Here is a 57,671-nt window from a genome sequence, read left to right on the forward strand (position 1 = left end):
CGGCGCACGAAATTGAGCGTGCGCAGGCCGAAGTGGTGAGCGAGCTGGATCAAGGCGCGGCCCACTCCGGAATTGGCGGCGTTTTGCGCCACCCAGGAGCCGGGTTCGAGGTCGGTGTAATGCTTGAGCAAGGCCCAGGCGGTGACGGGATTGATGCGCAGCATGCTGGCCTGCACCTGGTCGATCTGCGGCGGCAGTTTGGCGAAATGATGCTCCGGGGCGGTGAGATGCTGCGTCCAGCAACCGGTGCCGAGCAGCGGGATGACGACATCGCCTTTGGCCAGCGAGACGACGGCTTCGCCGACCTCCTCGACCTCGCCGCAGCCTTCGTGGCCGGGGATGCAGGGCGGATGCGCGGCACGGCCATAGGTGCCTTCGATGAAATTGAGGTCCGCCGGGTTCACGGGCGCGTAGCGCATGCGCACGCGGACTTCGTGGCCGGAGAGCGGAGTCAGCGCACGTTCATGAAGCTGCAGCACCGCGGCGGGACTGCCGGTATGATCGAATTGGAGGAAGTGGGAAGTCATGAGGGTGAGGTCAAGTGGTCAAGAGGGTCAAAGAGGTCAAGCGTCGCGTGTGCTTGACGGCTTGACCTTTGACGGCTTGACGGTTCCGCCAAGTCTCAGTCCTTCACCGCCAGCCGTGCCGCCGTGACGAGCTGCATGAACAACTCACGCTGCTCGGCGAGCGCGGCCACGGGATCGCCATCGGGCATTTTGTGGGCTTCGAGGCAGACATGGCCTTCATAGTCGATCTCGACGAGCAGTTTGGCGAGCTTGTCGAGCGGGTAGGTGCTGAGATTGACGCCGCGAATGTGGACGGTGTGGCCGAGGCGCTCTTTAACGAGGGCGAAGTTGGCTTCCAGGCCGGCGCCGATGAGGTCGGTGTCGTTGGAATTCCAGCAGACGCGCACGTTGTCGCGGTCGGCGGCGTCCATGATGGTTTTGATGTGCGGCAGCTCAGACGAATCTTTGCCATGCACTTCGAGGCGGATTTCCTGGCCGAAGCCGATGGCGTGATCACCGAGTTCGGCGAGCGCCTTGCCGATCTGCACCAGGGTCTTTTCGACGGGCACGTCCTTCGGCAGCGCGTTGGGCTTCACCTTCACGCCAGTGCCGCCGATGTCGTGGCTGAGCTTGATGAAGGCCTTGGCACCTTCGATGTTTTGCTTCAGCACCGCTTCGTCAGGCGAGTGAAACTCGAAATTGGTGCCCATGCCGAGGACATCGACGGGGGAGTCTTCGAAGCGGCTCCGCACTTCCTTGCGCTGCTCGGGCGTGAGCGAGACATCGACTTTGTGCGCATGCTCGATGCGCAGTTCCACGCCCAGCACCTTGGCGGTCTCGCAGTTCTTGATGAGCGTGGGCAGATCCCAGTCCTTGCCCCATTGGTAAGTGACGAGGCCGAACTGGATGTTCTCGCCCTTGTAAGTAAGTTTGGCGTCAGCGGCGAAGGCGGAGGCGGCGCTGGCGCCGAGGACGGTGTGCAGAAAGTGGCGGCGTGTGCTCATGGTTGGGCGAGCATAACGCCAAAACCCCGTCGCACATTGCTTTCTTGTGTCACTCGCCTTTCTGCGCGGTCTTTTCCGCCGCGATGTCCTTGCGGCGGAAGCCCTGGACGCGGCCGTTGCCCTTGTAGAGATAAATTTTTTTCACATCCTCCAGGCGCATGATCACCCAGGGGGAGAGGATGTTGCGCCCGTTTTTGGTATAGACCATGTTGTCAGCCAAATGGACGCAGGAGTGGAAGGCGTCCCCCGTCGTGTTGTCGAGGAAGAATAGCACATCGCCGAAAATATAGGGCGGCTCCACGGGAATGAAGTTTTCCAGCACCTGACTGGTGGCCAGCCGGGCGTCGAGCAGGTATTCATGCGGCTCGAAGTTGAAGAAGTTGAGCGAAGTCCAGTGGCAGTCTGGCATGACACCATGCTTGGCCATGTCCAGGCCAGGGTAGGTGTACAGCAGCTTTCGAGCGAGGGCAGGCAGCAGGTGGGAGATGCCCAGGTCATCGACGCCATCGAGCTCGATGATGGACTGAATCAGAGGCTCAAGATCCTTGCGGCGGATGCCGACCCCGAACGACCAGTATTTGATGAGCTCATCCGCATTGGCGGTTTTGTCCAGCATGAGGCGGATCATCAGGTTGCGGGTGCGGGTGCAGGCCTTGAAAATATTACGCGCCTCGGAATCTGACTGTGCATAGTTGAGCAGGGCGGGGATGTCGCTGAACGCGATGGTCTCGCCGCGCATGTAGCTGAGTTGCTTGATTTTTTGGATGAGTTCGGGACGCAGTTTGCTGCCTCGGTACCACTCATCCACTGATGTGCCGATGATGAGCACGGGATCGACATGGTACTCATTTTCCGGGTAATTTGCCAATTCGGTATAAATGATCGCACGGCTCTCAGGAGAAAGATTCTCCAGTTCTTGGAGTGGTGGGAGCACATGAACGAGGTTGTCATCTTTGACAATTTTTTGCGGCTGTAAGATGCTATCGATCAAAGCCTGCGATAATCCAGCGCGGGCAAACAAAGCCGGAAGCTGTGGGAGCATGGCGATTGGAAAGGTCCAGCGCGGCGTTGGACTCGGCAGCGGAAACCCCTCAATCAAGCTTTTAGGTGCTTCCAAATAGACGTAAGCGCATTGCAGCCGTCCCCATGGGCCAGGGGTGGCTTCAAAGACGGATTTCTGACTTGTGTCCCCGGTCGGTGAAGTCGGTGAGGTTGGTGTCGAAGTCTTGGTGCCGCCTAAAATGATGCCGAGGTTTTCGGCACTGGTGATTTGACCTTCAGATGGCAAGACCAGCACTGTGCTGTAGATCAAACCAACCAGCAGGATGACAATAGATGAGAAGGGATTCAAGCAATGGGCACGCGATGGGGGCTGGCGCATGATAAGACGTGGTCGGATAGGAAAAGTGGTTGGAGAAGAGTTATACTACACAGGAATGGTGACCTTGCAGATCCAACTAATTCCAGCGCGTTTGATAATCACTCACGCTTCCGACCTGTCAGGGTGAAAAACATTCATCTTTTCCCGATAAAGAACTGTGTGCTCAGGCAATGAAGGCCCGGATCGCGTTGATTTTCACCCGGCGGAGGCCATGAAGGGTGTCGGTTGGCAGATCCGTCTCCTCGCCTGCCGCCTTGCCGATAAGGGCTTTGGCGGATTCGGAGAGGTAGCTGATGATGTTCTTTTCCAGGTCTCCATCCCAGGCGCCGAGAATCGTGAAGGTCTCCTTCTCGCCGGAGGGAATGTCCTCCACATCGACCACGGTGCCGATGCCCACCTTGTCGGTGGGAACGTTGGCGAAATCGGTGCCGCGGGCGTTGCGCAACTCACGTTCGTACTTGCCTTGCATGCGCAGCAGCACGGCCTGGTGGTCACGGGCGGCCTTGTAACCGCCGTTTTCACGCAGATCTCCCTCGGCACGGGCGATTTGGATTTCGCGCTTGTTGTCGGGGATCTTGACGTTGACGAGGTCTTCCAGTTCCTTCTTTTTCTTCTCCAGGCTTTCCCAGGAGACAATGAGGGAGTCTTCTTTCTGCGGTCCGGCGTTTTCGGCCATCATGGCCTCCATTTCAGGACGGGCTTTGATGATGCGCGCCATGAGGGAGCGGCGGGTCAGTTCATCATAGGAAGAACTGTTGAGAATACGCTTGGCGAGCAGACGCACGTCCGCGTCTTCGGCCTCGGCAACCATCTCGCCGAGTAAGGTGCGATCGTCGGAAAGCAGGTCTTGGAGGCGTCCGGTGCGTTTGGGGCCACCTTCCATGTGGTCGTTCTCGATGACACCGAGGATCGCGTGGCCGAGGTCAATATCGAAGACGGATTCGGCGAGGCCTTTGCGTTCGCGGGTCATCCAGATGAGAAGATCAGCAGAAAGCAGGCGATTGCGCAGGGATTTCTTCAGCGTTTCGGCCAGCACATCGAGCTCATCGTTGGCATCCAGCACGGTGGCGATCTCAGCCACGGCGCGACCACCGGTTTTGGTGAGATGATGGAGAATTTCCGTGACCCAGCCGCGATTCGGGAAGGCGTCGGGGAAGGCGCGGTAAACCCGGCCCAGCATCGCGGAGGAAAGCGTCTTGAGAGCGTCAGCCAGCACTTCCTTGGTCTCGCAGACGAGGTCGGAGACTTTCATCGAACCCATTGGCGCGGTGGTGCCGAGTGTTTCGACAAGTTCATCACGGGCGAGGAGCAGTTGCAGACACTCCTTGAGGTTGAGTTTGATGCCCTTGCGCGCAGAATCAGAGATGTCCTGGAGTACGGGGATCAACTCGGTCTTTGGGTCGCTGAAAAGGTCCAGATCCTTCTGAATGCTGGCGAGCGCGGCGAGCTTGCCCTTCAAATCACGCGCGGCGACGAAGGATTTGACCATTTGATCACCAGCGCTCTCGGCCTGATCACGCAGGACCAGGTTTTCAGTGCGTTTGGCGGGCACGACGACATGACGGTGCGTTTTGAGCGCGCGCTTGGCACCTTCCCACCACTTTTTGTAATCGGCATCGGGCACGATCGCGCCTTTGAGCAGCTTTTCGAGGCCGTCGAGATGCAGGGTGCCGCCGCTGCTCTTGAGCGCCAGTTCGACGAGCGCCGGAGCGTTGTCTTTGGCCATGGCCTTGAGGGCGTCGAGGTCAGAGTGACGGCGGGCGAGGATATGATCGGAAGGAATGATCTCCAGCGAGCTGACCGCGAAGGAAATCTTCATCGGATGCGCCGGCTTGCCCTCGAAGTCGATCAGCACGCGGTCACCCAGCAGATCCCAGGAAGCGATCCTGCCGACTCCCCAGCTTTTGTGCAGGCAGAAGACACCTGGTTCAAGTTTGGAAAGTTTTTCGCCGTCTGCAGCCGGGAGCTTGCCTGCGGCCACGATGTTTTGCACCTCTGGATTCATGGGACGGGCAGATTAGACGGTGGCGGGGTTTGAGCAAAGGAAACCTTGCGGCAAGAGCGCCTTGTTTTTACCAGGCCAGGCACCATAGCACTTTCAGATAGCGTCCTTCTGGGCAGTTCGACATCACCGGATGGTCCGCTCCGGCTCCGGTTCGGTCCAAGATTTGCAGGCGGCGTTTGTTGCGGTGCGCGGCGCGCATGACGATGTCCTCGAACTCGGCCACATCGAGCAAGCCCGAGCAGGAACAGGTGACGAACAGCCCGCCGCGCTTCAGCAGTCCGAGGGCGACGGCGTTCATGTCGTAGTACTTATTGCGTCCGAGTTGGCCTTCTTCGGGGTCGCGGGAAAAGATGAGCTTAGGCGGGTCGAGCACCACCGTGTCCCAAAGTGCGCCATTCTGCTGCATCTGGCGCCCCCAGGTGAAGGTGTCCGCATGCACCCAGTCGATGCGCACCTGGTTCAAATCCGCGTTCTTCTTGGCCTGGGCGATGGCTTTTTCATCGAGATCCACGCCGGTCACATCCTCACAGCCACCGAGCACCTTGGCGCTGAGGGCGAAGCCGCCGGTGTAGCTGCACAAGTCAAGCACGCGTCCTTGGGCGAGGCGGGCGAACTTCAATCGGTTGTCCCGCTGATCACAGAAGAAGCCCGTTTTGTGACCGTCCTCAAAGCTGACTTGATAACGTACGCCGTTCTCACGCGCACGCACACCACGCGGAGCGGGCGCGTCTGCCTCCGGCACATCCGCCCAGCGCATGGCCTCGATGCGGGCGATGTCGGGATCGACCTGGATGACATGCTGCTTGGTGCCCAGCGCTTCGTGCAGTTTCGGCAGCCAGCGGCGCAGTCGCCGCCACACACCGAGTGTCGTGACCTCGATGGACAAGACATCCGCATATCGATCCACCACGAGGCCGCTGAGTCCGTCGCCATCCGAATGCACGGCGCGCCAGGCCTCGGTAGTTTCATTGAGGCGCAGAGTTTTGAGGCGCAGATCGAGCGCTGCGTCGAGTCGTGCGTCCAGCGCGTCCTCGGTGAGCACCGACTCGCCGTGCTGGAGCACGCGCAGGGGCACATGGGCCTGGGGATTGAAGAATCCGCTGCCGAAGATCTGCCCCTCCTTGTCATAGACATGGACCAAGTCACCTGGACCGGCGTCCGGGGAAACGGCGCGGATCATGTTGGGATACACTGCCGGGTTGAAGGAAAAGTACTTCATCTGCGCCCATGGGCGCAGCCAGTCCTCACTGCCGGGCGGCGGCGTGGTGCTGGGAGAGGAGGAATCGCGGCGGGGGGAACGCGGGGCAGAAGAGCGCATGGTCGGCATTTCATGCCTCGGAATCACACGCTGGACAAGCGCGGTCTGCTCTCTCCTCCTCACACGGTGGTTTTTAATAGTGCTGGAAAAGCGGGGATGCAGCCGCTTAGTTGAAAATATGGCCGCAGAAAAGCCCGTCACGCTCAAAGACCTCACCCTCGTTGGCAAAGAAAACCTACCCTCAGGCGGCGGGTTCATGATCCTGCCCGGCCAGCTCGGTTACTTTGATCTTCTGCGCCTGGAACTCTTGCTCGAAGGGCGTGAGATCGTGTATCTCATCGAGCAAGGAGCCGCGCTGCATCCGCTGTTGAAGGTTCACTTGGAAAAGGACAGCGTGCATGCCATGGTCATCGCTCCCGGCGAGACCACGCCGGACATGTACCGCAAGGCTGTCGCACAGGCGGCGAAAGGGCAGGGGGTCATCATCTACCTCCCGGCGGAGGCTGCGGCCATGACCTCCCCGCTTACCTGCGTTCCCGGCACGAAACTGGAGTTTCTGCTCAAGGCCGAGATTCCCGTCCTCCCACTGCACGTCCACCGTCGCCAGGACACCGCCCTGCCAATCGAACGCCGTTACAGCGATGCCGAGGTCATCTTCAACTTTGGCAAACTCCTCCAAGGGCCGGACATCAACCTCGCCACCTACCAGGAGAGCCTTCTCGCCCTCTCCGAGCAGAGTCTGAGCGAGCACTGTCCCGCGCTCGACCTGAGTCTTGGTTATGCCCTCATTCAAGGCTTTAAAAAACACGGCACGAGCAACAGCATCGTCGATGGCAAGGACGACAAAATGCTTGGCTACGACAAGGTTTTCGCCACCGCCATTGCTCTCGCCCAGGTCGTGAAGCGTGAGACCAAAAAGAAGCGCGTCGGCATCATCCTTCCTCCCGGCATCGGCGGCCTGATGTGCAATGTCGCCGTCGTCCTGGCCGGCAAGATCCCCGTGAACCTCAACTTCACCGCAGGCCGTGCGGCCATCGACAGCGCCATCCGCCAGGGGGACATCGACCGCTTCCTCACCGCCGACATTTTCGTGCGCAAGATGCAGAGCTTCCCCTGGCCGCCGAGCAAGCAGCTCATCCTCATCGAGCGTCTGTTGCCGAAGATGAAGCTCAGCATCGCAAAGTGGCTGCTCATCAGCAAAGTGTTGCCCGCCGCCCTACTTGCCGCCTTGCTCGGCATCGCCAAGAAAGGTGGGCGCGAAGAAGCCCTCTTGCTCTTCACCAGCGGAAGCTCCGGGGAACCCAAAGGCGTCGTCCTCTCCCATCGCAATCTCATCGGCAACGTCATGCAGTTTGGCAGCCGTCTGGGCTTGAAAAGCACGGACAGCATCCTCGGCTGCCTGCCGCTCTTCCATAGCTTTGGCTGCACGGTCACTCTCTGGTATCCCATCATCTACGGCCTCCATCTCGTCAGCTACCCCTCACCGCTGGAGGTGAAGAAGCTTGCTGAGCTCATCGAAAAATACCGCGTCACCCTCATGATCGCCACGCCCACGTTCCTGCGTGGCTACCTTCGTGGCGTGAACCGCGAGGCTCTCAACTCCATCAAATTCTGCGTCACCGGCGCTGAAAAGCTCCCCCGTGTCGTCTCCGACGCCTTCGAGACACGCTTCGGCAAACGTGTGCTCGAAGGTTACGGCCTCACTGAGACCTCGCCCGTTTCGAACGTCAACCTGCCCGATCCCGATCCCATCGGCCCCGAAGAAAATGGTTATGTCTGGTTGCCCAGCCACCGTCAGGGTTCCGTCGGTCACACCTTGCCCGGCATGGCCCTTCGCATCACCCATCCCGAAACCGGCAAGCCTCAGCCGCTGCATCAAAGCGGCATGATCTGGTTCAAAGGTTCCAACATCTTCGAAGGCTACCTCAACGACCCCAAACGCACCGCCGATGTCCTCCAGGATGGCTGGTTCCGCACTGGCGACATAGGCCGCCTCGATCTCGACGGCTTCCTCTACATTGAGGGCCGCCTCAGTCGCTTCTCCAAGATTGCCGGTGAGATGGTCCCGCATGAGACTGTCGAAGATGCGCTCGTCAAAGCCCTCGGCCTCGAAAACGAATCAACCCGCAAGATCGCCGTCGTCGGTGTTCCCGACCCTGACAAAGGCGAGGCGCTCATTCTCCTCACCAGCGTCCCCGGTGGTCCTGAGCACCAGGAGATCCTTGATCTTCGCTACCGTCTGCTCGACAAAGGCATGCCCCCGCTCTGGATTCCAAAAAAGATGATCCGCGTCGCCGACATCCCCATCCTCGCCTCCGGCAAGCTCGATGTCCAAAACTGCGAAAAGATCGCCAGGGCTGGGATGCACTCCTGATCATCCAACGGTTCCGCTGACACTAGTGGAAAATCCGCTGGCTAGGGTAGTGAGCGAAATTCTCGCTTGAGTAGCATCAACTCGGCCCGCCATATTTCTTCAAAACCTCTGCGTAAGCGTGTTTGAGGTGCCGTTGTCCTTTGGGCATCTGTTCCAAAAGCTCGAGGGTTCTAACGAGTTCTGTTTGATTGGTGAACTCACAAAAATCGTCCAAAGTTTCATCTTCGTACGGTTCGTCAGTGCTGTCGGCAACCGATGAAATTCTTTGTTTCCAAACGGATGCTCTGGCTTTCGATTTGCGATCACCCCACATGAGCCAGAACATGTAAACAAAGACGAGGATCAGCAATGCGACCGCCAATCTCTCAAAAATAGTTTTGAATTTGTCCATGCCAGCATCCCCAAAGAAATAGTATATCAGTGCTATCAGCGGGCCGACAATCAACAGGACCAAGAGCCTCTGTTTGAGGCTGCTAGTAAAGCGGTCCATGAAGCTCATGACATTTTTAGATGATCTTCAATCGGAAATGGTGCGCGATACAGGGTTCGAACCTGTGACCCCTACCATGTCAAGGTAATGCTCTACCACTGAGCTAATCGCGCGATTCCGGGGCGCAGTGTATAAATGACCTGTGCCGGTTCGGCAAACGGTTTTTGGTGGCTTTGCAAAGGTCATTTGTTGGCCACTTCCCGCCGCACGGTGGTGCCCTGATTCATGAGGTCGTCGCGCTCCAGGCCGGTGAGGCGGGTGATGGAGCGTAGCAGCCAGAGTAGCAGCGCCAGGGTGACACCCATGAGCGGGATGCCGATGACCAGGAATCCGCTCCAGTTTAGGCGGCCGATGGCCTTGGTGTATTCCTGGCTGCCGGGCGCTTTGTCGCCCAGCAGGTAGAGCGCGAGGATGAAATTTGCGATGGCGGAGAACAGCATCGTACCCGCCATGCCCCAGGAGGCACGTCTGAGCAGCGCGGCGAAGCTGTGATGCTTCTCTGGCGTGTCCAGCGCCTGATGCAGCGCGGGTTGGTTGATGACCTGCGGATTGAGCAGCATCTCATTGATGAGCGGTTTGCCCCAACGATGGCTCAGGGGGAAGGCGATGCCGAGGAAAATGGGAAACATGGCCTCCTTGGCCGCAAACCACGTCGCGTTGAGCTGGAGCAGGCCCAGACCGCCGGTGACGATGACGGCGATCAAACCGAGCACGGAAAAGAAGTTCAGCCCGCGCTTGTTCATGAAGCACCAGATACCAAAGCCCAGCGGTAGCAGCAGCGCCACCACCAGCGCCCAGGCCGGGCCGAGTCGATCTGGCGCGCTGAGCTTTTCGAGCGCGATAGAGGGCAGAATGACAGTGAGCGCGAGGTCGAGCAGGGGATGGGGCTGTTTTTGGGTCACACGAGGAATGTGGAATGCCGAATGCGGAATGTCGAGCCGAGAGAAGCGAGACAGACTGCCGCAGGCAGCCCGAAGGGAAGCGAAGCGCATCAACACGAATGATTTCACCTTCGCCAAGGCTTGACCTCTTGACCAATTCTTGACTCCTTGACCGCTTCTCTTGCTTCCGCTCCCGTCTGTTTTACTCCTTTACCATGGTCGCCACTGCCGCCCCCAGCCTCATCGAAGAAATCAAGCGCCTGAAACAGGAACGCAACGCCGTGATCCTGGCCCACAATTACCAGGACAAAGCCATTCAGGAGATCGCCGATTATGTGGGCGACTCCCTCGGCCTCGCCTACAAAGCGAAGGAGACCGAAGCGGACGTGATCGTCTTCTGCGGCGTGCATTTCATGGCGGAGACGGCCAAGATCGTGAATCCGGGCAAGATCGTCGTGCTCCCAGATGCCAATGCCGGTTGCTCGCTGGAACAAAGCTGCCCCGGGCCACAGCTTGAGGCATTTTTGAAGGCGAACGCGGCCAAGAACTACTACGTCATCGCCTACATCAATTGCAGCGGCCATGTGAAGGCGCTGAGTGACTGCATCTGCACCAGCGGCAACGCCGACAAGATCGTCGAGGCGGCGCCGAAGGACCGCCCGATTCTCTTCGTGCCGGATCAGAACCTCGGCTCGTGGGTCATGGAGCGCACGGGGCGCAAGATGGACCTATGGAAAGGCGCGTGCTACGTCCACGTCGAGTTCACCCGCGACAGCATTCAAAAGATCAAAGACGAATACCCGGACGCCAAGGTTGTCGCGCATCCCGAATGCACCTACGCGGTGCGCATGCTGGCCGATGAGGTTTGCAGCACGGAAAAAATGGTTGGCTATTGCCGCAATAGCCCGGCCAGCGCCTTCATCATCGTCACTGAAAGCGGCATGCTGCACCGCCTGGAGCGCGAGGTGCCGGGCAAGACTTTCATTCCCGGCCCCACCGGCCACTGCGCCTGCGCCGACTGCCGCTACATGAAGCTGAACACGCTGCAAAAGCTCCACGACTGCCTGCGCGATCTCTCGCCGCGTGTCGAGATGCCTGAGGATCTGCGCCAGCGTGCCGAGAAGCCGATTTTGCGCATGCTGGAGCTGAGCCGCTGATCAGCTTACTCCTTCTCGCATATGATGCGGAAGCCGACGCTGTCGAGACGGATGTTGTAGGGATCGGGGCCTCGAAACGAGGCTAGCAGGCGTTTTTCGCCACCGGTGCGGAAGGCACCGCCGCGCACGATGCGCAGGGTGTTCTTCGGCGGGTCATACCAGCCTTGTACCCACTCCCAGACATTGCCTGCGAAGTCGAAAAGGCCGTTGGCATCCGCCGGATAGCTGCCCACTGGCGCGGTGTCGGAATAGCCATCGTCGATTTCGAGCCACTTCGCATCGTAGCTGCCGCGATACTTGCGGCCAAAAGCCTCGTCGCAGAAATTGCCGACATCCTTGGCCAGCGGGCGTGTGCCCCAATGAAAGTGTCCCGTGCTTGGGGGCTGCTGCGTGGGAAAAACGTCCGGCTTTTCCTTCAAACCGGCCAGCAGGCTCCACTCCTGGTCGGTGGGCAGGCGATACTTGCGGCCTTCTTTTTTTCCCAGCCACTCGCAGAACGCTTCGGCGTCCTGCATGCTCACGTTCACAGCGGGATGATCGGGGGCCTGCGGAAAGTCAGGCTTCTTCCATTCAAGGGCGTTCGCCGTGACAAAGGCCTGGTAATCCTTCACCCGTGTCTCGTGGCGGCACACCAGCGCGTTGATGCTCGCCACACGCACAAAGGGCATCTCCAGGCTGTTCGTGAGCGCTGTTTCAATCTTGGGAGATTGAGCGCTGGCGCACGGGATCAGCCCCAGGAGGACAAAAACGGCGAGCAAACGTTGCATGGCTCAGTTCTGGGCAGGTGCGGGTTTCCATTCCCAGCTCTCGCCGAAGAAGCCTGCGTCCGCGACACCGCCTGGAGCCTGGCTGGTCTTTGGCTTGGAGAGATCGATAACCGCCCAGTCAGGCAGCTTCGCCACCTGGCGGGCATTGTTGAGGTAATCATACTCGCGGTAGGTGAAGCTGCTGTTGATCACGACATACTTCGCTGGGTTGAGCGGGTTCGGGTAGATTAGCACGGGCACGTTGGTCGTGGCATCGTAAGTCTTGCCATTCGCGACGAGTTTGTCCTTGGACCACTGAATGGGCAGCTTGTCGGCGATCTTGGCGAGGATCGCATTGCTCTGCGGGTCACCCCACAGTACGAGGTTGTTCGCGGCGATGTCGGCGTCGCTGATCGTGGCGTCATCCTTGGTTGGTGCGTCACCGCGGAACTGACGACGCCACTCAAACTGGGCGCGTTCCAGCTCGGCCTTGGCCCAGGCATCGACTTTTTCGCTCAAGCCGGGTTTAGTCGGTTTCACAAACAAGAACTTGTCCATGAACGCGTCGTCGATGGGGCCTTGCAGGCCGTGTTTCTTTGCAAGCTTGCCAGGTTCGTCGTTGCCGAGTGTTTGACCCCACTTGCTGTTCTTGAGCTGGAAATGCACGCGCCAGGAGCGATCCAGTTTGGGGCGGGTGACTTCCAAAATCTGCCCATCGATGATCACGGTGGGTTTGTACAACAACGACAGCGGGCAGTGGCCGCTAGGCATATCGAGCGTGAAGGCGGTGATATTTTGCAGCTTGATCGTGACCTCGGACTGGCCCGTGATGCGGGCATGGATGCGGCCGCGAGCCCAGTGCTCCTGCAAGGCATCCACGACCACCCAGTGCATGCGGTTGTAGCGCAGGAACCAGGTGGCGAGGTGAATCTCGTTCGGCGCACGGGTGCGTCCGATGGCGGCGATGCTGGCGAGGCGTTTCTCGATTTCGATGAGAGAGTCAGGATGAATTTTGTGTCCGGTCTGCGGGCCGATGATGTGCAGCAGATCGACGTTTTCGCCGCGCAGCGTGCGCTCCATCACATCGGCGGCCTGCTTCTGTTTGTCGATCTCGCCGCTGTAGGCCACGGTGGGGCAGTTTTCGAGGTTCAGCGCGTTGTCCGTGGCATTGTACCAGTGCCAGAGCTTCTGCTGATACCACGGTGCGCCGCTGACATCCTCGTTCTGGAAGCCGCCGAGGAACTCCGGCGTCTCGGAGAAGCCTGCGCCTGGATTCGCCGCGCACCATTTCTCCGCATAGTTCACCGCGAACTGCCACGCCGCCGCGCCGCCCATGCTGAAGCCGCGCACGATGACACGGTCCTCGTCGATGGCATAAAACTTGTTCGCGTGGTCGATGGCTTCGAGCAGGTCGATCTCGCCCGCGAACTTGTTCGCGCAGCAATAGCGACCGTAGGGATGCAGCACGAGCGTGTTCTTCGGCGCGATCTGGCCGGTCTGTTTGCGACGCTGGTCGAGGAAGGACATCTCGCTGAGCGTTTCGCCACGTCCATGGCACCAGATGTCGAGGCGGGAAGGGGCACCGACGTAGCTGTCAGGAATCACCATGCCGTAAGGCTGCACGGAGCCGTCGATCTTCGAGCGGTAGCCGCGCACGACGAGGCCCTTCTGCTTGGTCCACGGCGTCTGGCCGGTTTTAAACTGCTCCGCGCGCTGCAAGCCTTCCGCGATGAGTTCGTCCGCGCTTTTCAGCTCGTTGAGCTTGTGGACTTCGTTGTAACGCAGCGCCCAATCGACCGCCTTGTGATAAATTTCGAGATCGGGCAGCAAATCGGCCAGCAGCGGGTTCTTGGCTTGGGCTTTCGCGGCTTCGTCAATCGCGGCACGCAGTTTGGTCAACCCATCAGTCAATCGTGCCCGGTCCGCATCAGGAACCGCCACACCCGGAGGTGGCACTGGGCGCACGTTGTCGGCCTGGTTGTCTTTGGGGCCATCGGCAAAGACAGACGTGAGAGCGAGAAGAGGAAGGAGGAGACGCTTCATGGTTGGATCAGAGAAGAATGAGAAAAGGGGTTACTTCTTGCGCTTGGTTTTGGGTTTCTCGGCGGAGAGCAGCGGCACGTTGTGGATCTCGAAAGGCGCTGCGGTGGCGCTGTCGAATTCGGCGGCGGCTTCCAGTCCTGCGCGGGCGATTTCCTCGGCGGTCTTGGCCTTGTCATACGCGGCCTGCATCGCGCCGAGCGCGTAGTCGCGGCCCGAACCTGCGGCCCAGAACTTGTGAAACTGCTGCGCAGAGCGATACGAGTAGATCGCAAAGATGCCCTGCTGGTTGGCGGCGAGGCCGTAGAACTGCGTGGTCTCGTATTCCTCTCCCTTATCAGGCATGGAGGCCATGAAGTACTCGGCCTTCAGCCAGTGGTGCGCGTGGCGGAACGTTTCAAAGATGGCCTCGCAGGAGGAGAAATCACGCGGTCGCTCAGGATTGGCAAAGTAACTGTTCATCACCACCAAACTCGCCGAGGTGCCCGTGAGGCCGATGAAGGTGTCGCTGATTTTGGTGATCTTGGTTTTGTTCACGACATGTTGAGCCTTCTGCCGCAGTGAGCCAAGACAACTAAGCGTGTCAGCGCCAATGCAGGCGACGCCGTTTTTCTGAGTGACAACGATGGTGGACATAAGGGCGCATGACTAGCGGGGGGCGAGCCGAGGCGCAAGATCAGGATCAAAGTGGTCCGCACAGTCCCCTGTGCGGGGCGTGGAGGTCTCCTGGTGTGCATTTTTCAAATACCATCCGCGAAGAAACGAAGTTCTTGATTGCGAGGGAGTCATCATGTTTGCGGAGCGCCGCACAGAGGACTATGCGGACCACTTTTAGCTGACGAACTCCACGCTGGGGCACTCGTGAGCGCTCAAATCGTGATCCATTTCCGGAATCGGTGTCCGTAAAATCAAATCCGGCTTTGGCGGCTCGTCTTCCTTGGCGAGCGACCAGCTCAATCCTTGGCAGAATCGTGATTTCCAGGCACCGCGATGCAGCAGAGTGTCAGCCGCGCCGTGGCGGAGCCAGGAGAAGATTTTTTTGTGGCTGAGGGCCAGTTTGAGCGCGTCGAGATCATTCGCGATGCTGATGACTTGCATCGGACGCACGGCCTGTTTCTGTGCTGCGGCCTCGTAGGCGAGAATGGCGGAGATCGCGGCTGCTCCTGCACCGAGGCCGATGTCCCAGACGATGAGCGGCTCATCGGTTTTCTCGTGCAGGAGCTTCGTGAGCAGCGGGAGATCGTTTTTGATGCTCGTGGGGACAATTTCATCCGAATCAAGCACCCGGATGGAAGAACCGTGAAGTTCGTAGCGGCCGATTTCGTTCAAGGAAGTCGTGGCGCCGCGTTTGGGCGGTGTGACGGGATGATCCAGGTCTTCCTCGGCCAGGATGGCGCGCTTCTCGTGATACAGCGGCAGGAAACGATCTTCGAGAATGCTCGTGCGGATCTCGCACATGAGCTGGTGGTAGAAGTGGATGTTGTGCTGCCCAACGAGCGTCCAGCCAAGTGTCTCCTGCGTCTTCGTGAGGTGATGCAGATACGCACGCGAATGCGTGGCGCACAAGGGGCAGGTGCAGGCGGCATCGAGCGGCGCATCGGCAAACTTGTACACGCTGCGCCGCAACTCGACGATGCCTCGCGAAGTGAAGGCAGTGCCACGTTTCGCCACCTGCGTGGGGATGATGCAGTCAAACATGTCCATCCCGCGATGCACGGCCTCCAGCAGGTCGATCGGCATGCCCACGCCCATGAGATAACGCGGCCGGTCCTCCGGCAGCAGCGCGGCGGTGAACTCGCACACATCCTCGCGTTGATGTTTTTCCTCGCCCACCGCCAGTCCACCAATCGCGAAGCCGTCGAAGGGCATCTCGACGAGTCCGGTGGCGCTTTCCTTTCTCAACTGCGGATACAACGCGCCTTGCACGATAGCGAAGAGCGATTGCGGCGAGTCTTCGCGTGCTGCGAGGCTGCGTGCGGCCCAGCGTTGAGTGACTTGCAGTGCCTTGCGGGCTGTTTTTTCATCGGCGGTGCTCGGGATGCATTGGTCGAGCACCATCATGATGTCGCTGCCGATGCTGCGCTGCGTCTGAATGCTCAACTCCGGGCTAAGCAGGATGCGGCGGTTATCGACATAGCTTTGAAACACCGCGCCCTTCTCCGTCATCGACCGCGAGCGCGGCAGCGAGAAGATCTGGTAGCCGCCCGAGTCCGTGAGCACCGAGCCAGGCCATTTCATGAAGCGGTGAATGCCGCCCATCTTCTCAAACACCTCCGGCCCCGGCCGCAGCAGCAGGTGGTAGGTGTTCGCCAGCAAAATCTGCGATCCCGAGGCCGCCAGCGACTCCGGCGTCTGCGCCTTCACCGTCGCCTGCGTGCCCACCGGCATGAACAGCGGCGTCTGGATCACTCCATGCAACGTCCTAAACGTCGCCGCACGTGCCCGCGAGCCGCTGGCGCATGCTTGCAGTTGGAAATCGAGGCGGGAGGGAGGCATGAAATGTTATTGAGGGCTTTGATTTGATCTGGCATCGGGGAAAGATCGCTTCAATCATCGTTTTCCAGGCGGTGCGGATGCTTCATGTTCCCGCGCCGGTCGAATAAACCATGAAATCCCAATCACCAAGCGGCAAGAGAGCGCGTCGGCTCCCTCGGAAGCTTTCCGTGGCAGGTGATTTGGATCTGACGTGCTTTGTGGAGAATGTTGGCTGCATTCTTTGCAGCATTTCGGTGGAGCCTCGGGGTCGCCTGCGCTTCAAGATGGTGAATCAGGCCTTTCTGGATGCTTCAGGACTCAGGCGAGCCCAAATCTTGGACAAACTGGTGCCGAAGGTGATTCCTGAAGAATCCTGTCAAAGAGTGCTGAAAAACTGTCAGAAGGCCATTCGCACATGCGAAGCAGTGAGCTGGGAGGAAGTCGCACCCGATTCTATGGGGGGAAGGTGTGGCGTGGTAACTATTAAACCGTATCTCAACAAGGCGGGGCGGGTGACACATCTCCTTGGCAGCATCCACGACGTCACCGTACGCAAGCAGGCTGAGGCTGCCGTGATGCGTCAGGCGAACATTTTGCGGGATGCTTTGGAAAAGGCTCCGTTTGAGTTTTGGATGCGCGATCTTTCGGGCGTTTGCATTCTGCAAAATCAGGCTGTCACAGCGCACTGGGGAGACCTTTTGGGCAAAAGACCCGAGGACGCTGACATCCCGGCAAGTGACCTGAAAATCTGGCTCGAAAACAACCGGCGTGCTGCATCGGGAGAGATGGTGGTGGAGGAGGTTTCGTTTCAACACGGAGGCCAGACCCACTGGATGCAAAATGTCATCGCTCCTTTCGGCGTCGGGGATGTCATCCAAGGCATTTTTGGGTTCAATATCGACATTACCAAGCGCAAGCAGGCGGAGATTGCTCTGCGGGAGAGCGAGGCGCGTTATGCCAGGGCCGTTCGAGGCACCAATGAAGGCCTGTGGGAGTGGAATATTGTGACAGGCAAGACCTATTTGTCTCCTCGCTGGAAAGAGCTGCTGGGTTTCGCTGACGACGAGCTTCCCAACGATCGTGAGAAGGGATTTTACGCGCGTTTGCACCCTGATGACCTCCCCGTCGTCGAAGCGGCCCGACGAGAAAATCTGGCTCGGCTGGTTCCCTATTCGGCCGAGGTTCGCCTGCGGATGAAAAGCGGTGATTACCGGTGGTTTCACATTCGCGGACAGGCTGAGGGTGATGCCGTGGGCAAGCCTCTTCTCATTGCGGGGGCGATGTCTGACATCACTGCTCGCAAGCAAACCGAGCAGGCACTGCGACAGAGCGAGGAGCGTTTTAGAGCCGTCTTTGAACAGGCTGCCATGGCGGTGGGGATTATTGACATCGCCACCGACCGGTTCCTGGAGGTGAACCAGCAGTATTGCAACATCACCGGCCGAACGCGTGAGGAAATGCTCGCTGGGAGCTTCATTGAAATGACCCACCCGGATGATTTGCGTGCCAATCTCCGCCTGCATGAGCGGCTGAAGGCCGGGAAGATCAAAGAGCACACCATTGAGAAACGCTACATCCGCCCCGATGGCTCGATCACGTGGGGGTATGTGCATGCCACCCGCATCGCCACGAAAGATGGTTCGCCGGACAGGCTGCTATCCATCGTGGAGGACATCACGGAACGAAAAAAGTCCGAGGAAAACTACCAGCGGGAAGTCAGCTTCAATGAAACACTCGTCAACCACACCTCCGCCATCATTGTCCTGCTCGATCATGTCGGGCGCATGATCTATGTGAATGATGCCATGCTGAAAATGCTGGGTTACAAACGGAGGGAACTGATCAACCACACGCCTTGGGAGGTGGGGGTCATGGACGCTGGCGAGGCCTTGCGCTCGAAGGAGCGGCTGGTTCGCGTGCTGAAGGGGCAGGAAAACCCGCCCAGGGAGGTCATTCTTTGGGGTAAGGACGGCACGCCGCATCATGTTGAGCTTTCCAGCACCGCTACTCGTGCACCAGACGGCACCGCCGACCGCATCATCGTTACTGGGACTGACCTGACCGAGCGCCATCACTTGCAGAAGGAAATCCTGCGCATTTCCGAGCAGGAGCAGGCGCGTATCGGACACAATCTGCATGATGGGGTCGGGCAGACGATGACTGGCATCGCCTCGCTCATGGCGGGACTGGAAAGCGATCTCAAAGGCGGGAGCCGGGCGCAGGCGGAGCGCATCGGGAAACTCATTCAAGACGCTATTTTGGAGGTCCGTCAGATGTCTCACGGTCTGTCACCGATGGCCGTGCAAAACCGCGGGTTGGATGGTGCCTTGAAGCTGCTCGCCGAAACCATCCGCATCAATCATCGAATCGCCTGCAAGCTTGAGATGGATGCCTCCATTCGCCTCGGCGACGTGGAAAAAGAGACGCACATCTATCGTATAGCCCAGGAAGCGGCGAACAACGCCATCCGGCATGGCCACCCCAAAAGCATCTCTCTCTCCCTGCTGAGGCAGGGGGAGCATGAATGTGTGCTCAAAATCGAGGACGACGGCATGGGAATGAAGAAATCGAAGACTGACAACGGCCATGGCATCGGCACGCGCGTGATGAAATACCGGGCTAAATGCATCGGCGGAACACTGGAAGTCAAAGCCAGGCGCGGCCGTGGAGTGAGCGTGGTCTGCCGTTTTCCTTATGAGCCCCGGCAAACGCCCTCCAAGACTGAAAAGCGTGCCTGAACGAGCAAGGATGCCGCGTGATCTTACCCGCGACGAATCTCCGACCCCTTGAACCGAATGCTGAAGCGGAAGACCTTTTTCTTCCGGCACTGGATCTCGCCGGTTTGCAGGTCGAAACGCTCGGGGATCTCGATGAGATGGAGGTCAGCGGTGGCGTGGAAGCCGCGTTCGGAGAAGATGTCGATCAAGATCGCTAGCGCCTCGGCATCATGGAAGAGCTTGTTCTCCGAGTTGATGTCGGCACGGCCTGAAATGGCGTGGCGCACGATGATGGGCATCATCTTGGATTCGATGAACTCGACGACAGCATCCATCAGCTCCGGCTTCTCGACCTTGTAGGCATCGAGGCGGCGCACGAGGTCTTGACGGGCGTGGCGGATGATCTCGCTGGCAAGCGGCAGCTTGCGCAGCAGGTCGAAGGTGCGCGGATCGAGCTCCAGTGAGCTTTGGTATTCGAGCTCCTTGATGATGTTCTCCTGCACCAGCTCCAGCGGCATCTGCGCGTTGATGAAGTGGTAGTGGAAGATCTCCTTCAGCGAGACAAGCGCGTCATAGGTCTTCTCTTTGAAGACCTTGTAACGGTTTCGCGCCAGCGCGGGATCGAAGTCGGTGGCGCGCTCTTCCCAAAGCTCGCCAAGGCCGGAACTGCGCACCTCCGCGTTGTGCGCGAGCACTTCCTGGCCGCGTTTGAGCTGTCGCGCGATGCTTTCCGCCTCATCGACGAAGAGCACCATGATGTGGAAGATGGGCTGCTTGAAATGCGCGGCGTCAGGTGTGTCGAGGAAATCGCGGCGCAGGCGCACCATCTTGTCGAAGAGCATCTTGAGGCACTCCACCTGGACCTTCGTGCGCGGGAAGCCATCAAGGATGGCACCGTTCTGCTGCTCAGGCTCCAGCAGCTTGCGGATGAGGATGCCCACCACCTCACGATCTCCCACCATACCGCCGCGTGCTTTAATTTCGCGAGCCTCCGGTGTGTCGAGCAGGGCGCTGACGACGATGGGCTGCGCATCAATGCCACGCACCTGGCGAATGAAGTCCGTGTTAGTGCCCTTGCCTGCACCCGGCGCGCCACCGAGCAGGATCAGCTCCTTTGGGAAGCGCAGCTTTTCACGGCCGTAGTCGGCTTCGAGCTGCTTCCAGACATGGTTGAAGATGAGCTGGGCATCCTTGATCTCCAAATCAGCCGTGACGGCAGGCTTGGAGGAGGTTTCGGGCAGGGGGGAAGACATGAATGGGTTTATCGCAGGGAGCGATGAGGTTCAACCCTTCAACGTCATCAGATACGCGAGAAAGTCGGCCACCTGCTTGTCTTGCAGCGCGTCGAGCAGGCCTTCGGGCATGAGGGAGCGGCGGATGAACTTGGTGCTGCGGATGTCGGCTTTGGGGAGGCGGCGATCGGGGAGGCCGGCCTGGCGGATGACGACGGCGTCTTTGTCTTCGCTGACGAAGAAGGCGTCGATGAGGTCGCCATTCTTCATTTCGACACGGTAGATGCGGTAGCCGGGCTCCATGGCGGCATTCGGCGTGAGGATGTTGCGCAAGACGGCCTCCAGGCCCATCGCGCCCGCGCCGGAGAGGTTCGGGCCGATTTGACCGCCCGCGTTGCCGATTTGATGGCAGGCCATGCAAAGGGCGCTGAGGGCTTTTCCGGCCTGCGGATCGCCTTTTGGGGCCAAGGCGGTGAATTTGGCAAATTTGGCGTCGAGGGCCTTCGCGGCCTCTTCGGTGAGCAGCGGCGGGGTGTCGATGGTTTTGGCGAGGCGGGCGCCTTTGCCGAAGCGGCCGGGGACTTTAGTGGAGCGATCGGTGGTGGTGTCGATTTGGATCGTGCCTTGGCCGGGATTCATGGGATCAATCGTTTCGAGAGGCCTTTGATCCTGCTTGGATTCACACGGCAGCACGCGGTCAAAGTTCGCGCGAATCTCAGCCGCCGTTTTGCAACGGGGCACCATTCGAAACTCCATCATCGCGCCTTCGGTGCCCTTGCTGGGGCCGCTCCAGCCGATCTGGCAGTTTTTCCAGGCGGTGGGGGCGGGTTTGGTGCCTGCGGCGTCGAGTTCGCCGTTTTGGTAGATGCGAATGATGCCCTTGTCGTCGCGGGTGACGGCGAGGTGGGTCCAGAGATCGGGCGTCATGGGTTTGTTGGCCACGCAGACGTCTTTCAGTTCGGAACCGGCATACACACGGAATTTGCCGCCAAAGAAATTCATGTCCACGCCGCCCTTCACACCGAGGAGGCTGTCTTCATTGCCGATGCCGGGGGCGAGCCGCACCCAGGCCTCGACGGTGAAGGGACCTTCGAGCGTGATCTTCGAATCGACCCACGCGGTGTCTTGGCCGTCGAGCAGCAAGACCTCGCGGAAGATGCCGCCGAGCTGCTGCTGGAGTTTTTCGATGGCGGGATCATCGCCGAGCACCGTGGCGAGGCGTTCGACGGTGGGGCCGTCGAGATCGGCTTGCGGGAGTTTTTTGTCGAGCAAGGCGGTGACGATGGTCTTCGCGCCCGCTTTGCTGCTGGAGAGCGCGTTGAGGGCGCTGCGGCGCTGCGGCGGCTGAAGCGAGGGATAAAGCGCGAGGAGTTTGGTGCCTGCATCGGCTGCGCGTGAGGCGGCGAGGGCTTCGAGCGCGGCATCGCGTGTGAGAGCGTCGGGATCGGATTGAGCGAGGGAGGCGAAGAGATCGGCTTCGGCGCTGCGGAGGTCGCGCAGCACTTTGAGGGTGTCGCTTTTGTTCTTTGTGGCCTTCAAGAGTGCTACGAGGTCCGCTTCGAGTGCCGTGAGCTGGAAGCCGCTGATGAGCTGAAGCGCCAAAGTGATGCGGGCACTCTTGCCCGCAGTCGCGGCGTTTTCAGTGCGGGCAGGAGTGCCCGCATCACTTCCTGCGAGCATCTGCTTCGCGGTTTCGACCAGCAGCGGCGCGATCTGCTTCGCATCGAGCTTCGTGCGTTGCGCGACGAGTTTTTCGGCGACGGCGGCGCGGGATTTTTCGTTCGTGAGGAGCGCTTGGAGGGCTTCGCCGACGCCAGGCTCGGCGGGGAACTGGGCGAGGCGGAGGAGTTCCTCGTCATTCGGGGCGCGGTCGAGCTGCGGGAGCAGTTTGGCGACTCGCGAGGCGCTCGCCTTCGGCTCCAACGCGAGCGAGGCGAGCACGCGGGCCTCCACGGGCAGTTTCGCGGCGGCTTCGGAGTCGAGGAACTTCGCGACGATGTCGGGATGACGCTCCAGGAACATGCGGACGAGGAAGCGCTCGAACTCGCGGTCGTAGGCCTCGCGCACGGGAATTTGCTTCGTGCCGCGGGAGGATTGGATGGTGGGGCCTGGTAGGCTGGGTTTGGCGAAGGCGAGGAGCGCTGCGATGTTTTGATCGGACAGATTTCGACCGATCTGACTGATCTGACCGAATTGACTGCTGGCGAGATACTCTTGAGCGGCAAAATGAGTCGCTGGGAGCTGTTTGCGGTCGAGAAGCTCCTGCCACGCGAGTTGAACTTTGCCGACAGGTTCTTTGCCAAGCGATGCGACAAGCTCCTCGGTGCTCAGCTTCGTGAAATCAGCCACTTCGGTCTTCGCGGCTTTCGCCTTCACCCTCCAGATGCGCCCCCGCGTCTTATCCCGATCCGGATGCGCCCTGGGCACCTCGTTGTGGGAGATGATCTTGTTGTACCAATCGACGATGTAGATGCAGCCGTCGGGACCGTTGGTGAGGGCGACGGGGCGGAAGAAGGGATCATCGCAGGTGATGAGGTCGGGGAGCTGGGCGAGCTTCCAATACGCGCCGTCGCGATGCATGGCGAGGGTTTGGATCTTCGAGATGATCGGATTGGCGACGGCCATCACGTGGGCGGGCTTGGGCAAAGTGGCTTCGGCTTTAGCCGAAGGGTTGGAAGATTCGGCTGAAGCCGAAACCACTTTGGGAGACAGCGAACCTGACTCGATCAACGCGAGACCACTCAAACCCGTGCCGCCCATGCGAAACTCGGCCTGGGGCGGGAAATCGGGCTGGTAGCTCTTCTTCAGTGCCTCCATGCCGCCGGGGTAGTAGGCGTATTCGTGGAAGGGCATGACGGGGTAGCCGTAGTCGTTCGCTTCTTGGATGCAGGCTTCGCCTTCGCCGGTGATGACGAGGCCCCAGATGTTGTTCGGGCCGGTGCTGATGACCTCGAACTCGCTGCCATCGGTTCGCATGCGGGCCATGCTGCACTTCGGCCAATCGACGACCTTGTCGCTGCCGGGTTTGCGGACCTGGCTATTGTTGAAAAGGCCCTGCGCCATCCAGATCCAGCCGCCGGGGGCGCGTGTGAACTGATGCGGAAACAGGTGCGAGTCCTGCACGCCGAAGCCGGTGAGCACGACGTCGAAGGTGTCCGCCTTGCCGTCGCCATTCGTGTCTTTGTAGAGCTTCAAATCGTGACCGTGCTGCACGTAGCAGGTGTCGCCATTACCCCATGGCAGGATGCCGAGCGGGATGGCGAGCCCGTCGGCGAAGACGGTCGGATTCGTGAGTCCGCCCGCGGGAATCTTCGCATTCAAAGACTCCCGCGGATAGACGAGCACTTTATCTTTGCCCTTGCCCGCATACACCGCCTCGGCGGCGGCGGGGTTTTCATTCGAATCGACGGGATACTCCAGCGCGGTCTGCGTCCACAGGCGGCCGCGTTGATCGAAATAAACGCTGACAAATTTGCCGAGGCCCTCGCTCTCCTGCACGACGAGTTCGATCTCGTAGCCTTCGGGGAGGTGGAACTTCTTGAGCTGCTCCTGCGCGGTCAAAGCGGTGCCTTGGACGTTGTTGTAACTGATGTCGCGTTTGGGCGTGGCGGCATTGGCCTGCGGCTTCGGCGGCAGTTTGGCCTTCATGCCTTCGAGGCCGCCGATGCTCTTCCATGTCGGTGCATCTGGCGTGGCAGGCAGCTCCTCAATCGTCACGTCTTTGACCTGCACGAGGCAAACGCCGCCGCTGTGGACCTGCGGGGCGATGTGGCCGTCGAGCGCGATGTTGGGATCGGTCTCGGTGTAGTCCATGCAATGCACGCCATTGATCCAGGTCTGGATGCGCGGTCCTTCAGCGCGGATGCGGTATTCGTTCCAGCCGAAGACATCCACCGCCTTGTCGAGCGCGGCCTGCTGCTCGGGCGTGGGTGCCCAGATGACCTTGTTGCGGCGGTGCTCATCGTAGATTTTGCCGAACCAACCCTCGCCGCAATCGACCTGGTAGCCGCTCATCGCGCCGCCCTCGGCCCGCACGCTGCGTATCTGGATGCCGCTATTCAGCATGCCCGTCTTCGGATCGCCGCTGACCTTGATCTTGAGCTTCAGCTCGAAGTTTTGATACGACTTCTTCGTGCTGATGAAGTCGTTCTTCTTGATCTTCTCCGTCGTGGAACCGCCGGTGATCACACCGTCCTCGACACGCCACATGGCGGGATCAAAGTCCCAGCCATCGAGCGTTTTGCCGTCGAAGAGAGAAACAGGATCAGCACCGAACGCGGTGGCTGAGAGAAATGCGAGGAATAGAAAGGTTGGGCGCATGGTGGGAATACGGATAAAGACAGGCAGGCTAGCAGGAGCGCATGCACGGTGTCATGCCTGAAATGCACCTGAGCGTGACAGGACTGGAAAGCGACGGTTTAATGCCGGGATGAAAACGGCCGCTGATTTGCACGAAACCACCATCGACGGGCCGAAGACGCGGCGCTGGGTGGTGGAGGCGGCGCATTGCGCGGAGATGAGCACGCATCGGATCGCCCGTCTGGGCATGGACGAGGCGCTACCGCCGTATCGACGAGTAAGGATGAGCCCCGAAGGGAGTTTTGTGCTGGCCTGTGTGAGCGGGGAAGGGGAGATCCTGCTCGACGGGCGCTGGCAGCTTGTGAAGCCAGGCATGGTCTGCCTGGCTCCACCACGCGTGCTGAACGCGTTTGCGGCAAAGGGGCGCGAGCGCTGGTGCTTTGCCTGGATTCGCTATGACGAGCCGAGTTTTGTCACCCCCGTGGTCGGCGCGGCCTCACCGGTGACTCCCACGGCGCATTCGGATGAGATTGTGCGCATCATGACCGGCTTGCGGGCCGAGTGTGAGGGCGAAAAGGAGCCGCGCATGCTGCATCACTGGCTGGAACTGCTGCATGCGACGATCCGTCGCATCGCGCAGCCGTGGCGGAGCAAAGAACCCCGCGTGGCGAAGCTGTGGGCCGATGTGGAGCAGGATTTGATGCGGGACTGGACGCTGGCGGAGCTGGCGCACCGCAGTCATTGCAGCCCGGAGCATCTTCGCCGCCTCTGCATGCGCGAACTCGGCCGCAGCCCGATGCAGCACCTGACCTGCATGCGAATGGAGCTGGCGCGGCGGCTTTTGGAGCGGGAAAACGACAAGCTGGAGGTCGTGGCGGCGAACGTCGGCTATGCGAACGCGGCGATTTTCTCCCGCGTGTTCCGCCGCTGGGTCGGCGTGGCACCGGGCGAGTATCGCGGCCAGGGGCGGTGAGAGATTCGTGCAAGCAGGCGCTTGGCGGTCGATTCGATTGATGCTCTCTTCCACGCCGCATGTCTGAACGCGCCACCGACGAGACCACCCTCTTTCGCCAATCCTGGACCCTCTACGACTCCATCTCGGAGATGAACTACATGTTTCATCGCGAGATTTATGCGCACATCACCGCGCTGTTGAGTCAGCGGCATGCGGGTGGCCCGTATTCGCTGCTCGATCTAGGCTGTGGGAACACGCGTTTTATTGCCCCGTGTCTCAAAACGGCCACACCCAGCCGCTATGCGGGGGTGGATCTCTCGGAAGCTGCTTTGAACGAGGCGCGTGAGTATTTGAGCGGCCTCGAAAATGTGGCGTTGCATCACCAGGACATGCTGCAAGCCGTGCAGGCCGCCGCCGCGCCCTTTGACGTCATTTTCAGCGGCTTTGCCGTGCATCATCTTGATGCGGAGGCGAAGCAGGCGCTTTTCCACGCCTCCGCGGCAAAGCTCGCCCCTGGCGGCCACTTCATCCTGGCGGATGTGGTGCGCGAGGAGGGCCAGACGCGTGAAGAATACCTCGAAGGCTATCTGAATTTCATGCGCACGCAGTGGACGGCGGTGCGCACCGATCATCTCGAAGAAGCCTGCGCTCATGTCGCCGCGTTCGACTTCCCCGAGACGTTCTCGGATCTCAAGCGCATGGCCGCAGAGGCTTCGCTGACGAACGTCCGTTTGGTGGATCGCTTTGCCCAGCATCATGTCCTCGTCTTCAGCGCCTGAAAGAGCCTCCAGCGGCCTCTCGTTTGCGTTCGCACGCATGCGCCTTCTGTTTTCCACGCTCATTCTCGCCACCACGGCCTCCGCTGTGGACATGACGCACTTTGAGCAGCGCATCCGCCCGCTCCTGATCGCGAACTGCATCGACTGTCACGGCCCGGACAAGCAAAAGGGCGGCCTGCGCCTCGATTCCCGCGCCGGCTGGCAAACTGGCGGCGATTCCGGCCCTGCCATCACACCGGGCAAGCTGGATGCCTCGCATCTCTTCCGAGCCATCAGCTACACCGACCGCGATTTGAAGATGCCGCCGAAGCGGAAGCTCAAGGACAGTGAGATCGCCGATCTCAAGCTCTGGATCGAGTCCGGCGCGCCTGATCCGCGCGATGAGGTCGTCAGCACCGGCGGCAAATCGAAGGCGGCTCGTGCCGATGCCAGTTTTTGGTCTTTCCAGACTCCCAAGCTCACAACACCGCCTGATGTTAAAAACACCGCCTGGCCCGCGAACGACATCGACCGCTTCATCCTCGCCAAACTGGAGCAAAACAGCCTCACACCCGCGCCGGAGGCCGATTCACACACGCTGCTGCGTCGTCTGAGTTTTGATCTCACGGGTTTGCCTCCTGATGCCTCGCATTCATCTCAGGCGTCTTATGAGAAGCTCGTCGATGACTTCTTAGCCTCTCCCGCCTTCGCCGAGCGCTTCACCTCTCACTGGCTGGACATCACACGCTTCGCGGAATCCTCCGGCGGCGGGCGTTCGCTGCCGTTCAAGGACGCGTGGCGTTTTCGTGATTACGTCCTCGAATCCATCCGCGACAACGCGCCGGTGAATCGCATGATTTTCGAGCAGATCGCGGGTGATTTGATGCCGTTTGAGAATGCTGAGCAGCGCCGCCGCCAGCTCACCGCCACCGGCTTCCTCGCCCTCGGGCCGACGAACTACGAGGAGCAGGACAAGGGCATGCTGCGCATGGACATCGTGGATGAGCAGCTCGACACCATGGGCCGCGCTTTCCTCGGCATGACGATCGGCTGCGCCCGCTGCCATGATCACAAGTTCGACCCCATCTCCACGCGGGACTACTACGCGCTGGCCGGCATCCTGCGCAGCACCAAGACGCTCAAAAACTACACCGACAACGTCGCGCATTGGATCGACACGCCGCTGCCGCTCGACGGCGCGGCTGAAGCCGCGATGCAGCAGCACGAGAAACAAGCCAGCGCGCTCAAGGACCAAATCGCCGCGCTCAAGGATGATTTGCGCGATGCGGGCAGCGCCGATCTACGGCAGCGTAAAACCATCGCCGTCACCGATCTGCCTGGAGTCGTCGTCGATGACAGTGAGGCGCAAAAAGTCGGGATGTGGAAGAACTCGACCATTTTTGGTCCGTTCATCGGCAGCGGCTACGTCAGCGATCACAATGACGGGAAAGGGGAGAAGACCATCTCCTTTGCGCCAAAGCTGCCGAAGTCCGGACGCTACGAGGTGCGCGTGGCCTTCAACGCCGGTCCCGGCCGTGCCGAGCGAGTGATGGCGAACATCCTGCATGCGGATGGCGAGGAGCTGAAGGACTTCAAGATGGCCACTGAGAAGCTGAAGGGGCTGCAATTTGCCTCTCTGGGCACCTATCGCTTCGAGGCCAACGGCCAGGGCTTCGTGCTCATCACCAACGCGGGTTCCGAAGGCTATGTGACCGTCGATGCGGTGCAGTTCTTGCCAGTGGGAGCGGTGGAGAGTAACACAGTCGCCGCGAAAGAATCGCCCAAGGCCGCCAAGCTCAAGACGCAGCTCTCCGAGCTCGAAAAACAGCTCAAGCTTCTGCAAAAAGACCTTCCCACGCGTCCTGAGGCCATGTCGGTGGCTGAGGACGAGGCACCGGAGGACGCGAAGGTTCACATCCGTGGCAGCATTCGCAATCTAGGCGCTCCGGTGCCGCGCGGTTTCATCCAGGCTGCCATGCGTCCGAACGCGCCTGCCATTCCTGCCGATGCGAGCGGCCGTCTCCAGCTTGCGCAGTGGATGACCTCGCGCGAGCATCCGCTCACCGCCCGCGTGATGGTCAATCGTGTCTGGCACTGGATCTTCGGCGCGGGCATCGTACGCACTACGGACAACTTTGGCTCCACCGGCGAGGCTCCGAGCCATCCTGAGCTGCTGGACTACCTGGCAGTGAAATTCATGGAAGACGGCTGGAATTTGAAGCGCTTGGTGAAGGAGATGGTGATGTCGCGAACTTACCGCATGGCCTCTCTGGGACAGATTCATGTCAAAGACCCGGACAACCGCCTTCTCAGCCGCATGAATCGCAAACGCCTCGACGCTGAGTGCCTGCGCGATGCCATGCTCGTGGCCGCTGGCACGCTGGAGCGCTCGTTTGCCGGTCCAGGCGTGAGCGAGGTGAAGGCCATCGACGCCAATGACCAGAAGATCCAAAACATCGAGTATGGTTACCAGTTCCTCGACACGCGACGCAGTGTTTACACCGCCGCCTTTCGCAACGTGCGTCATCCGTTGTTTGAGGTCTTCGACTTTGCCGACATCAATCAGCCCATCGCCCAGCGCACCACCAGCACAGTGGCCACGCAGGCCTTGTTCCTGATGAACTCGCCCAAAGTCATCGAGCAGGCCCGCTCCGCTGCTGAGGTCGTGCTCAAATCCAGTGACGACACTGCCGCCCGCATTGGGAATGCCTTCCAAATCTCCCTTCAGCGTCCGCCCACGGCCAAAGAGCAGGCGCAGGTTCGTGACTTCCTTGAATCCTCCGTCTCGGGCAATGCCACGGCGGAAGAGGTGCGTGATCTCTGGGCCAGATTCATCCAAACACTCTGGGCCACGCCTGAGTTCCGCTTTTTGGATTGAGGATGAAAGGCCGGTGCGGAGCGCCGTACTGGTTTCATGAGAAAAATCTGCTTCTTGACCCTGCTGCTGGGTGTTTCGGCATCCTTCCTTCACGCTGAATTCAAAGCCGGAGCTGCGGTCATCGACATCACACCGCCCAAGCTGCCGGTGCTGGTCAATGGAGGCATGCTGAGCCGTTATGTGGATAAGATCAACACACGCGTGAACGCCCGCGCCATCGTGGCGACGGACGGGAAGACTCAAATTGCCATCGTGGTGGCGGACAGTTGCATGATGAGCCGCGAGGTGCTGGATGACGCGAAGAAGATGGCCTTGGCGAAGACGGGCATCCCGGCGGACCGCATGCTGATCTCCGCCACGCATGCGCATTCGGCCCCGGCGTCGATGGGATGCCTCGGGACCGATGCTGATCCGGCTTATGTGCCCTTTTTGAAGGAGAAGCTGGTCGAGGCCATCGCGGCGGCGCAGGCGGAGCTGAAGCCTGCACGCATCGGCTTTGCCAAGGCGGACGCGGCGGAGTTCACCGCGTTGCGGCAGTGGATTCGGCGACCGGACAAGCTGGCGGAAGATCCTTTCGGCAATCTGAGTGTGCGAGCCAACATGCATGCTGGGGCGAAATGGGATGATGCGGTGGGTGAATCGGGCCCGGAAGACCCGGACTTGTCGCTAATCTCGATTCAAACCCACGACGGCAAGCCGCTGGCCGTGCTGGCGAATTTTTCGATGCACTACTTCGGCGACAAGGACATCAGCGCCGACTACTTCGGCCTGTTCTCGGAAGGATTGCAGCAGCGCATCGACTCGAAGGGCAAGATGGTGGGCATCATGTCCCACGGTTGCAGCGGGGACATCTACCGCGTGGATTACAAGGTGCCTGCGGAGCAGCGCCCCAAACCCACCATTGACGAATACACACAGGGATTGCTCGACATTGCGATGAAGGCCTATGCGGGCATTCAGTATCGTGACGACGTGGATGTGGCGATGGCGGAAAAGCGCATGACTCTGAAATACCGTGTGCCGGATAAACAGCGCCTCGAATGGGCGCAGCGCATCATGGCCGAGGTGGGCGACCGCCTTCCGAAGACGACGACGGAAGTCTATGCGCGCGAGCAGATCCTCCTGCATGAGAAGCAGCAGACCGAGATCGTGGTGCAGGCTCTGCGCATCGGCGACATCGGCATTGCCACCACGCCGAACGAAACCTATGCGATCACCGGTCTCAAAATCAAAGCTGCCAGCCCGCTGCCTCATAACATGGTCATCGAACTCGCCAATGGCGGAGACGGCTACATCCCGCCGCCGGAGATGCACGCCTGGGGCGGCTACAACACCTGGGCGGCACGTTCCGCCGGTCTGGAGGTCATGGCGGAGCCGAAGATCACGCAGGCGGCCATCGGCTTGCTCGAAACCGTGAGCCAGGCACCGCGCATGCCGTGGGTGCTCGGCGCTGGCCCCGCGACGAAGGCTGTGGCTGATCTGAAGCCGGCATCCTACTGGCGCTTGAACGAGTTCACCGGTCCTGTGGCCGCCGACGAGACGAACAATAACCGAGATGCCGCTTATGAAGGCGGGGTGGCCTACTACCTCGACGGTCCGCATTCGAACAAGTTCTGCGCAGGCGAGGTGAACCGCTCCCCGCACTTCGTCTCAGGCCGCTTGTGCTCTCAAATGAGCGGAATAAGTGAGAACTACTCCGTCTCGATGTGGATCTGGAACGGCATGCCAAACGATGGTCGCGATTTCTGCGGCTGGTTTTACTCCCGTGACCACAACCACGGCGTCAGTGCATACGGCGAGCATCTCGGCGTCGGCGGCAAGAGTGGCAACACCGGCAGGCTGGTCTTTCAGGGCAGCAGCGGCCCCGTTGCTGGCAAGCCAGAGCTTCCTCGCTGGACCTGGCAGCATGTCGTCCTCGTGCGTGAGGCCGACACGGCGCGTGTTTATCTCAACGGCGCCCTGGAAATCGAAATGAAGGCTCCGCGAGTGAGCATTCCGGCCGTCTTCTTTGGCGGACGCAGTGACAACGAAAACAACTGGGAGGGCCGTCTCGATGAGATCGCGGTGTTTGATCGCGCGCTGAGCGCGGAGGAAGTCGCGAAGCTGGGGGTGAAGTGAACTGGCCTTCAATGGCCGAGCGGCATGAGAGGTTGTAGATTCAGTGAGCTGTCCTAGCTGCGCGGGCTGAGATTGTGCTCAGTTTGCTGTTAGACTTCTTCGTCATCAGAACGATCGAGATAGTCCTTCACCCACATGCCAAGGAAGAATAGCAATGAGAGGATGAGAATCACATTGTGATAGTCGCGCAATTCATGGCTAATCAGAGGGGGCAGTACGAGGTTCAGCATAAAAAAGAACATCGCGAACGTGCCCAGTCGTGACATCGGGAACCGATTGCCAAAAAATGTTTTCCAATGCAGCCACCAACCCCAGCGATTCCTCATCCACGGCCAATAGAAACAAACTCCAAAGATCCCAGCGAGGCCGCCAAGCAACATCGCACCCACAATGAAGACTAAAACCGTCTTGCCGTATGTGGAGTCTGAATTTTCCGCGGCGATTGTGACGAAAGACCGGGGCATTTAGGTTATCGAATGAAATTAGCTCTGGCGCGCACGGATGTCGAGAAGCTGCTTCATCACATGGCTGAGCTGGCCGCTCCAGTCGGCGGCGCCGAAGGCATCATGCACGTCGCGATAGAGCGCATAGAGCTCACGATAAACGGCCACGTTCTCGGGAATCGGGTGATACACCTTCTCGCGGATGGCGGTGACTTTGGACTGGAGGTCCTGCCAGGTGCCGGCTCCGGCGGCGGCGGCTCCGAAGATGGCGGCGCCGAGGGCGCAGGTTTGCTCGCTCTGGCTGACTTTCATGGGCTTGCCGATGATGTCGGCGTAGATCTGCATGAGGGTGGCATTCTTGATGGAAAGACCGCCGGTGTTGATGACTTCCTCGATCTTCACGCCGTATTCCTCGACGCGTTTGATGATGGTCAGCGCGCCGAAGGCCGTTGCTTCGATGTAAGCGCGGTAGATCTCGTGCGCCTCGGTGTGGAGCGTCTGGCCGAGCAGCAGGCCCGTCAGACGCACATCGACAAGGATGGTGCGGTTGCCGTTGTTCCAATCGAGCGCGAGCAGGCCCGTCGCGCCTGGTTTCTGGCCCTCCATGGCCTTTTCCATGGCCACAAACTTCTCGCCGGTGGTTTTGCCGTAGCTGTCGGGCACGAGGTGATTCACCAGCCACAGGAAGAGATCGCCCACGGCGCTTTGACCGGCCTCGATGCCGTAGTAGCCGGGCAAAACGCTGCCATTCACGATGCCGCACACGCCGGGAATGTCGGCGAGCGGTTTGCTCGTGGGTGAAATCATCAGATCGCAGGTGCTGGTGCCGAGAATCTTGACCAACGTGCCCTCTTTGATGCCTGCGCCGACCGCACCAGTGTGCGCATCGAAGGCACCGACACACACGGCAGTGCCTTCCTTCAATCCAAGACGCTTTGCCCACTCGGCGCAGACGCCGCCCGCCTTCGTGTCGGTGGTGTGCGCTTCGGAATAGAGGCGATCACGCAGATCGGCGAGTTTCGGGTCGAGCTTGGCCAAAAAATCCTTGTCCGGCAAACCGCCCCATTCGGTGCTGAACATCGCCTTGTGACCCGCGGCGCACACGCTGCGCTTCAAGGTGAGCGGATTCGTGTTTCCGGTCAAAACGGCCGGAATCCAGTCGCAATGCTCCACGAAGCTGAAAGCCGCACTGAAGACCTTTTCGTCCACGCGGCGCAAACGCAGGATTTTGCTCCAGAACCACTCGCTGGAGTAGATGCCGCCGCACTTCGCCATGATCTGCGGGCGGATCTCGTTGCCGAGTTTGGTGATCTCCGCGGCCTCGGCATGGCCGGTGTGATCTTTCCACAGCCACACCATCGCGTTGAGGTTGTTTTTAAACTCCGGCAGCAAACCGAGCGGCGTGCCATCTTGATTCACCGGAATGGGCGTGCTGCCCGTCGTGTCGATGCCGATGCCGACGACCTGCGCGGCATCAAAGCCTGCGATTTTGGCCTTCGCCTGCTCCAACGCGCCCTTCACCACGCTTTCGAGGCCGTCGAGGTAATCCTGCGGATTCTGTCGCGCCACATGCGGGTCCTTCGGATCGAGCAGGATGCCCATTTCGCCGCTCGGGTAGTTGAAGACGGTCGATCCGGCCTCCGCGCCGTTGTCGAGGTCGATGAGGAGGGAGCGGCAGGAGTTCGTGCCGTAGTCGATGCCAAGGGCGTAGCGTTTCATGGTTAGGAAAGTGGGCCGGAGTGTTAGCGGAATCATCCCGCAAGGCGAGCCAAAACCGGACGAGGTTTGTGATCTCAAAGTGTCTGATCTTGATGGCAGACGGAGAAAGACAGTGCCAGTGCTCCCGTTTACCAACGCCCTATGACCAACCGCCTGCTTTCTCTTGCCGCCCTTGTTTCCTTTGCTGCCAACCTTCATGCCGAGGATGCCTTGGTGCCTCTGTTTGATGGCAAAACACTCACAGGTTGGGAGCAGCACAGCGGGACGGCGGAGTATCGCGTGCAAGATGGCGTAATCGTGGGCAAGACGGTGCCGAACACGGGGAACTCGTTCCTTTGCACGGTGAAGAAGTACTCCAATTTCATCCTGGAGGTCGAGTTCAAGGTGGACCCTTCGATGAACTCGGGCATCCAGTTCCGCAGCAACTACTACACGGAGGAGACGGAGGTGGAGATCGCGGGCAAAAAGAAGAAATTCCCGGCTGACCGCGTGCATGGGTACCAGTTTGAGATCGACCCGAGCGCCCGCGCCTACACCGGTGGTGTGTATGACGAGGGTCGTCGTGGCTGGCTGTTTGACCTGAAGAACAACGAGGCGGCGCGGAAGGCCTTCAAGCAGGGCGAGTGGAACCAGGCGCGCATCTAGTGCCGTGGCAGCAGCATCAAGACCTTCATCAATGGCGTCCCGGCGGCGGATTTCACCGATGAGATGACGAAGGAGGGCGTGATCGCGCTCCAGGTGCATGGCATCGGCAAGAAGACCGAGGCGGTGGGCAAAGAGGTGATGTGGAAGAACATCCGCATCCAGGAGATCAAGTAGAACGAACTTCCGAGTTCATCCGGGAAACGAGTTGGAAAACTCGTTCCACGCCGCTTATCATCCGCCAACCATGAAGACCCAACGCGCCCTGCTTTTCATCACCTCCTTGCTTTGTTCTGCCAGCTTGTCGCAGGCGGAGATCAAGGAAACCGTCGTCGAATACCAATCGGGAGGCGTGACCTGCGAGGGACTGCACGTCGTCGATACCGCGAAGACGGGCAAGCTGCCGTCCGTGCTGATCATTCACCAATGGACTGGCCTGAGTGACAACGAGAAGATGCGGGCGCGGATGCTGGCAGAGCTGGGTTACAACGTATTCGCGGCGGATGTGTACGGCAAGGGCATCCGCCCGCAGCCGCCGGAGTCTGGCAAAGAAGCGGGCAAGTACAAGTCCGACCGCAAGCTCTACCGCGAGCGCATGCTCTCGGCGCTGGAGGTGCTGAACAAAGACGCGCAGACTGATCCGGCGAAGGTCGCGGCGATTGGCTACTGCTTCGGCGGTACGGGCGTCATCGAGCTGGCCCGAAGTGGCGCGGTGGTGAAGGGCGTGGTGAGCTTCCACGGCGGTCTCGATTCGCCCACACCGTCGGATGGCAAGAACATTAAGGGCAAGGTGCTGGCGCTGCATGGCGCGGACGATCCCTTTGTGCCGGCGAAAGACATCGCCGCCTTTGAGCAGGAGATGAAGGACGCGAAGGTGGACTACAAGCTGGTGAATTATCCCGGCGCGGTGCATGCCTTCACGCAGAAGGCGGCGGGCAATGACAACAGCAAAGGCGCGGCTTACAACGAGGCCGCAGACAAGGCCTCGTGGGAGGAGATGAAGGCGTTCTTCGAGCGCTTGTTCAAGAAGCAGGGCTGAAACATCCACTTCCACGACCATGAAGCGATTCTTCCTGCTTCCGGCCTTGCTGGCCAGTGCGGCGCTTGCCGCAGCGGAGGAACCGAAGACGAATTTCATCCGTTTCGTGGAGGAAGAGAAGAGCGATAGCCTGCAAACAGCTGTGGTGAGCTACGAATCGCCGCAGAAGGTGAAGGTCGATCTCGTGGGGGCCATCCACATCGCCGACAAGGCTTACTTTGACGGCTTGAACACGCGGTTCAAAGGCTACGACGCCGTGCTGTATGAACTCGTCGGGCCGTCGATGGAAGATCGCGGCAAGGCGGACACCACGAAGGATGCGCAAAACCTTGCGTGGGTGGGGCAGATGCAGGCGATGATGAAGGACGCGCTGAAACTGCACGGCCAGCTCGAAGGCATCGACTACCAGGCCAAAAACTTTGTGCATGCGGACATGAACATGAGGCAGTTCACGCAAACGCAGGAGACGAAGAAGGAGAGCTTCCTCACGCTCTACCTGAAGGCCGTGCAGGCGCAGAAGTCGGCGAACGCGAAGAAGGGGCTGGATTCCGACACGGCCGGGCTGGTGATGCTGCTGAAGGTCTTCACTGCCAAGGACAGCAGCACCGGCCTGAAGCGCATGATGGCCCAGGAGTTCGACAGCGTGGAGGACATCATGGCGGGCGTCGAATCCGGCGACGGCACCGTGCTCGTCGGCGAGCGCAACCGCGTGGCGCTGGAGGTGATGGACAAGCAGATCGCCGCCGGGAAGAAACGCCTCGCGATTTTTTACGGGGCCGCGCATCTGGCCGACATGGAGGAGCGCTTGCTGAAGAAGGGCTTCAAGCGCACGAAAGTGGAGTGGCTAAAGGCTTGGGATTTGCCGCACGAGGAGTGAGCGGCTCGTCTTACGCGCTCACTTGATACCCGGCATCAGCTTGGTGATCGGCTTGGCGAGAAGCAGCAGCACGAGGCCGGAAATGCCCGCCGTGGCGACGACATCCATGAAACGCGCGGGCATTTGAGCCGTGGCATCGCCTGTGACCTCGCCAGCCAGCAGTCCGGCGAGGATGTTGCCTAGGGCGCTGCCAAGGAACCAGATGCCCATCATCTGGCCGGTGAGGCGTGGCGGTGAAAGTTTCGTCACGGCGCTCAAACCGACCGGACTCAGGAACAACTCGCCCAAGGTGTGGATCAAAACGACGGACATGAGCCACGTCGGCCACACGGGGCCGGTGCTGAGCGCCCGCTGCGCCGCCCATGCGGCCACGGCAAAGCCAATCGCCAGCATGAGCAGGGACCAGGAGACTTTCACGGTCAGCGAGGGGGCAAGATTGCGTTTAGCGAGCTTTACCCAAATGACGGCGATCAACGGGGCCAGTCCGATGACCATGAGCGGGTTCAAGGATTGGAACCAGCCCGCTGGAATTTCAAAGCCGAGGAACTGTCGCTGTGTGAAGCGTTCGGCGAAGATGCTGAAGGACGAGCCCACCTGCTCAAAGCCGGCCCAAAACAGCGCCGAGGCCAGAAACAGCACCACGATGACTCCCAGCCGCTTTTTCTCCTCGGTGTTCAGTCCGGCAAAGCCAAAGGCCCAGAGGAAGAACAGGCTGGCGATAGCGACGATGACCGAGGCGGTCCATTTGGAGAGCCACATCACATCCAGGTGAATCACGCCAGCCACGCAGAGCACGGTGAAGACAACCGTGAGCAGCATCGCAGCGCTGAAGACCAGCCATTCACGCCGCACATTCTGACCCGGATGCTCCATACGGTTGCCATACTCCGCGATCTTGTGACGCGTCAGCTTGAACTGCACCAGTCCAAGAAACATACCCGCCGCCGCCGCCATGAAACCCCAGCGCCAGCCGATGGACTCACCAAGGCCGCTGCAAATCATCGGCCCCATGAAGCCGCCGAGATTGATGCCCATGTAAAACAAGGTGAAGCCTGCATCACGTCGTGCGCCGCCTTCGGGATAAAGCTGGCCCACGAGCGCGCTCATATTAGATTTCAGCAGGCCGGAGCCGAGCGCCACGATCAGCAGACCGACATAGAAGGTCTCCACGCGATGGATGCCCAAAACGAGATGTCCGAGGGCAATGACGATGCCGCCATACCATACCGCTGACTTCGCGCCGAGCAGGCGGTCGCCAATCCAGCCGCCTGGCAGCGCCGCCATGTAAACCACGGCGGTGTAGAGTCCGTAGATGGCGGTGGCGGTTTCATCCGTGAGTCCCATGCCGCCTTTCTGCACCTGATCCACCATGAAGAGCACCAGCAGCGCCCGCATGCCGTAGTAGCTCATGCGCTCCCACATTTCCGTGAAGAACAGCGTGTAGATGCCGCGAGGGTGCCCGGTGGGTTCTGGAGTCATGAGGAGCGGCCATCCAAGACGGCAAAGCTCAAAACGCCAGCGCTTCATACGGCCCTTGTCTGTTTTAGCGGGGATGGCCGCGAGTTTTGGCACTTCGCTGCTCGACATCGGGACTGGCTTGCAGTGTAATTCGTTGAAACCAACCTTTCATGCAGCCCTCAACCCGTACTCCGCCGGACATTCGTGATCACGAGACGATCCGTCTCATCGGACGCGGAGCGTTTGGCGAGGTGTGGCTGGCCCGGAGCGCGACCGGCGTGCTGCGGGCGGTGAAGGTGGTGTGGCGGGAGGATTATGACCGGCCGGAGTCGTTTGAGCGCGAGTTCGAGGCGCTGAAGCATTTTGAGCCGATCTCACGCCGTCACGAGGGGCTGGTGCCGATCTTGCAGGTGGGGCGAAGTGATCAGGAGGGCTTCTACTACTATGTGATGGAGCTGGCGGACGACGTGGAGCGTGGGCGAAACATCGACGCGGCGACTTACAAGCCACACACGCTGGGCTTGCAGATGAAACGTGAAAAACGTGTGTCGGCGGAGCAGTGCATCAAACTGGGCGCGTCGATTGCGGAGGGGCTGGATTACCTGCACCGCAACCAGTTGATTCATCGCGACGTGAAGCCGTCGAACCTGATCTTCATCGACGGTGCGTGTCGTCTGGCGGACATCGGGCTCGTGGCGCTGCTGGGGCAGCGGAGTTTTGTGGGCACGGAGGGGTTTGTGGCTCCCGAAGGGCCAGGAACAGCGGCGTCGGACATTTTCTCGCTCGGCATGGTGCTGTATGAGGCCAGCACGGGCAAAGACCGGCTGGATTTCCCGGATCTGCCCTCATGTTCTGAGACTGGAGCGGACTTGGAAGTGTGGCGCAGGCTGCAAGACGCGATCTGCACGGCCTGCGCACCCAAAGCCAAGGGACGCTTCGTCAACGCGCGTGAGATGGCGCTGGCGCTGCGTGGCGAGCCGCTGCCATCCTCGCGCAAGCTGATGTGGTCGTGGATCGCCGCCGGTTCGGTGGCGTTGGTGCTGGCGGTGGGTTTTGGCATGTGGCTGGCGCAGAGCCAGCGCGCCCGGGCGATGGTGGCGATGAACAACAGCGTGCCGCGTTTGAAGATCGTGACGACGCCGCCTGGCGCGGTGGTGTTCGCGGGCGAGGAAAAAATGGGCGAGACGCCGCTGGAATTGAATCCGGCCGAGGGCGTGCCCGTGATTTACCAACTTCGTTTGCCGGGGCACAAGCAGATCGAGATCGAGCACATCGCCTCCGACGCGAAACCGGCGGAGTTTGACCTGAAAATGGAAGCCTCCCGTCTGCCGCAAAAAGGCGAACGCTGGATGAACAGCCTTGGCATGGAGTTCAAACCGGGGCCGGGCGGACATCTCAGCGAGGAACCGGTGGAGATGAAATTTTTCCGCCGATTCCTCGAGGCGACGGGCCGTTCTTTCGAGGGGAAGGTGGTGCGCTACCAGCAGGGCAAGGACGCGCATTCGGCCTACCTCGTGGTGGTGCCGGACAGCGACGCGGAGGCGTTTCGTTACTGGCTGACGGATCGTGATCGCAGCGAGGCGTTTCTCAGCCAGGAGCATCATTACGCGGTGGAGCCGTTTTATTTTGTGGAGAGCGGCCTGCCAGCGGCGGAGGAGATGCCGGACGGGCGTGAGGTGGAGACGGATCCCTCGGAGGAGAAAAACTGGCGCGCTTTTCATCTGCGGGTGGAGCGCCAGACTTACGGCAGCGTGATCGTGCGCAGCCAACCGGAGAAGGTGCGCGTTTATCAGCATGAGCAACTGCTGGGCGAGACACCGCTGGAACTGCCTCGCATTCGCACCGGGCCGGTGGAGTTTGAATTGCGGGAGGAGGGCTTCGCCGACGTGGTGCTGGAGGGTGAGGTGAGGGAAGGGGAGCAGGCGGAGTTGTTTGCGGACATGCAGACGCGTAAGGCGGTGACTTTCGGCCGGCAGTGGAAGGCGAACAGCCTGGGCATGAATTTTGTGCCGCTGGGGGATGTGATGATTTCCGCATGGGAGATCCGGCATCGCGATTTCATCGAGTACAGCAAGGCCGCGCAGGCACGGCGTCCAGGCCGTGTGGAGGACAGCGGCAAAGGCGGCGCTCTGCCTGTGGTGGGGGTGGATCGAAACGAAGCGCGGGCGTTTTGCGCCTGGCTGACCGAGCGTGAGCGTAATGCGGGCTTGATTGGGGTGAAGGATGTGTACCGCCTGCCCACCGATGAAGAATGGAGCCGCGCCGCCGGACTGCCGCCGGAACGCGGAGCCACCCCGGAGGAACGAAACGGTCGCATTCGCGGTGTTTACCCTTGGGGCTATGACTGGCCGCCACCGAACGGTGTGGACAACCTCGCGGACATCAATTCCGCCCGCAAAGCCAGCCTGGACAGCGCCATAGCCGGTTATGAGGACAAGTTTCCGTTCCTTGGCCCCGTGTCAGCTCTGACACCGAATGAGCGCGGCATTTGCGGACTCGCGGGCAATGTTTCCGAGTGGGTGGACACTGATTTCGAGACCACGCCTGCCGCAAAGCCGGGTGAAGTCGCGAAACCATCCCTCGGCACGACCCGTGGCGGCAATTGGCGCACCGCCTCGCCAGAAGAGTTGCTGGCCTCCGCCCGCATGCCGGTGCCTGCGGAGACACGGCGGAACACCATTGGCTTCCGCGTGGTGCTGGTACGCGGGAAGTGAGAGTCACCAAGCGGTCAAGGCTGCGCCCGTTAAGGTGGTCAAGCAGGTCCGTTACGACACTTGACCATTCCTTGACGAATTCTTGACCTTCCCTGCATCTTCCCGACTTTGTGTCCAGAATCACCGCCGCGAAGCGTTTTTATTTTACCCCCATGCAAACCACACTCGAAAAACCAGCCGAGGAAAAAAAGGTCGAGCAGACCGAGGCTGGAAATTATTTTGTCTCCAACTACCCGCCGTTTTCCTTCTGGAAGCCGGATCAGGTTCATCTCGTCGAGGAAGTGCTTCAGCGTCCCACGCCCGCGAACATCCCGCTCGGCGTTTACTTTCACATCCCGTTCTGTCGGAAGCGCTGCCACTTCTGCTATTTCAAGGTGTACACCGATAAGAACGCCCAGGAAGTGAAGGCCTACATCGACGCAGGCATGCGTGAGATGTCGAGTTTTGCCAGCCAGCCATATTTGAAGGGCCGCAAGGCGCACTTCGTGTACTTCGGCGGCGGCACGCCGAGCTATCTGTCCGTGCCACAGCTCAAAGACCTCACCAACCGCATGAAGGATCTCATTTCATGGGATGGCGCGGCGGAGGTGGCCTTCGAGGCCGAGCCTGGCACACTCAACGAGGTCAAACTCACCGGCATCCGCGACATTGGCGTCACGCGACTGAGTCTTGGTGTTGAGAACTTCGACGATCACATCCTTGAAACCAACGGACGTGCTCATCGCAGCGGCGAGATCGGCAAGGCCTACCATTTCGCACGCAGCCTCGGCTTCGAGCACATCAACATCGATCTCATCGCCGGAATGATGAACGAGACCGAGGCGAACTGGAAGGACACCGTGCAGAAGGCGATCGCCATGCAGCCGGACGCCGTCACGATTTATCAAATGGAGGTGCCCTACAACACCACCATGTACCAGCAGATGAAGGCCGAGGGCAAGGTCACCGCTCCCGTGGCCGACTGGCAGACGAAACGCGACTGGGTGAGTCATGCGTTCGATGAATTCCAAAAGGCCGGCTACACCGTCACCAGCGCCTATACCGTGGTGAAGGATCCGAAGCGCATCAAATTCGTCTATCGCGACGCCTTGTGGGAAGGCGCCGATCTGCTGAGCTGCGGTGTGGCTTCCTTCGGCCATCTCGGCGGCGTGCATTACCAAAACCAGGCGGATGTCGGCCCTTACATGCAGGCGATTGATGCCGGCCAGATGCCGATCTATCGTGCTTATCAAACCACGCCTGAAGACCGTTTCGTGCGTGAGTTCATTCTCAAGCTGAAGTTGGGCCGCAGCGAGTATGCCTACTATGTCCAAAAATTCGGCGAGGATCCACGGAAGCATTTCGGTCCGCAGCTCGATTACCTTGCAAAAGAGGGCTTTGCCACGCTCGACGCCGAAGGCGTCACGCTCACGCGTGATGGACTGCTGCAGGTGGACCGCCTCCTGTATGATTTCTTCCTGCCTCAACACCGCCAGTATGCCCGCTACACTTGAAAATGCCGTTGTTCGTGAGGACGAGGACATTCTGGCTCCCCTCATTTTCTTTTACGGAATCGGCAGCACGCGGCCACGGGTCACATTTGTGGAACCTCAGGCGCTCGCAGAGCAGGAACGCAGCCTGCTGGTGCATGAGAAGGACATGACGCCGCGTCTGCGGGAGTTTCATGGCTGCGAGATCGATCTCGATGTGGCTGCCAGGGCGCGCATCGGCAATTACCTCGTGCGGGCTTCGGTGCTGCACCGCCGCAGCGATGGCATGCCGGTGGAATTCGGCGCGATCGGCATTCATCTCGATTTATTGCCCGAAGAGGCGCAAAAACTCGTGTTGGAGGGCCGGGTGCCGTTTGGAGCCATTCTGGAACAATACGCCGTGCCCCATTCGAGTCACCCTCGCGGCTATTTTCGTGTTTCGGTCGATCAACGCCTTGCAGACCTCCTCGGCGCGACGAGTGGGCAGATGCTTTTCGGCCGCTGCAATGAGCTGCGCCACGGTTCCGGCCGAGTTCTGGCTGATGTGGTCGAGGTGCTGCCGCGTTTGGCATGATTGTTGAACGCGGATTGCGCTCCATGAGTCGCACACCGGTCAAACCAGTTGCGACCTAGCCCTTCTGCGGCTTGATTCCTCACGCATCAAACCCGCTACATTATCCATGAATCACCTCGTTTTTTCGTCCGTCTTCGCCGGACTCCTCATCGGAACCCTCAACCTCGCCGCTGCTCCGCAGGGCACGAAAGGCGTGGAGGAGTTCGATCCACTGGCCTTCCCGGGCAAGGTGGTCGGTGATGTGGTCGTGCCGGTGCCGAGCGAGGTGTTCTCCGTGCTCGACAAGCTGGGGGAGCCGAACTGGCGTGCTGAATTGCGCAAAGCCGATCTCCCCGCCTCCAGCGACCGCACGAAGCTCGCGTTGCTGTTTGGCTACACGGTGGCGGAAGGTTTTGTGGCGGTGCAGGCGGAAGACAAGGAAGCCGTGAAGGATCTGGGGCGCGACATCATCGACCTCGCCAAGAGTCTTGGTCTTAGCAAATCGGTGCTGCCGCACGCGCAGAGCATTCTCGACGCCGCCGACAAGTCGAACTGGAGCGCCATCCGCAAGGAATTTGACCAGACACAGAAAACCGTGCGCGACACGATGGAGCAGATGAAGGACATCGACCTTTCGCATTGTGTCAGCCTTGGAGGCTGGCTGCGTGGCACGGCCTCGGTGACTTCGGTGGTGAAAAAGAGCTTTTCCGCCGACCGTGCCGAACTGCTGAACCAGCCGATGCTGGTGGAGCACTTTGTCAGCTCGATCGAAAAAATGCCCTCAAGCACCCGCGATCACGATGTGGTGAAATCCATCCGCAAAGGACTCACCGTCGTGCTGCAGCAGATGGAAGGCGCGGTGGACGGTTTCTCCAAGGACGCCGTGCAGGAGATCAGCAAGACCTGCGACGGCCTGCTGACGGAAATCCTCGCCAAGAAGTAATTCGTGCCCTCCCCCAACATGAAAGCACCTTTTGAAGGACGCCAAATGATGAATTACTCCAGGTCCAGCTTCGTGAAAATCGCCTCTGCCGCCCTGGCGTTGGCCGTGGCCTCGCTCGTTCACGCCACCGTGGACGAGGCCCATGATTTTACGATGGAGGCCGCGATGCCCTTCGTTGAGCAGGGGTTCATCGTCCGTGAAGACTACTGGAACGGCGAGGTCAAGAGCGGTCAGAAGCTCATGATCACGCACCAGCTTTTCAAAGGCAACGAATATGCCTTCTGGCTCGGTACCAGCCAGGAAGGTGTGACGCTGGACATGAAGGTTTTCGATGAGAAGAACCAGCCGGTTCAGATCAAGGCGACCTCGGACAAGTTCTTCATGAGCGTGCGCGTGAATCCGCCGAAAACAGGCACCTACCGCATTGTCTTTGAACTGAAGTCAAAGAGCGAGCCCGGGGTGCTCTGGGCGCTGTCGTATGGTTATCGCTGATGCCCGTCGCCACGCTCACTTACGACACGCCGCAGTTTCTGCACAAGCTGATTGGCAATGACCTCGGCAGCCTGCGCCTAGTGGGGGAGACGTTTGGGGTGAATGTGACCAGCCGCGAGGGCTGGGTGCGTCTCGAGGGCGAGGACGCGCAAATCGCCTCGGCACGCGAGGTGTTCATGCAGCTCGAAAAAGTGCGCCGCCAGGGCGGTGAAATTTCCACCGGCATGGTGCGCCTTGTCACCGAAAGTGTGCAGCGTGAGAGCGGAGACGCGCCTGCGGAGGCGATCATGCACTTGAAACTGCATGGTTCCTCCAAACGCCCACCTGTCCTCGCCAAAACCCGCAGCCAGATCGCCTATGTGCAGGCCATGCGCGAGTGCGAGGTTGTTTTTGGCGTTGGACCGGCTGGCACGGGCAAGACCTACCTCGCGATGGCTCAGGGGCTCCACTGCCTCAAAGAAAAGTCCGTTCAAAGGCTCGTTCTGACGCGTCCCGCTGTCGAGGCGGGCGAGGCTTTGGGCTTTCTGCCTGGGGATTTGAAGGAAAAAATCTTTCCCTACCTGCGTCCGCTTTATGACGCGCTTTACGACATGCTGGAACCGGAAGAGGCGGAGCGCCTCATTGAGCGCGGCAGCATCGAGATCGCACCGCTGGCCTACATGCGGGGTCGCACATTGAAAAACGCCTTTATCATCCTCGACGAGGCGCAGAACACCACGACGGAGCAGATGCTTATGTTCCTGACCCGTCTGGGCGATGGGGCGCGTTGTGTCGTCACGGGGGATCCTTCCCAGGTGGATCTGCGGCGGCATGTGAAGTCAGGTTTGAAGGAAGCGGTCGAACTGCTCCAGGACGTGGAGGGGGTCAAATTTGTGGCCTTTGCCCCGAAGGACATCGTCCGCCTGCCGGTGGTGCAGCGTATCATTGAGGCCTATCAGTCGGGCAGAACCCGTAAAAGTGAGTCACAACGGCTCTCCGAGACGGAAGGACAGGGGAAAGATTCTTGTCCGGCCTCCGATGTATGATAGCTTCGATCCCAGTCTTCCCCCAAAAACATGTTTGAGTCCATTCGTCGTGCCCGCTTGCAACGCGAAGGGCTTTCCTGCGGTAAAACCCGCCGGAAGCACCAGGAGGGTGATCTGTTTGACGAGATGCGCACCCATCCGGCGGGAACGGTGGTGACGTATGTGCTGTTCTTCATCGGTGTTGCGCTGTTGATGCGTCTGGGCACCCATGTCGAAGACGGCCTGCCCGCCCTGACCTGGCTGCACGCGCTTTACGCCGCCGCGATTGGTTTTGCGATGGTCTCGCACGAGCGCGTGGCCCTGCGTGAGCAGATCTGTGACAATGGCGTGCTGCTGCTCGTTTTGGGCACCATCCTGATGCATCTGGCGCTCATCGTCTTCACGTTGGACATGTCCGCCGGTCAGAGCTGGGGAAAAGCGCTCAAAGCCGTCGTGCTGCCGCATGCGTTTGGCCCTCTCGTGCTCTCAGTCATCCTGGGACGTCGCATCGGCCTGTTCGGGGCCATTTATGCCACGCTCTTCGGCGTGCTGGTCTGTGTGTCGGTCTCCGCTCCCACTTTCATGGCCACCTCGGCGCTGATCGGCTTCACTGGTGTGCTGCTGACCAAGCGTGTCCGCCGCCGCAACCGTCTGTTCATGGCCGGGCTTTATGTCGGCCTGGTGGCGATGGCTTTTTCCCTCCTGCTGCATGAGGCGGCGGGGGTGATCATGGAGGAAAAACTCGGTCGCATGGTGGGTCTGCCGCTCGCGGTGGGCATCCTGACCGGCATGGCCATCGGCGGCCTGCTGCCGGTGTTGGAAAGTGTGTTTGGCGTGACCACCGAAGTGTCCTGGCTGGAGTTGGCCGACTTGAACCACCCGTTGATGCGCCGTCTGAGCATCGAGGCGCCCGGCACCTACCATCACAGCCTCGTCGTGGCGAACTTGTCCGAGGCCGCCGCCGAACGCATCGGTGCCAGCGCCAGCATGTGCCGCGTGAGCGCTTATTTCCATGACATCGGGAAGCTCAGCAAGCCGGAGTACTTCATCGAGAACATGGACCCCGAGGCCAATCCGCACGATGACCTCACCCCGCGTATGAGCGCCCTGGTCATCATCGCGCACGTCAAAGACGGCGTTGATCTCGCGATCAAGAACAACCTCAACTCACGCATCATTGATGTGATCGAGCAGCATCACGGCACCTCGCTCGCCTATTACTTTTACCGTCAGGCGCTCGACCAGAGATCGGAAACCGAGCGTCTCGTCAAACTCGGCAAAGCCAAGGAGGACGATGTGCCGCAGGTCAGTGAGGAAACCTTCCGCTATCCCGGCCCGAAGCCGCAGTTCAAGGAGTCCGCTATCATCTCCCTCGCGGACGCCGTCGAAAGCGCCTCTCGCACGCTCGAAAAACCCAACGCGTCGCGCATTGAGACGATGATCGACGAGATCGTGCAGGGCCGCATGATGGACGGTCAGTTGGATGAATGTGATCTGACTATCTCCGAGCTCGCCCGGATCAAGGCCAGCTTCGCCAAGACCCTGCTCAGCATGATGCACGGCCGCATCAAGTATCAGAAGGCCGTGGAAGCCAAGCCCTCGCCAGTGCGGGAAGAGCCCAAGCCGTTTTTGGCAGGTGACGACGAACCTGCCGCTGCCAGCTCCAGGAACATCGTCGAAGCATCATTCACCGGCGCACAGCCTGAGCCGGTGGTCAAAAAGCCTCGTGGGCGCAAACCGTCCGCCGCATGATGCCGCTGCCAAAGCTTCGCATCTACAATCGTCAGAAGGCGCATCCCCTCCCGCTGCCCAGGCTGCGCCGCATTGGCAAAGCCGCGCTTCCCGCCTGTCTTGCGGCCGTCAAATCACCCGACGCACCGCTTATCTCATTGCCAGAGATTGAGATCACAATTGTGAATGACGCCGACATTGCTCGTGTGCATGGCGACTTTCTCGATGATCCCACGCCCACCGACGTCATCACCTTCCACCACGGTGAGATCCTCATCAGCGCCGACACTGCGTTGCGCCAGGGCAGGGAGCATGGCCAGTCACTCGACCACGAAACCGCTCTCTACCTCGTCCATGGCCTGCTGCACCTCGCTGGCTGGGACGATCACGAGGAAGGCGAGGCGCGTGCGATGGCGCAGCTTCAAGAAGGCATCCTGCGCGATGCCAAAGACTCACTTGCCTGAGACGTTCTTTAAGGCCGCGAGCCCCTGCAGCACGCGGACTTTGCCGCTGCGCGCACGTTGGGCGATGTTTTCAAAGTGCTCCAACTGCGGCACCTTCTCCTTGTCCTGGTCCTTGCCGATGAAAATGACGAAGTTGATTTGCGGCTTCGGTTTGCCCTTGGCCTGGTAGTGCAGTCGGATGGCGTTTTTCACCTGGTCCTCGCGTTGTTCGGCGGTGATCTGGATGTCGCCCGGCGGGTTGCGGGGCGGCTGAAGGCCCATGTCGCGCCAGACCTCGCCGATGTTCACGATCACGCGCTGCGGGATGCCCTTGGCCTTGCGGGCGGCGTTTTCCTTGGCCAGCCAGTCCTGGCCTTTTTTGATCGCCGCTTGCCAGGCTTGGGAGTCTTTTTCCGTCCAGCGCATTTTTTTGAGCAGCTCCTCGCGCTCCTCCTTCGTGCGCGGGATCGTCATGCTGCGGTATCCGCTGCAAATAATGAAAACGGCGTCCACATCGGTCTCCAGGGCAAACTGGATCGCTCGAAGATAGCCACTGAGATGCTGCGCCTCCACCGGCTCCACCTCGCTGCTGACTGTTTGCACCGGATAGCCGATCGGGCGGATGCCCAGCTTCTCGAAGTCGCGGTTCACCGGGTAGAGCCAGTCTCTGATCTTGTCCTTGTTGGCCGTCGTGGCGGGCAGCAGCTTGTCCGAGTAAGCGGAGACCGCGTTGCCCTCATACAGGATGACATTGAAGTAGGTCTCCAGGCCGAGTTTGCCGATCATCCCGGCGATCTCGTTCTTCACGATTTCATAAGCGGGATAGCCGCCACGCGGATCAGTCAGCATGTAGCGCTCCACGTCGATCAGGAAGGCCACGCGGCGGCCCTGGGACTTGATGCCGAAGAAATTCACCTGCGACGTGCCCTTGGGCGAAAACGGCATCGCAAAACTCGCGCCCAGGTCGGTCGTGGCGATGTCCATCGCGATGGGGCCGTCGGATTTCGATTCAAAGTCCGGCAGCGAAATCGAGGAGATGCCTGCGGCGGTGATCGCCCGCGATGGCGCGGCGGCCACGGCGGTCGGCGTGGGCATCGCGGTCGGCGTGATCTGCTTGGTCTCTGGCTTCTCTTGTTCGGCCTCCGGGGCCACAATTCCGACCAACTCTGCCACGGGTGGCTCCGGCACGATCACCACCAGCAAGCCCAGCAGCAGGACCAGGATGGCATGGATCACCAGCGCCAAGGTGATCGCGGATGCCTTGTGAATCGTGTGAGCATTGCTCTTGGGCGTGATGATGGGAGGGAGAGCCTCAGCTTCTGCCACAGGCACCGCTTTGGCTTCCTCGGTCTTGGGTTCAAGCACGACGACAGCGACCTGGGCCTCCACGGCCTTGCTGGGGGACGGTTCCGCCTTTCGCGGCTCCACCACCGCCACAGGCTGCAAAACAGACTCTTCAACGGGAACGGCAACCTCAGGTGTGTCCTCTTCGGCGATCATCGCCAGCACGGGCTCCGCTTCCTCTTCCATCACCACCGTTGCGGCTTCTTCTTCCGGCTCTTCCTCAACGGCCACAGGGCTGGCCTCTTCGGGCTCGGCTTCCGCGTGATTAGGCTTTGAGTCTTCAGCATGGGCGTCAATTGCCAGCCCTTCAGCGGCCAGCCAGCTCATGAGCGCTGCTTCACGCGCGCAACGATTCGGATCAAGCGCGGCGGCCACCGTGGCAAAGCGATGCGCCTCCTCCGGCTCATTGCGGTGCTGATGAATGCGCGCCCGCACCAGCGCCGCCTCCACATTGAACTCGTCCTGCGCCAGCGCACGATCCGTGAAACGCATGGCGAGTTTCGGGTCCAGTTTCATCACCAACTGCGCGGCTCGCAGCACCGAATCAACGTCCGGCGGATCTTTTGGCGCGGTGGAGATCAGCACCGCCGCCTGCTGCCCGCTGCCCTCGCGAACCAATGCCTCCGCCAGTTCGAGACGGACACCCCAGTCCGCCGGTGTTCGGCGCAACTGGGCACGAAGCTGGTCGGTGCTGGCTGCCATGAGGAGGATTTCAGCGAAAGGCGGCTCCCAAGGCAAGATTAATCTTTAAAGTGGTCAAGTTGACTTCGTCGTCAGGGTCGCTTCGCAGTCAAGAGGTCAAGGTGGCTCGCTTGACCACCTTGACGACGCTTGACCATTCTTTGCCTCGCTCGCGGGCTACTTCCCGAGCAAGAACGCGATCAGATCGCCCATCTGCTCCTTCGTGATCGCGGCTTCGAGGCCGACGGGCATGAGGGTGCGGTCCAGGCTCTTCATCTCTTTGATGGCGCTGCGTGGCAGAGTCTCCTTCACGCCGCCCATCATGGCGAGAACGACGGTGTCGCTGGTTTCGCTTTGGATGAGACCGCTGAGGCTGCGTCCGTCCTTCGTTTCAATGGCATAGGCGCTCCAGCGGGCTTCAAACATGCGGTTCGGGTCGAGGATGTCGGAGAGCAGTCCTTCCGGGGGCTTGACCTTCACGTCAGAGAGCGGCGGGCCGACATCGACACCCATGGTGCCGTGCTTGTGGCAGGTGATGCAGATGGTGGCGAAGACGGCCTGCCCCTTTTTGGCATCGCCGTGCATGGTGGTGGCGCTCATGTAATCCTTCACCACGGCGGCGCGGTCGCTGCTGGCTTCGCCGAAGAGCTTTTTCGCGAGCTCGGCCATCTCGCCCTTGCCGCGCTGGTAACTCCAGCGTTTTTCGACATCGACCCAGGCGGTGGGGAACTCGCCCTTTTCCATGCGCTTGAAGAGTTCGAGCGCGGTGGTGGCGTTCGCCGTGAGGATGGTTACGAGATCGCGTTTCAGCGCGGGGCCGGCCTTCGGCAGGAGTTCGTAAATGAGCGGCGCAGTGCTGGTCGCGGCGAATTTCTTCAAGAGAGCGACTGAGGCGCTGGTCATCTCGGCGGGCTGATTGCTGGTGAGCAGGTTCTTCATCACCGGCTCGACGGCTGCCCATTTGCGTGAGGAAAGAAGCGGCAGCACAGCGAGACGTTGATCGAGCGGGGCCGTTGAGTCAGCGACGATGGCGTCAATCTTCGATTGGAGCGCGGCGATCTCCTTGGCGGCGTCTTCGTGGCCTTTGGGTAGTCGGGCGAGGCCTTGGAGCAGCGCAGGCTTCCACCAAAGGAGCTGGCCGGGTTCGATCTTCAAGACGCTGAGCAGCTTCTCCACATCTGGAACGTGATTCGCTGCGATGGATGCGCTGGCGAACGAACGAATCGTGTCGTTGCGGTTGGCTGAGTAGATTTTGGAGAATCGTTCATCGGCGAGCAACTGGGCCAAAACGTGGCCTGCGGTGTAGGTGCTGGAGGAAAGAGCTGCCTTTGCCATCCACGGGTCGTCTGGATACTGGCAGATGGCTTCGGTTCGAAGGCTGAGAAGCTGAGCGTCAGGACGGTCATCAGCATCGACTTTGAGCAGGATTTTTTTGAAGATGACGCGTCCAGCGTGATCCTTTGGAACATCGCCCCAGCCCACTTCGGGAATGGCGTGGTATTGCCCCGGCGTCTTGGTGACGAGTTGTTTCGTCCCCTTCGGAACGACGCGCCAGATGCGGCCGTGGTTTTCGCCTTGGCGCATGTCGTGGGTTTTGACGAATTCCTCGGGGAAGAAGCGGGCGTGGTCGATCCAGCGGCGGTAGATGTCGCAGATGTAGATCGCGCCGTCGGGGCCGGTGGTGAAGTTCACGGGGCGGCACCATTCGTCGCTGCTGCGGAAGAATTCCGTGCGGTCGCCGACACGCGTGGCTTTGAGCGAGGCGCCATTCGGCTCGATCTTGTAGCGCGTGACGAGCTGGCCGGTGGGATCGGGCACGAAGACGTTGTTCTTCAGCTCGGGCATGAGCTGGCCGCGATAGACACCCAGGCCGGAACAAGCGGTGTTTGTGCCGGCGTGGGCGTCTGCCGTGGTGTGGGTGATTTGCAGCGGATAGACGCGGGTCTCGGCACCGGGCGTGGCGATGTCTTCATGCACCTGAGTGATGCCGGCGTGCGGATTCCGCAGCATGGCCTCGTAGGGCATGACGGTGAACATGAGCGGGTTGCGGTTGGAGCAATAGAAGTGATGGCCCCAGTCGTCGAACGCGCCGCCGTATTGGCCTTTTCCGCCGGTGGGCGTGATCTCGCCGGTCTTGGGGTTCCATTTGAAATTGGAGCCGGGGACGCCGACGACCTTGGTCGGTGCATCGGCGGGATAGATCTCGCGGGCATCGAGGCCGTTGTTGAAGTGGACGCAGCCATCCGGACCCCAGCGCGGCGCGCTGACCTGGAGCTGGCTGTGCTTGGGATTGAAACCACGGATGAGCGGCTTGATCTCGTCGGCCACGTTGTCGCCGTTGGTGTCTTTGAGGAAGAGGATCTGGCCGCGTGTGGTGGCGATGAGGCCGCCGTTGTAAGGGAGAAGGCCCTGCACGTTGTCCATGTGGTCGGCAAAAGTGACCGCCTTGTCCATGCGGCCGTCGCCGTCTTCGTCGGTGAGGAGTTGGATGCGTGAAAGCCAGGGATCGCCGGGATTCGGTGGGCCGAGCGGGTAATCGCGCATGTCCGCGACGAACATGCGGCCTTTGTCGTCCCAGGTGGCTTCGACGGGATCAAGCACGAGCGGTTCGGCGGCGACGAGCTGCACTTCGTAATCGCCATCGAGCTGGATGCGCTTCATGCTTTCTTCGGGGCTAAGTGGTTTGTCCTGACCATCGCGCACTGCGCCGATGTCGCTGCCGCCGCTGGCCTGGATGGCGCTCCACTTCTCTTTGAACTCGCCGAGCGGATACAGCTCGTAGCGACGCACGATCATCTCCGCGCCCTCGGTCTGGAGGAGGATTTTGCCTTCGCTCGGTTTGCAATCGAAGGCCTCATTCACCATCGCGCCGTTGACGAAGTATTGCAGCGTGTCGCCCTTGGCGATGACTTCGAGGCGGTTCCACTCGCCGCTGGGGCTTTCGACATCGTTTTTGCCGCGGAAGCCCACCGTGTCGCTCCAGTCCTCGTCGCGACCTTTCCAATTGATGCGGCCTTTGGTCACGGTTTGGCGCGGAGAGCCTGCTTTCCAGATTTTCTCCTTATCGCGGTCGAGCGTGAACTCAGCGGAGAGCGACGTCGTGAGCTCCGTGCCGTCCGCGAGCTTCGGCGAGAGCACGAGGATGTCACCCACGCCGCCTTCGATGATCTGCGCCTCGATGCTGGCCATCCAGGTGTCCGCGTAGGCTCCGTGCGGGCCGTAAGAGTGGAGGAGGAGGCCGTTGTCTTTGGCGGCCTTCTCGCGCTTGCCCCAAGTCTTCGTGCCCCACTTGAATTCGAGGACAAGGTGGTAGTCGCGGAAGTTATCCTTCGTGGCGACGTAGCCGTAGCCACGGCCGGAGATGTTGAAGGTGCCGTCTTTGGCAAAGGTCCAGATGTCCTTCGGATCGTCATGGAAATCAGCCTTCGGATTGACGTGATGTTCCACGTTGCCGGATTTGATGACTTCGAGGAGGTCGATCTTTTTTGTCACCGGCTGGGCCGTGACGAGGCATGGGATGGCGACAAGGAACACGAGAGTTGAGCGCATGAAGAGCATACGAAGACAACGACTCTCAGTTTGCCCGGCCAGACACGAATGAAGCCAAACTTGGTGCTTTTGTGATAAGGCTACTGATTCCACGCCTTCAATCCTGTGACGGGCAAAAGCGCGTCTGCCGCCGCACGCCACTCCGGCGTTCCGGCTTTCTTGAAGAGATCGTAAATCAGCTTCTTGCTGTGCGGATCAGCGATCGAGTTCGGCGCATTGCGCCACAATCCCAGCCGCAGCCCGCCTTCATGGGCATGATCAACGTGGCGGTGGTAGATGAAGGCATCGACGGTGGGCAGGGCCTGAATTTTTTCCCAGGCATACGCATAAGCGGCGGCCTGGAGCTTTTCACCATCCGGCGTGAGCAGCGTGTGGAAGCCCTGCTCGCTGAGAATGATACGGCGATGTTTGCCTTGGAAGAGGAGTTCGGGCTTGGCAAGATGCTGGGCGAGAACTTGCAGGTTCTTGAAGGTGACTTTGTTGCTGTTGTCATCGGTGGTGATGGATTTGTCCGCCCAGGCCCGTGGATTGCCCAGGTCTTCGGGGTAGGGATGCCAGGCGACGTTCCAGTCGAAGTCACCGCGTTCGCGCACGAGTCGCGCGAAGGTGTCGAGGAAGTCGCGCCCGGGCGTGGCCTCCTGTGCGCTGACGTTGTGCATGCTGCTGGCCCAGTGATGATCGAACGAGGCATAGGTGCGGGCGTGCTGCGAATGCCTGCGGATCGCAGTGTGGGCGATGCGGTAGGCCTTTTCATACTCGCTGGCGGCCGTTTCGAGTGGGACAAGTCCCATATTATTCCAGAGGAAGTGCGAGTTGACCTCGTTGCCGATGATCCAGCCCCAGACGCGGCCATGCTCGGCATGCGCTCCGCTCCAGCGCTCCGCCAGCAGGCTGATGACGGCATCAAGGAAGCGATTCGTGGTGTTGATGGCACTGACGCTGAACTTGTGGTCCTTCCGGTGTCCCGGATGCAGCACGATGCCATCGCGTGCCGGGTCTTTGGATGGATAGGCGATGAGGATGGTGTAAACGAGCACGCCGCGGTCCGAGAGGGGCTTGATCTGGCGGTCGAGGGACGCGAGGTAGTTTTGATTGAAGACGAACTCGCCCGTTTCGGGCTTCGATTTCATGTCTAGCAATGCCGTGAGGTTGATATTGACCCCGGCGTGATGAATGCCCAGAGCCAGGGCATCATCGACCATCTGCACCTGAAGCCCTTTCTGGTTCGGCGGTGTGGGAAACGGGGCGGTGCTTTGGGCGCTGGCAAAATCAGCGAAAGCGAGGCAAAGAAGCAGAAGATGACGCATGAGTGACCCATCCCATCCACCCACACCCGTTGTGGAGCAACCCGAACCTGCCTGTGAACGCTGCGGCAAGCCGGGTGCGTCCAAATTCGGCGACGAGTTCATCTGCGATGATTGCTATGTCGTCTGCGGCTCGTGTTGTGCGGGTGAGGACGCGGCATAAGGAGTGGCTCTAACGCTCCCCAGGAACGTTCAGGGCTTCCTCAAGACGAAGCTATCCAAGGCGCTGTGGAGGGCAGGGGCTATCGCGTTGCCGCCGTGAGTTTTATGCCCTGGGATGAAGGCGGCACTTGACGTGGTGCGACTCTGTCCGCGAAGGTACCCTCTCAACCTCCGACCGCCCCAACGCGATCATGCCCGCTCCCAGCTCTCAGCCCACTGCAACTCATTCTATTCCTGCCATCCAGGCCGCGCTCGTGGCGGTGGAGGCGCTGCGTGTGGCGGTGAAGGAGTATCCGGGTAAGGCACCGGGTTTGGTACGCGCCTTGCAGACGCTGGCGGACGCACAGCGCGACGCCGGGGATGTGGCGGGGGCCGAGGCGTCTTATCGTGAGGCGCTGGAGGTCGCTGAGAAGCTAGAAGCGCCTCCAGACGCGGTGGCGGATGTGCGCACCAGTCTGGCGACGCTGCTGGACTTCAGCGGGCGGGAGGAGGAGTCGCTTTCGTTCTATGAGGAGGCGATCACGAACCACGAGGCGCTGGGAGGCGAAAACCTGGAGGTGGCGGCTCAATTGCGCAACAATGTGGCGATGACCTATAAGGGCATGGGCAAGCTTGCGCTGGCGGAGCAGCATTACCTGCGCTCCCTGGAGACGCTGGAGAACAAGCGTGGCCGTGAGTCAGAGTCGGTGGCCTGTGTGTACAACAACCTGGGCAGCCTGTATTACGCGGCGGGTTTTCCTGATCAGGCGAAGGAGATGTTTGAAGATGGTCTGAAAATCCGCCTCGCCGTGCTGGGTGAAAGGCATCGCGACGTGGCGCAGTCGTACTGCAATCTGGCCACGGCCTGCCATGAATTGAAGGACAACGAGGGTTCCAAAAAGCATTTTGAGACCTGCCTGGCCATTTTGGAGGCGCAACTGCCAGCCGAGGCGGCGAGCTATGAGGCGGCGGGGCTCGATTACATGGCGATGCTCGACATCATCGGTGAGGAGAGCAAGGCTGCGGCCTTTAAAAAGCGCCTCGAGAAGGCTTTGTCGGCGGTTTGAATCACCCTGCATTTGCCAAACGGCTACTCCGCAATGTAAGGTGGCCCACATGTCCGAATCGCCCTTCACCGTAGAAAGAATCTGGACCGGTGCTCCTGTGTCCGACGGGGTGGCGCATGCGGTGGTGCATGTGTTGAAGGATCACTTCGACGAGCCGGACGAGGACAGCATCACACCGGACATGGTGGCCGGCGAAATGGCGCGGCTGCACGCGGCGCTGGATGTGACCCGCCAGGAGATCGAGGAGCTGCAGCGCGTGATGGATGGCGAGCAGGGCAGCGCGGAGAGCGAGATCTTCGAGACGCATCTGCTGATCCTGCAGGACGCGACCATTTTGAAGCAGACGGAGAAAAAGGTGCGCGAGCAGCATGTGTGCGTGGACTGGGCCTACTACAAGCTGATGTGCAAGCACATGAACGCGCTGCGCGGGCTGGATGACGCCTACTTGCGGGAGCGCTTCCTGGACGTGAAAGATGTGACCCAGCGCGTGATGCGCCATCTGCGCGGCGAACTGCTGCAGCATCCGATGTTTGACGAGCCGGTGATCGTGGTGGCGCATGACCTGACGCCCTCGGACACGGTGCAGCTCGACCGCAGCAAGGTGCTGGGTTTTGCCGTGGAGACGGGCAGCGCCGTCTCACACGCGGCGATCATCGCACGTTCGCTGGCGATTCCCGCCGTGGTGAAGCTGCACGGCATCTGCGATGAACTGCACAGCGGCGACACGGTGCTGCTGGACGGCGAGGGCGGACTGCTGATTCTGAACCCTTCGCCTGAAACGCTGGCACGCTATCGCAGCCGTGAGGAACTGGCGGAGCGGCGAGAAGATGTGTTTCAATTGGAGCGTCACAAGCCTGCACGGACGCTGTGTGGCCGCACGATTTGCGTGGGTGTGAACGCGGAGTTTGTGGAAGAGGCGGAGATCGTGCAGGACAGCGGGGCGGAGGAGGTGGGTCTCTTCCGCACAGAGTTTCTGCACATGGAGAACCCAAACGCCACGGAGGATGAACTGGCGGAGGCCTACTCCCGTGTGGTGCGCTCGCTGGCACCGAAGCGCGTGGTGTTTCGCACCCTGGACCTCGGAGGAGACAAGGTGGACGAGCGTCTGGCCGTGGAGCCGGAGCCCAATCCTTTCCTTGGCTGGCGCGGCATCCGGCTCTCCCTTGGCCTGCGGGATTTGTTCAAGCGCCAGCTTCGGGCACTGCTGCGCGCGGCGGTACATGGACGCGCGGGCATCATGTTTCCGATGGTTTCTGGCGTGCATGAGGTGCTGGAGGCCAAGGCCATTCTCAATGAATGCGCGGACGAGCTCACGGCTGAAGGTGTGGACGTGCCGGATGAGATCGAGGTCGGTGCGATGATCGAAATTCCCAGCGCGGCGCTCTCGGCGGACTTGATCGCGGCGGAGGTCGATTTTCTCAGCCTCGGCACCAATGACCTGATTCAATACACGATCGCGGTGGACCGGCTCAATGACCGTGTGGCGGGATTGTACCAGCCGACGCATCCGGCCGTGCTCCGCCTGATCGGCATGTCCGTGAAGGCAGCGCACGGGGCTGGCATCCGCATCGGCATGTGCGGGGAGATGGCTTCGGATCTCACGCTCACTCCGCTCATGATCGGCCTGGGCTTGAACGAATTGAGCGTGGCTTCCACGCAGGTCGCACGGGTGAAACATGCGGTGCGGCGTTTGTCCGTGGTGGAGTGCGAGGAACTGGCGGCTCTGGCCAGCAAACAAAACAGCCCGGCCGAGATTTTAAGCCTCAGCCGGGCGGTGGCAGAACGACGTTACCCGGAGTTGTTCGAGTAGCGTAGCCTCGGGGGTTAAGAGGGCTCAAGCAGCCAGTTTGCTGCGGGTCTTGCGCACGGGTTTCACCGGTTTGGGAGCCATGGTGGGGCGGAAGGCATCACCAAAGAGATACTGACGGGCGCTGTCCACCTGGCCCATGACTCGACGGTGCCATTTGACGTATTCTTTGCCCAAAAGCTCCTCGGCGTCGCCACTCTGAAGAGCATTGTCCAGGCTCATGTGCTCCGTGCTCAGTTCCAGATGGAAGGTGATTTCTGGAATGTGCAGTTCCACGGCCTCGAACATGTCCATCACGCGCGCGGCGTAGCTGGTGTCCCAGGCTTTGTCATCCTCGTCGTAGCAGCTCGTCACCAGATGGGCGATGAGATACTCGGCATTGTCAGAGAACACCTCCGCCGCCTCGGTCACCGAGTCAAAGCTCTCACGGTCCGCCGTGACCGGCAGTACTACGGAGAGGGCGATCCCCGCTTCCTGGAGGATCTGGTCCATCTCAGTTCCGTGGTAGAACTTGTTAAAAAACTCGCCCAGCCCCGTGCCGACGTCCAAAATCGTCAGCGGTGAGGCATCAACATGAGCGAAGAACTTGTTCGGCGTCAGCGTGCTGGCGTCGAGTGTGATGGAACCTGCGGGGGCAGGGATGTCCTCTTCGGTAAGGGAGAGGAGTTGATGAGAGACACCATACTGCTGGAGGTAGCGGTGGAAGCAGAGAGCCAGAGTGCTCTTGCCGGTGCCGGGATAGTCGTTCTGGATGAGGATGAGCTTCTTCATATTGATTTAATGCGAATTGCACAGTTATTCTGCAAATTATGGAAAATATTGCAAGCGTAAATATTTTATATTTCCATAATTTCAATATGTGGGAGTCCACAACCCAGTTGAGTTACGCAGGGAAACCGGGGTTTGGGACGCTGGGTTGACCGGTGGTCAAAAAAATGCGTTTTGAGGTCAAAACACCGCCTCAGGCAGGCAAATTC

Annotated in this window: 40 protein-coding genes, 1 tRNA gene and 1 pseudogene; 21 read left to right on the forward strand and 21 right to left on the reverse strand. The window is 60.2% G+C overall.

Features of this window, described 5'->3' with window-relative positions:
* The 5 genes from ACILSI_RS12145 to ACILSI_RS12165 form a co-directional block, all read right to left on the reverse strand.
* A partial coding sequence (locus tag ACILSI_RS12145) for an alcohol dehydrogenase catalytic domain-containing protein (RefSeq protein ID WP_395722149.1) occupies positions 1–527 on the reverse strand: 527 nt, incomplete at its 3' end.
* Positions 528–622: 95 nt separating this feature from the next.
* Positions 623–1,510: a sugar phosphate isomerase/epimerase family protein gene (locus ACILSI_RS12150; protein ID WP_395722150.1), complete on the reverse strand. Its 888-nt coding sequence runs from the start codon at positions 1,508–1,510 to the stop codon at positions 623–625.
* A gap of 49 nt (positions 1,511–1,559) precedes the next feature.
* A complete protein-coding gene (locus ACILSI_RS12155) occupies positions 1,560–2,552 on the reverse strand; it encodes a hypothetical protein (RefSeq protein WP_395722151.1) in 993 nt (330 codons plus the stop codon).
* A gap of 502 nt (positions 2,553–3,054) precedes the next feature.
* Entirely contained in the window at positions 3,055–4,896 is a 1,842-nt protein-coding gene (locus ACILSI_RS12160) for a GreA/GreB family elongation factor (protein WP_395722152.1), read from the reverse strand.
* Between the two features lie 67 nt (positions 4,897–4,963).
* A complete protein-coding gene (locus tag ACILSI_RS12165; protein WP_395722153.1) occupies positions 4,964–6,214 on the reverse strand; it encodes a class I SAM-dependent rRNA methyltransferase in 1,251 nt (416 codons plus the stop codon).
* Between the two features lie 118 nt (positions 6,215–6,332).
* Here ACILSI_RS12165 and ACILSI_RS12170 point away from each other — a divergent pair, with 118 nt between their 5' ends.
* The gene (locus tag ACILSI_RS12170; protein ID WP_395722154.1) at positions 6,333–8,528 is read left to right on the forward strand and encodes an AMP-binding protein; all 2,196 of its coding nucleotides are present in this window, start codon (positions 6,333–6,335) and stop codon (positions 8,526–8,528) included.
* Between the two features lie 76 nt (positions 8,529–8,604).
* Here ACILSI_RS12170 and ACILSI_RS12175 read toward each other — a convergent pair whose 3' ends face one another.
* The 3 genes from ACILSI_RS12175 to ACILSI_RS12185 form a co-directional block, all read right to left on the reverse strand.
* The gene (locus tag ACILSI_RS12175; protein WP_395722155.1) at positions 8,605–9,018 is read right to left on the reverse strand and encodes a hypothetical protein; all 414 of its coding nucleotides are present in this window, start codon (positions 9,016–9,018) and stop codon (positions 8,605–8,607) included.
* Positions 9,019–9,056: 38 nt separating this feature from the next.
* A tRNA-Val gene (locus ACILSI_RS12180) sits at positions 9,057–9,131 on the reverse strand.
* A gap of 69 nt (positions 9,132–9,200) precedes the next feature.
* On the reverse strand, positions 9,201–9,920 hold the full coding sequence (locus tag ACILSI_RS12185; RefSeq protein ID WP_395722156.1) for a VC0807 family protein: 720 nt from the start codon (positions 9,918–9,920) through the stop codon (positions 9,201–9,203).
* A gap of 194 nt (positions 9,921–10,114) precedes the next feature.
* On the opposite strand from ACILSI_RS12185, the gene nadA reads away from it, so the two are divergent.
* The gene (gene nadA, locus ACILSI_RS12190; protein WP_395722157.1) at positions 10,115–11,056 is read left to right on the forward strand and encodes a quinolinate synthase NadA; all 942 of its coding nucleotides are present in this window, start codon (positions 10,115–10,117) and stop codon (positions 11,054–11,056) included.
* Between the two features lie 5 nt (positions 11,057–11,061).
* On the opposite strand, the gene ACILSI_RS12195 is transcribed toward nadA, so the two are convergent.
* From ACILSI_RS12195 to tgt, 4 genes are all read right to left on the reverse strand, one after another.
* Positions 11,062–11,823, reverse strand: coding sequence for a formylglycine-generating enzyme family protein (locus ACILSI_RS12195; protein WP_395722158.1), 762 nt, complete (start codon positions 11,821–11,823; stop codon positions 11,062–11,064).
* A gap of 3 nt (positions 11,824–11,826) precedes the next feature.
* Entirely contained in the window at positions 11,827–13,845 is a 2,019-nt protein-coding gene (locus ACILSI_RS12200) for a prolyl oligopeptidase family serine peptidase (RefSeq protein ID WP_395722159.1), read from the reverse strand.
* Between the two features lie 30 nt (positions 13,846–13,875).
* Positions 13,876–14,478 carry an MFS transporter gene (locus tag ACILSI_RS12205; protein WP_395722160.1) on the reverse strand — a complete coding sequence of 201 codons (603 nt, stop codon included), beginning with the start codon at positions 14,476–14,478 and terminating at the stop codon, positions 13,876–13,878.
* 195 nt (positions 14,479–14,673) lie between these two features.
* Positions 14,674–16,338 (reverse strand): tRNA guanosine(34) transglycosylase Tgt, encoded by a 1,665-nt coding sequence (gene tgt / locus ACILSI_RS12210; protein WP_395722161.1) that lies wholly within the window; start codon positions 16,336–16,338, stop codon positions 14,674–14,676.
* 263 nt (positions 16,339–16,601) lie between these two features.
* Here tgt and ACILSI_RS12215 point away from each other — a divergent pair, with 263 nt between their 5' ends.
* On the forward strand, positions 16,602–19,055 hold the full coding sequence (locus ACILSI_RS12215) for a PAS domain S-box protein (protein ID WP_395722162.1): 2,454 nt from the start codon (positions 16,602–16,604) through the stop codon (positions 19,053–19,055).
* A gap of 23 nt (positions 19,056–19,078) precedes the next feature.
* Here the strand turns inward: ACILSI_RS12215 and ACILSI_RS12220 are convergent, their stop codons facing one another.
* Both ACILSI_RS12220 and ACILSI_RS12225 read right to left on the reverse strand, forming a co-directional pair.
* Positions 19,079–20,287: a nucleoside monophosphate kinase gene (locus ACILSI_RS12220; RefSeq protein ID WP_395722163.1), complete on the reverse strand. Its 1,209-nt coding sequence runs from the start codon at positions 20,285–20,287 to the stop codon at positions 19,079–19,081.
* 30 nt (positions 20,288–20,317) lie between these two features.
* Positions 20,318–24,586: a family 16 glycoside hydrolase gene (locus tag ACILSI_RS12225; protein WP_395722164.1), complete on the reverse strand. Its 4,269-nt coding sequence runs from the start codon at positions 24,584–24,586 to the stop codon at positions 20,318–20,320.
* Positions 24,587–24,695: 109 nt separating this feature from the next.
* Between ACILSI_RS12225 and ACILSI_RS12230 the strand changes: the two genes are divergently transcribed.
* From ACILSI_RS12230 to ACILSI_RS12245, 4 genes are read left to right on the forward strand one after another with little or no spacing between them, the layout of a single operon-like run.
* On the forward strand, positions 24,696–25,538 hold the full coding sequence (locus tag ACILSI_RS12230) for an AraC family transcriptional regulator (RefSeq protein ID WP_395722165.1): 843 nt from the start codon (positions 24,696–24,698) through the stop codon (positions 25,536–25,538).
* A 59-nt stretch (positions 25,539–25,597) separates the two neighbouring features.
* A complete protein-coding gene (locus ACILSI_RS12235; RefSeq protein WP_395722166.1) occupies positions 25,598–26,299 on the forward strand; it encodes a class I SAM-dependent methyltransferase in 702 nt (233 codons plus the stop codon).
* A gap of 37 nt (positions 26,300–26,336) precedes the next feature.
* Positions 26,337–29,156 (forward strand): DUF1553 domain-containing protein, encoded by a 2,820-nt coding sequence (locus ACILSI_RS12240; protein ID WP_395722167.1) that lies wholly within the window; start codon positions 26,337–26,339, stop codon positions 29,154–29,156.
* 36 nt (positions 29,157–29,192) lie between these two features.
* Positions 29,193–31,274, forward strand: coding sequence for a LamG-like jellyroll fold domain-containing protein (locus ACILSI_RS12245; RefSeq protein WP_395722168.1), 2,082 nt, complete (start codon positions 29,193–29,195; stop codon positions 31,272–31,274).
* A gap of 89 nt (positions 31,275–31,363) precedes the next feature.
* Here ACILSI_RS12245 and ACILSI_RS12250 read toward each other — a convergent pair whose 3' ends face one another.
* A complete protein-coding gene (locus ACILSI_RS12250) occupies positions 31,364–31,738 on the reverse strand; it encodes a hypothetical protein (RefSeq protein WP_395722169.1) in 375 nt (124 codons plus the stop codon).
* An 18-nt stretch (positions 31,739–31,756) separates the two neighbouring features.
* Positions 31,757–33,436 carry a ribulokinase gene (locus ACILSI_RS12255; RefSeq protein WP_395722170.1) on the reverse strand — a complete coding sequence of 560 codons (1,680 nt, stop codon included), beginning with the start codon at positions 33,434–33,436 and terminating at the stop codon, positions 31,757–31,759.
* 141 nt (positions 33,437–33,577) lie between these two features.
* Between ACILSI_RS12255 and ACILSI_RS12260 the strand changes: the two are divergent.
* From ACILSI_RS12260 to ACILSI_RS12270, 3 genes and pseudogenes are all read left to right on the forward strand, one after another.
* Positions 33,578–34,255: pseudogene (locus ACILSI_RS12260) on the forward strand (DUF1080 domain-containing protein).
* A 70-nt stretch (positions 34,256–34,325) separates the two neighbouring features.
* On the forward strand, positions 34,326–35,117 hold the full coding sequence (locus tag ACILSI_RS12265) for a dienelactone hydrolase family protein (protein ID WP_395722171.1): 792 nt from the start codon (positions 34,326–34,328) through the stop codon (positions 35,115–35,117).
* A gap of 19 nt (positions 35,118–35,136) precedes the next feature.
* Complete coding sequence (locus ACILSI_RS12270) at positions 35,137–35,994, forward strand: hypothetical protein (RefSeq protein WP_395722172.1); 858 nt, start codon at positions 35,137–35,139, stop codon at positions 35,992–35,994.
* 18 nt (positions 35,995–36,012) lie between these two features.
* On the opposite strand, the gene ACILSI_RS12275 is transcribed toward ACILSI_RS12270, so the two are convergent.
* The gene (locus ACILSI_RS12275; protein ID WP_395722173.1) at positions 36,013–37,473 is read right to left on the reverse strand and encodes a peptide MFS transporter; all 1,461 of its coding nucleotides are present in this window, start codon (positions 37,471–37,473) and stop codon (positions 36,013–36,015) included.
* A gap of 149 nt (positions 37,474–37,622) precedes the next feature.
* On the opposite strand from ACILSI_RS12275, the gene ACILSI_RS12280 reads away from it, so the two are divergent.
* The 8 genes from ACILSI_RS12280 to ybeY all read left to right on the forward strand — a co-directional run bounded on the left by ACILSI_RS12280 (position 37,623) and on the right by ybeY (position 46,822).
* On the forward strand, positions 37,623–40,166 hold the full coding sequence (locus tag ACILSI_RS12280; RefSeq protein WP_395722174.1) for a protein kinase domain-containing protein: 2,544 nt from the start codon (positions 37,623–37,625) through the stop codon (positions 40,164–40,166).
* A 152-nt stretch (positions 40,167–40,318) separates the two neighbouring features.
* Entirely contained in the window at positions 40,319–41,659 is a 1,341-nt protein-coding gene (locus ACILSI_RS12285) for a coproporphyrinogen-III oxidase family protein (RefSeq protein ID WP_395722175.1), read from the forward strand.
* Positions 41,643–42,209 carry a hypothetical protein gene (locus ACILSI_RS12290; protein ID WP_395722176.1) on the forward strand — a complete coding sequence of 189 codons (567 nt, stop codon included), beginning with the start codon at positions 41,643–41,645 and terminating at the stop codon, positions 42,207–42,209. Before ACILSI_RS12285 ends, ACILSI_RS12290 begins: the two co-directional genes overlap by 17 nt.
* Before the next feature lie 106 nt (positions 42,210–42,315).
* A complete protein-coding gene (locus ACILSI_RS12295) occupies positions 42,316–43,131 on the forward strand; it encodes a hypothetical protein (protein WP_395722177.1) in 816 nt (271 codons plus the stop codon).
* Positions 43,132–43,203: 72 nt separating this feature from the next.
* The gene (locus ACILSI_RS12300; RefSeq protein WP_395722178.1) at positions 43,204–43,623 is read left to right on the forward strand and encodes a hypothetical protein; all 420 of its coding nucleotides are present in this window, start codon (positions 43,204–43,206) and stop codon (positions 43,621–43,623) included.
* Positions 43,623–44,648: a PhoH family protein gene (locus tag ACILSI_RS12305; RefSeq protein WP_395722179.1), complete on the forward strand. Its 1,026-nt coding sequence runs from the start codon at positions 43,623–43,625 to the stop codon at positions 44,646–44,648. Before ACILSI_RS12300 ends, ACILSI_RS12305 begins: the two co-directional genes overlap by 1 nt.
* 30 nt (positions 44,649–44,678) lie before the next feature.
* A complete protein-coding gene (locus tag ACILSI_RS12310) occupies positions 44,679–46,379 on the forward strand; it encodes an HD family phosphohydrolase (RefSeq protein ID WP_395722180.1) in 1,701 nt (566 codons plus the stop codon).
* Positions 46,376–46,822 (forward strand): rRNA maturation RNase YbeY, encoded by a 447-nt coding sequence (gene ybeY, locus ACILSI_RS12315; RefSeq protein ID WP_395722181.1) that lies wholly within the window; start codon positions 46,376–46,378, stop codon positions 46,820–46,822. Before ACILSI_RS12310 ends, ybeY begins: the two co-directional genes overlap by 4 nt.
* On the opposite strand, the gene ACILSI_RS12320 is transcribed toward ybeY, so the two are convergent.
* The 3 genes from ACILSI_RS12320 to ACILSI_RS12330 all read right to left on the reverse strand — a co-directional run bounded on the left by ACILSI_RS12320 (position 46,811) and on the right by ACILSI_RS12330 (position 53,682).
* On the reverse strand, positions 46,811–48,847 hold the full coding sequence (locus tag ACILSI_RS12320) for a hypothetical protein (protein ID WP_395722182.1): 2,037 nt from the start codon (positions 48,845–48,847) through the stop codon (positions 46,811–46,813). The two genes, ybeY and ACILSI_RS12320, sit on opposite strands and share 12 nt — an antisense overlap.
* Positions 48,848–49,003: 156 nt before the next feature.
* Positions 49,004–52,375 (reverse strand): PVC-type heme-binding CxxCH protein, encoded by a 3,372-nt coding sequence (locus ACILSI_RS12325; protein ID WP_395722183.1) that lies wholly within the window; start codon positions 52,373–52,375, stop codon positions 49,004–49,006.
* Positions 52,376–52,455: 80 nt separating this feature from the next.
* Complete coding sequence (locus ACILSI_RS12330) at positions 52,456–53,682, reverse strand: DUF5722 domain-containing protein (protein ID WP_395722184.1); 1,227 nt, start codon at positions 53,680–53,682, stop codon at positions 52,456–52,458.
* Here ACILSI_RS12330 and ACILSI_RS12335 point away from each other — a divergent pair.
* The 3 genes from ACILSI_RS12335 (at position 53,681) to ptsP (ending at position 56,697) form a co-directional block, all read left to right on the forward strand.
* Positions 53,681–53,842 carry a hypothetical protein gene (locus ACILSI_RS12335; protein WP_395722185.1) on the forward strand — a complete coding sequence of 54 codons (162 nt, stop codon included), beginning with the start codon at positions 53,681–53,683 and terminating at the stop codon, positions 53,840–53,842. The two genes, ACILSI_RS12330 and ACILSI_RS12335, sit on opposite strands and share 2 nt — an antisense overlap.
* A gap of 190 nt (positions 53,843–54,032) precedes the next feature.
* A complete protein-coding gene (locus ACILSI_RS12340) occupies positions 54,033–54,887 on the forward strand; it encodes a tetratricopeptide repeat protein (protein ID WP_395722186.1) in 855 nt (284 codons plus the stop codon).
* Between the two features lie 49 nt (positions 54,888–54,936).
* Positions 54,937–56,697 carry a phosphoenolpyruvate--protein phosphotransferase gene (ptsP, locus tag ACILSI_RS12345; RefSeq protein ID WP_395722187.1) on the forward strand — a complete coding sequence of 587 codons (1,761 nt, stop codon included), beginning with the start codon at positions 54,937–54,939 and terminating at the stop codon, positions 56,695–56,697.
* A gap of 24 nt (positions 56,698–56,721) precedes the next feature.
* Here the strand turns inward: ptsP and ACILSI_RS12350 are convergent, their stop codons facing one another.
* Complete coding sequence (locus ACILSI_RS12350) at positions 56,722–57,465, reverse strand: hypothetical protein (RefSeq protein WP_395722188.1); 744 nt, start codon at positions 57,463–57,465, stop codon at positions 56,722–56,724.
* Positions 57,466–57,671 lie beyond the last annotated feature (206 nt).

It is taken from the genome of Prosthecobacter sp. (genome assembly GCF_044232965.1).
Lineage (GTDB): Bacteria > Verrucomicrobiota > Verrucomicrobiia > Verrucomicrobiales > Verrucomicrobiaceae > Prosthecobacter.

Coding starts and splice junctions, on each gene's coding strand:
- ACILSI_RS12150 (WP_395722150.1), bottom strand. CDS start 1,510: ATGAGCACACGCCGCCACTTTCTGCACACCGTCCTCGGCGCCAGCGCC.
- ACILSI_RS12155 (WP_395722151.1), bottom strand. CDS start 2,552: ATGCTCCCACAGCTTCCGGCTTTGTTTGCCCGCGCTGGATTATCGCAG.
- ACILSI_RS12160 (WP_395722152.1), bottom strand. CDS start 4,896: ATGAATCCAGAGGTGCAAAACATCGTGGCCGCAGGCAAGCTCCCGGCT.
- ACILSI_RS12165 (WP_395722153.1), bottom strand. CDS start 6,214: ATGCGCTCTTCTGCCCCGCGTTCCCCCCGCCGCGATTCCTCCTCTCCC.
- ACILSI_RS12170 (WP_395722154.1), top strand. CDS start 6,333: ATGGCCGCAGAAAAGCCCGTCACGCTCAAAGACCTCACCCTCGTTGGC.
- ACILSI_RS12175 (WP_395722155.1), bottom strand. CDS start 9,018: ATGGACCGCTTTACTAGCAGCCTCAAACAGAGGCTCTTGGTCCTGTTG.
- nadA (WP_395722157.1), top strand. CDS start 10,115: ATGGTCGCCACTGCCGCCCCCAGCCTCATCGAAGAAATCAAGCGCCTG.
- ACILSI_RS12195 (WP_395722158.1), bottom strand. CDS start 11,823: ATGCAACGTTTGCTCGCCGTTTTTGTCCTCCTGGGGCTGATCCCGTGC.
- ACILSI_RS12200 (WP_395722159.1), bottom strand. CDS start 13,845: ATGAAGCGTCTCCTCCTTCCTCTTCTCGCTCTCACGTCTGTCTTTGCC.
- ACILSI_RS12205 (WP_395722160.1), bottom strand. CDS start 14,478: ATGTCCACCATCGTTGTCACTCAGAAAAACGGCGTCGCCTGCATTGGC.
- tgt (WP_395722161.1), bottom strand. CDS start 16,338: ATGCCTCCCTCCCGCCTCGATTTCCAACTGCAAGCATGCGCCAGCGGC.
- ACILSI_RS12215 (WP_395722162.1), top strand. CDS start 16,602: ATGGTGAATCAGGCCTTTCTGGATGCTTCAGGACTCAGGCGAGCCCAA.
- ACILSI_RS12220 (WP_395722163.1), bottom strand. CDS start 20,287: ATGTCTTCCCCCCTGCCCGAAACCTCCTCCAAGCCTGCCGTCACGGCT.
- ACILSI_RS12225 (WP_395722164.1), bottom strand. CDS start 24,586: ATGCGCCCAACCTTTCTATTCCTCGCATTTCTCTCAGCCACCGCGTTC.
- ACILSI_RS12230 (WP_395722165.1), top strand. CDS start 24,696: ATGAAAACGGCCGCTGATTTGCACGAAACCACCATCGACGGGCCGAAG.
- ACILSI_RS12235 (WP_395722166.1), top strand. CDS start 25,598: ATGTCTGAACGCGCCACCGACGAGACCACCCTCTTTCGCCAATCCTGG.
- ACILSI_RS12240 (WP_395722167.1), top strand. CDS start 26,337: ATGCGCCTTCTGTTTTCCACGCTCATTCTCGCCACCACGGCCTCCGCT.
- ACILSI_RS12245 (WP_395722168.1), top strand. CDS start 29,193: ATGAGAAAAATCTGCTTCTTGACCCTGCTGCTGGGTGTTTCGGCATCC.
- ACILSI_RS12250 (WP_395722169.1), bottom strand. CDS start 31,738: ATGCCCCGGTCTTTCGTCACAATCGCCGCGGAAAATTCAGACTCCACA.
- ACILSI_RS12255 (WP_395722170.1), bottom strand. CDS start 33,436: ATGAAACGCTACGCCCTTGGCATCGACTACGGCACGAACTCCTGCCGC.
- ACILSI_RS12265 (WP_395722171.1), top strand. CDS start 34,326: ATGAAGACCCAACGCGCCCTGCTTTTCATCACCTCCTTGCTTTGTTCT.
- ACILSI_RS12270 (WP_395722172.1), top strand. CDS start 35,137: ATGAAGCGATTCTTCCTGCTTCCGGCCTTGCTGGCCAGTGCGGCGCTT.
- ACILSI_RS12275 (WP_395722173.1), bottom strand. CDS start 37,473: ATGACTCCAGAACCCACCGGGCACCCTCGCGGCATCTACACGCTGTTC.
- ACILSI_RS12280 (WP_395722174.1), top strand. CDS start 37,623: ATGCAGCCCTCAACCCGTACTCCGCCGGACATTCGTGATCACGAGACG.
- ACILSI_RS12285 (WP_395722175.1), top strand. CDS start 40,319: ATGCAAACCACACTCGAAAAACCAGCCGAGGAAAAAAAGGTCGAGCAG.
- ACILSI_RS12290 (WP_395722176.1), top strand. CDS start 41,643: ATGCCCGCTACACTTGAAAATGCCGTTGTTCGTGAGGACGAGGACATT.
- ACILSI_RS12295 (WP_395722177.1), top strand. CDS start 42,316: ATGAATCACCTCGTTTTTTCGTCCGTCTTCGCCGGACTCCTCATCGGA.
- ACILSI_RS12305 (WP_395722179.1), top strand. CDS start 43,623: ATGCCCGTCGCCACGCTCACTTACGACACGCCGCAGTTTCTGCACAAG.
- ACILSI_RS12310 (WP_395722180.1), top strand. CDS start 44,679: ATGTTTGAGTCCATTCGTCGTGCCCGCTTGCAACGCGAAGGGCTTTCC.
- ybeY (WP_395722181.1), top strand. CDS start 46,376: ATGATGCCGCTGCCAAAGCTTCGCATCTACAATCGTCAGAAGGCGCAT.
- ACILSI_RS12320 (WP_395722182.1), bottom strand. CDS start 48,847: ATGGCAGCCAGCACCGACCAGCTTCGTGCCCAGTTGCGCCGAACACCG.
- ACILSI_RS12325 (WP_395722183.1), bottom strand. CDS start 52,375: ATGCGCTCAACTCTCGTGTTCCTTGTCGCCATCCCATGCCTCGTCACG.
- ACILSI_RS12335 (WP_395722185.1), top strand. CDS start 53,681: ATGAGTGACCCATCCCATCCACCCACACCCGTTGTGGAGCAACCCGAA.
- ACILSI_RS12330 (WP_395722184.1), bottom strand. CDS start 53,682: ATGCGTCATCTTCTGCTTCTTTGCCTCGCTTTCGCTGATTTTGCCAGC.
- ACILSI_RS12340 (WP_395722186.1), top strand. CDS start 54,033: ATGCCCGCTCCCAGCTCTCAGCCCACTGCAACTCATTCTATTCCTGCC.
- ptsP (WP_395722187.1), top strand. CDS start 54,937: ATGTCCGAATCGCCCTTCACCGTAGAAAGAATCTGGACCGGTGCTCCT.
- ACILSI_RS12350 (WP_395722188.1), bottom strand. CDS start 57,465: ATGAAGAAGCTCATCCTCATCCAGAACGACTATCCCGGCACCGGCAAG.